This is a genomic window from Prosthecodimorpha hirschii (assembly GCF_001305515.1).
Classification (GTDB): Bacteria; Pseudomonadota; Alphaproteobacteria; order Rhizobiales; family Ancalomicrobiaceae; genus Prosthecodimorpha; species Prosthecodimorpha hirschii.
This window is the reverse complement of sequence record NZ_LJYW01000001.1, coordinates 158226-214928: the sequence shown is the minus strand read 5'-3', so window position 1 is coordinate 214928 and position 56703 is coordinate 158226. Positions and strand designations below refer to the sequence as shown.

At 67.9% G+C, this 56703-nt stretch carries 50 protein-coding genes and 1 pseudogene (1 of these 51 cut by a window edge); 24 read left to right on the top strand and 27 right to left on the bottom strand.

Going from position 1 to position 56703, the window contains the following annotated elements; genetic code table 11:
* Both ABB55_RS30140 and ABB55_RS00845 read right to left on the bottom strand, forming a co-directional pair.
* On the bottom strand, positions 1-371 hold the start of the coding sequence (locus ABB55_RS30140) for a response regulator transcription factor (RefSeq protein WP_083463242.1). The gene continues 412 nt to the left of window position 1, outside the view; 371 of the gene's 783 nt are visible here — the first part of the coding sequence; it begins with the start codon at positions 369-371; the stop codon falls past the left edge of the window.
* Positions 372-380: 9 nt separating this feature from the next.
* A complete protein-coding gene (locus ABB55_RS00845; RefSeq protein WP_054357113.1) occupies positions 381-1787 on the bottom strand; it encodes a trypsin-like peptidase domain-containing protein in 1407 nt (468 codons plus the stop codon).
* Positions 1788-2070: 283 nt separating this feature from the next.
* Here ABB55_RS00845 and ABB55_RS00840 point away from each other — a divergent pair, with 283 nt between their 5' ends.
* The 7 genes from ABB55_RS00840 (at position 2071) to ABB55_RS00805 (ending at position 11114) form a co-directional block, all read left to right on the top strand.
* Complete coding sequence (locus ABB55_RS00840; RefSeq protein ID WP_054357112.1) at positions 2071-2766, top strand: hypothetical protein; 696 nt, start codon at positions 2071-2073, stop codon at positions 2764-2766.
* 193 nt (positions 2767-2959) lie between these two features.
* Complete coding sequence (gene hutI / locus ABB55_RS00835; RefSeq protein WP_338053660.1) at positions 2960-4174, top strand: imidazolonepropionase; 1215 nt, start codon at positions 2960-2962, stop codon at positions 4172-4174.
* Positions 4171-5697: a histidine ammonia-lyase gene (gene hutH / locus ABB55_RS00830; protein ID WP_054357110.1), complete on the top strand. Its 1527-nt coding sequence runs from the start codon at positions 4171-4173 to the stop codon at positions 5695-5697. The genes hutI and hutH overlap by 4 nt, the downstream gene beginning before the upstream one ends.
* Complete coding sequence (hutG, locus tag ABB55_RS00825) at positions 5697-6530, top strand: N-formylglutamate deformylase (protein ID WP_054357109.1); 834 nt, start codon at positions 5697-5699, stop codon at positions 6528-6530. Before hutH ends, hutG begins: the two co-directional genes overlap by 1 nt.
* A complete protein-coding gene (gene hutU, locus ABB55_RS00820) occupies positions 6527-8218 on the top strand; it encodes a urocanate hydratase (RefSeq protein ID WP_054357108.1) in 1692 nt (563 codons plus the stop codon). Before hutG ends, hutU begins: the two co-directional genes overlap by 4 nt.
* Positions 8110-8784 (top strand): HutD/Ves family protein, encoded by a 675-nt coding sequence (locus tag ABB55_RS00815; protein ID WP_338053641.1) that lies wholly within the window; start codon positions 8110-8112, stop codon positions 8782-8784. The genes hutU and ABB55_RS00815 overlap by 109 nt, the downstream gene beginning before the upstream one ends.
* Before the next feature lie 86 nt (positions 8785-8870).
* On the top strand, positions 8871-11114 hold the full coding sequence (locus tag ABB55_RS00805; RefSeq protein WP_083463240.1) for an ATP-binding protein: 2244 nt from the start codon (positions 8871-8873) through the stop codon (positions 11112-11114).
* 147 nt (positions 11115-11261) lie between these two features.
* Here ABB55_RS00805 and ABB55_RS00800 read toward each other — a convergent pair whose 3' ends face one another.
* Together ABB55_RS00800 and ABB55_RS00795 are read right to left on the bottom strand one after the other, a co-directional pair.
* Positions 11262-12116: an amidohydrolase family protein gene (locus ABB55_RS00800; protein WP_083463239.1), complete on the bottom strand. Its 855-nt coding sequence runs from the start codon at positions 12114-12116 to the stop codon at positions 11262-11264.
* Positions 12113-13150: an aldo/keto reductase gene (locus ABB55_RS00795; RefSeq protein ID WP_054357104.1), complete on the bottom strand. Its 1038-nt coding sequence runs from the start codon at positions 13148-13150 to the stop codon at positions 12113-12115. Before ABB55_RS00795 ends, ABB55_RS00800 begins: the two co-directional genes overlap by 4 nt.
* A gap of 232 nt (positions 13151-13382) precedes the next feature.
* Between ABB55_RS00795 and ABB55_RS00790 the strand changes: the two genes are divergently transcribed.
* Both ABB55_RS00790 and ABB55_RS00785 read left to right on the top strand, forming a co-directional pair.
* A complete protein-coding gene (locus ABB55_RS00790; RefSeq protein WP_054357103.1) occupies positions 13383-13847 on the top strand; it encodes an RbsD/FucU family protein in 465 nt (154 codons plus the stop codon).
* 143 nt (positions 13848-13990) lie between these two features.
* Positions 13991-14332, top strand: coding sequence for an ArsR/SmtB family transcription factor (locus ABB55_RS00785; protein WP_054357102.1), 342 nt, complete (start codon positions 13991-13993; stop codon positions 14330-14332).
* A gap of 16 nt (positions 14333-14348) precedes the next feature.
* Here ABB55_RS00785 and ABB55_RS00780 read toward each other — a convergent pair whose 3' ends face one another.
* The 5 genes from ABB55_RS00780 to ABB55_RS00760 all read right to left on the bottom strand — a co-directional run bounded on the left by ABB55_RS00780 (position 14349) and on the right by ABB55_RS00760 (position 21184).
* Positions 14349-15530, bottom strand: a complete 1182-nt coding sequence (locus ABB55_RS00780) for an NnrS family protein (protein ID WP_054357101.1) — start codon at positions 15528-15530, stop codon at positions 14349-14351.
* Between the two features lie 251 nt (positions 15531-15781).
* Complete coding sequence (locus ABB55_RS00775; RefSeq protein WP_054357100.1) at positions 15782-16228, bottom strand: DUF1579 domain-containing protein; 447 nt, start codon at positions 16226-16228, stop codon at positions 15782-15784.
* A 355-nt stretch (positions 16229-16583) separates the two neighbouring features.
* Positions 16584-18251 (bottom strand): hydantoinase B/oxoprolinase family protein, encoded by a 1668-nt coding sequence (locus tag ABB55_RS00770; RefSeq protein ID WP_054357099.1) that lies wholly within the window; start codon positions 18249-18251, stop codon positions 16584-16586.
* Positions 18248-20305 (bottom strand): hydantoinase/oxoprolinase family protein, encoded by a 2058-nt coding sequence (locus ABB55_RS00765; protein WP_054357098.1) that lies wholly within the window; start codon positions 20303-20305, stop codon positions 18248-18250. The genes ABB55_RS00770 and ABB55_RS00765 overlap by 4 nt, the downstream gene beginning before the upstream one ends.
* A 174-nt stretch (positions 20306-20479) precedes the next feature.
* A complete protein-coding gene (locus ABB55_RS00760) occupies positions 20480-21184 on the bottom strand; it encodes an FCD domain-containing protein (protein ID WP_083463238.1) in 705 nt (234 codons plus the stop codon).
* A gap of 195 nt (positions 21185-21379) precedes the next feature.
* Between ABB55_RS00760 and ABB55_RS00755 the strand changes: the two genes are divergently transcribed.
* From ABB55_RS00755 to ABB55_RS00720, 8 genes are read left to right on the top strand one after another with little or no spacing between them, the layout of a single operon-like run.
* Entirely contained in the window at positions 21380-22882 is a 1503-nt protein-coding gene (locus tag ABB55_RS00755) for an ABC transporter substrate-binding protein (RefSeq protein WP_244471935.1), read from the top strand.
* On the top strand, positions 22879-23721 hold the full coding sequence (locus ABB55_RS00750) for an ABC transporter permease (protein ID WP_054357096.1): 843 nt from the start codon (positions 22879-22881) through the stop codon (positions 23719-23721). The genes ABB55_RS00755 and ABB55_RS00750 overlap by 4 nt, the downstream gene beginning before the upstream one ends.
* Positions 23718-24641 carry an ABC transporter permease gene (locus ABB55_RS00745; protein WP_054357095.1) on the top strand — a complete coding sequence of 308 codons (924 nt, stop codon included), beginning with the start codon at positions 23718-23720 and terminating at the stop codon, positions 24639-24641. The genes ABB55_RS00750 and ABB55_RS00745 overlap by 4 nt, the downstream gene beginning before the upstream one ends.
* On the top strand, positions 24638-26020 hold the full coding sequence (locus ABB55_RS00740) for a M20/M25/M40 family metallo-hydrolase (RefSeq protein WP_200911988.1): 1383 nt from the start codon (positions 24638-24640) through the stop codon (positions 26018-26020). Before ABB55_RS00745 ends, ABB55_RS00740 begins: the two co-directional genes overlap by 4 nt.
* Positions 26017-27015: a 1-aminocyclopropane-1-carboxylate deaminase/D-cysteine desulfhydrase gene (locus ABB55_RS00735; RefSeq protein WP_054357094.1), complete on the top strand. Its 999-nt coding sequence runs from the start codon at positions 26017-26019 to the stop codon at positions 27013-27015. Before ABB55_RS00740 ends, ABB55_RS00735 begins: the two co-directional genes overlap by 4 nt.
* An 8-nt stretch (positions 27016-27023) precedes the next feature.
* Positions 27024-28055, top strand: coding sequence for an ornithine cyclodeaminase (locus tag ABB55_RS00730; protein ID WP_152981872.1), 1032 nt, complete (start codon positions 27024-27026; stop codon positions 28053-28055).
* The gene (locus tag ABB55_RS00725) at positions 28052-28897 is read left to right on the top strand and encodes a sulfurtransferase (protein WP_054357093.1); all 846 of its coding nucleotides are present in this window, start codon (positions 28052-28054) and stop codon (positions 28895-28897) included. Before ABB55_RS00730 ends, ABB55_RS00725 begins: the two co-directional genes overlap by 4 nt.
* Positions 28894-30684 carry an ABC transporter ATP-binding protein gene (locus ABB55_RS00720; RefSeq protein ID WP_083463237.1) on the top strand — a complete coding sequence of 597 codons (1791 nt, stop codon included), beginning with the start codon at positions 28894-28896 and terminating at the stop codon, positions 30682-30684. The genes ABB55_RS00725 and ABB55_RS00720 overlap by 4 nt, the downstream gene beginning before the upstream one ends.
* A 238-nt stretch (positions 30685-30922) precedes the next feature.
* Here ABB55_RS00720 and ABB55_RS00715 read toward each other — a convergent pair whose 3' ends face one another.
* Positions 30923-31687, bottom strand: coding sequence for an AraC family transcriptional regulator (locus tag ABB55_RS00715; RefSeq protein WP_054357092.1), 765 nt, complete (start codon positions 31685-31687; stop codon positions 30923-30925).
* Between the two features lie 89 nt (positions 31688-31776).
* Between ABB55_RS00715 and ABB55_RS00710 the strand changes: the two genes are divergently transcribed.
* Positions 31777-32493 carry a class I SAM-dependent methyltransferase gene (locus ABB55_RS00710; protein ID WP_054357091.1) on the top strand — a complete coding sequence of 239 codons (717 nt, stop codon included), beginning with the start codon at positions 31777-31779 and terminating at the stop codon, positions 32491-32493.
* Positions 32494-32872: 379 nt separating this feature from the next.
* Here ABB55_RS00710 and ABB55_RS00705 read toward each other — a convergent pair whose 3' ends face one another.
* The 4 genes from ABB55_RS00705 to ABB55_RS00690 all read right to left on the bottom strand — a co-directional run bounded on the left by ABB55_RS00705 (position 32873) and on the right by ABB55_RS00690 (position 40260).
* Positions 32873-33286 carry a response regulator gene (locus ABB55_RS00705; RefSeq protein WP_054357090.1) on the bottom strand — a complete coding sequence of 138 codons (414 nt, stop codon included), beginning with the start codon at positions 33284-33286 and terminating at the stop codon, positions 32873-32875.
* Positions 33276-37445 carry a PAS domain S-box protein gene (locus tag ABB55_RS00700; protein WP_152981871.1) on the bottom strand — a complete coding sequence of 1390 codons (4170 nt, stop codon included), beginning with the start codon at positions 37443-37445 and terminating at the stop codon, positions 33276-33278. The genes ABB55_RS00705 and ABB55_RS00700 overlap by 11 nt, the downstream gene beginning before the upstream one ends.
* Positions 37446-37553: 108 nt before the next feature.
* Entirely contained in the window at positions 37554-38786 is a 1233-nt protein-coding gene (locus tag ABB55_RS00695; RefSeq protein WP_054357088.1) for a GGDEF domain-containing response regulator, read from the bottom strand.
* Positions 38767-40260, bottom strand: coding sequence for a GGDEF domain-containing protein (locus ABB55_RS00690; protein WP_083463235.1), 1494 nt, complete (start codon positions 40258-40260; stop codon positions 38767-38769). The genes ABB55_RS00695 and ABB55_RS00690 overlap by 20 nt, the downstream gene beginning before the upstream one ends.
* 293 nt (positions 40261-40553) lie before the next feature.
* Here ABB55_RS00690 and ABB55_RS00685 point away from each other — a divergent pair, with 293 nt between their 5' ends.
* Together ABB55_RS00685 and ABB55_RS00680 are read left to right on the top strand one after the other, a co-directional pair.
* Positions 40554-41786, top strand: a complete 1233-nt coding sequence (locus ABB55_RS00685) for an EAL domain-containing response regulator (protein ID WP_054357086.1) — start codon at positions 40554-40556, stop codon at positions 41784-41786.
* Positions 41787-41845: 59 nt separating this feature from the next.
* Entirely contained in the window at positions 41846-42142 is a 297-nt protein-coding gene (locus tag ABB55_RS00680; protein ID WP_200911987.1) for an Hpt domain-containing protein, read from the top strand.
* A 126-nt stretch (positions 42143-42268) separates the two neighbouring features.
* On the opposite strand, the gene ABB55_RS00675 is transcribed toward ABB55_RS00680, so the two are convergent.
* From ABB55_RS00675 to ABB55_RS00665, 3 genes are all read right to left on the bottom strand, one after another.
* On the bottom strand, positions 42269-43120 hold the full coding sequence (locus ABB55_RS00675) for an SGNH/GDSL hydrolase family protein (protein ID WP_054357084.1): 852 nt from the start codon (positions 43118-43120) through the stop codon (positions 42269-42271).
* 83 nt (positions 43121-43203) lie between these two features.
* A complete protein-coding gene (locus ABB55_RS00670) occupies positions 43204-43998 on the bottom strand; it encodes an SGNH/GDSL hydrolase family protein (RefSeq protein WP_054357083.1) in 795 nt (264 codons plus the stop codon).
* Positions 43995-45113 (bottom strand): OpgC family protein, encoded by a 1119-nt coding sequence (locus ABB55_RS00665; RefSeq protein ID WP_152981869.1) that lies wholly within the window; start codon positions 45111-45113, stop codon positions 43995-43997. The genes ABB55_RS00670 and ABB55_RS00665 overlap by 4 nt, the downstream gene beginning before the upstream one ends.
* A gap of 429 nt (positions 45114-45542) precedes the next feature.
* Here ABB55_RS00665 and ABB55_RS29470 point away from each other — a divergent pair, with 429 nt between their 5' ends.
* A complete protein-coding gene (locus ABB55_RS29470; RefSeq protein WP_152981868.1) occupies positions 45543-45779 on the top strand; it encodes a hypothetical protein in 237 nt (78 codons plus the stop codon).
* Positions 45780-45894: 115 nt separating this feature from the next.
* On the opposite strand, the gene ABB55_RS00660 is transcribed toward ABB55_RS29470, so the two are convergent.
* From ABB55_RS00660 to ABB55_RS00650, 3 genes are read right to left on the bottom strand one after another with little or no spacing between them, the layout of a single operon-like run.
* Entirely contained in the window at positions 45895-46803 is a 909-nt protein-coding gene (locus ABB55_RS00660) for an alpha/beta fold hydrolase (protein WP_054357081.1), read from the bottom strand.
* Positions 46800-47261: a DUF1330 domain-containing protein gene (locus tag ABB55_RS00655; protein WP_054357080.1), complete on the bottom strand. Its 462-nt coding sequence runs from the start codon at positions 47259-47261 to the stop codon at positions 46800-46802. The genes ABB55_RS00660 and ABB55_RS00655 overlap by 4 nt, the downstream gene beginning before the upstream one ends.
* A complete protein-coding gene (locus ABB55_RS00650) occupies positions 47258-47920 on the bottom strand; it encodes a DUF2239 family protein (protein WP_420848219.1) in 663 nt (220 codons plus the stop codon). The genes ABB55_RS00655 and ABB55_RS00650 overlap by 4 nt, the downstream gene beginning before the upstream one ends.
* 472 nt (positions 47921-48392) lie before the next feature.
* Between ABB55_RS00650 and ABB55_RS29465 the strand changes: the two genes are divergently transcribed.
* Positions 48393-49100, top strand: coding sequence for a hypothetical protein (locus ABB55_RS29465; RefSeq protein ID WP_152981867.1), 708 nt, complete (start codon positions 48393-48395; stop codon positions 49098-49100).
* Positions 49101-49528: 428 nt separating this feature from the next.
* Here the strand turns inward: ABB55_RS29465 and ABB55_RS00645 are convergent, their stop codons facing one another.
* The 4 genes and pseudogenes from ABB55_RS00645 to ABB55_RS30710 all read right to left on the bottom strand — a co-directional run bounded on the left by ABB55_RS00645 (position 49529) and on the right by ABB55_RS30710 (position 51600).
* Positions 49529-49738, bottom strand: coding sequence for a hypothetical protein (locus tag ABB55_RS00645; RefSeq protein WP_054357078.1), 210 nt, complete (start codon positions 49736-49738; stop codon positions 49529-49531).
* Positions 49738-50949 carry a hypothetical protein gene (locus ABB55_RS00640; RefSeq protein WP_152981866.1) on the bottom strand — a complete coding sequence of 404 codons (1212 nt, stop codon included), beginning with the start codon at positions 50947-50949 and terminating at the stop codon, positions 49738-49740. Before ABB55_RS00640 ends, ABB55_RS00645 begins: the two co-directional genes overlap by 1 nt.
* 69 nt (positions 50950-51018) lie before the next feature.
* Positions 51019-51249: pseudogene (locus ABB55_RS00635) on the bottom strand (phage tail tape measure protein); the annotation flags it as partial.
* Between the two features lie 15 nt (positions 51250-51264).
* The gene (locus tag ABB55_RS30710) at positions 51265-51600 is read right to left on the bottom strand and encodes a hypothetical protein (RefSeq protein ID WP_152981865.1); all 336 of its coding nucleotides are present in this window, start codon (positions 51598-51600) and stop codon (positions 51265-51267) included.
* Between the two features lie 340 nt (positions 51601-51940).
* Between ABB55_RS30710 and ABB55_RS29455 the strand changes: the two genes are divergently transcribed.
* Together ABB55_RS29455 and ABB55_RS00625 are read left to right on the top strand one after the other, a co-directional pair.
* Positions 51941-52714, top strand: a complete 774-nt coding sequence (locus ABB55_RS29455) for a hypothetical protein (protein WP_152981864.1) — start codon at positions 51941-51943, stop codon at positions 52712-52714.
* A 364-nt stretch (positions 52715-53078) separates the two neighbouring features.
* A complete protein-coding gene (locus ABB55_RS00625) occupies positions 53079-53555 on the top strand; it encodes a hypothetical protein (RefSeq protein ID WP_054357074.1) in 477 nt (158 codons plus the stop codon).
* A gap of 479 nt (positions 53556-54034) precedes the next feature.
* On the opposite strand, the gene ABB55_RS29450 is transcribed toward ABB55_RS00625, so the two are convergent.
* The 3 genes from ABB55_RS29450 to ABB55_RS28605 form a co-directional block, all read right to left on the bottom strand.
* Entirely contained in the window at positions 54035-55357 is a 1323-nt protein-coding gene (locus ABB55_RS29450) for a hypothetical protein (protein ID WP_152981862.1), read from the bottom strand.
* A gap of 115 nt (positions 55358-55472) precedes the next feature.
* Positions 55473-55661, bottom strand: coding sequence for a helix-turn-helix transcriptional regulator (locus tag ABB55_RS28610; RefSeq protein ID WP_083463230.1), 189 nt, complete (start codon positions 55659-55661; stop codon positions 55473-55475).
* Positions 55662-55886: 225 nt separating this feature from the next.
* Positions 55887-56636, bottom strand: a complete 750-nt coding sequence (locus ABB55_RS28605) for a tyrosine-type recombinase/integrase (protein WP_083463229.1) — start codon at positions 56634-56636, stop codon at positions 55887-55889.
* Between the last annotated feature and the right edge of the window lie 67 nt (positions 56637-56703).

Here is a 56703-nt window from a genome sequence, read left to right as displayed (position 1 = left end):
GCCGGCATCGCGGCGCGGCGCATCAGGGCGCGGGCGCGGGCGACGAATTCGTCCGGGTCGAACGGCTTGGCGAGATAGTCGTCGGCGCCGCCGTCCAGCCCCTCGACCTTGTTGGCGGCGCGGCCGAGAGCGCTCAGGATCAGCACCGGTACGGCCGGCCCGCGGGCGCGCAGACTGCGCACCCAATCGAGCCCGTCGCCGTCCGGCAGCATCCGATCGACCACCAGAAGATCGAACGTCTCGCGGGCGACCGCCGTCCGGCCCCCGGCCGTGGAGGCCACGCGGGTCAGCGTCCAGCCGGCATGATCGGCGATGCGGGCGAGATCGGCCGCCGCGGCATCGTCGTCTTCGACCAGCAGCACCCGTCTCACGGTCCCTCCTCAGAAGCCGATGCTGTCGCGGGGTCGGACGTTGCCCCGCGCACCCAGGTTGTCGCCGGGACCCTTGGTCGGATCGACCAGGACGTAGCGGGTGCCGCCGTCGGCACCGCGCAGCAGCAACACGGCGGTGGCGGCCGGGCGGGCGGCGACCCGCGTTCGGGCGTCGTCGGCGGAGGCGACCGGATCGGTGCCGACCGCCAGGACGGTATCGCCGGCGCGGATGCCGGCGGCCGCAGCCGGCGTGCCGGCATCCGGTTCGGCGAGTTCGCTGCCGCTCGACGCGAAGGCAAGGCCGAGACCGGCGGCATCGGGACGGCCGGCGGCGAGCGGCGCAGCCCTTCCGTCGGGCGTCAGCGCCGCAAACGGGGTAACGACGGACGACGGTGCGGGCGGCAGGTTGAGCGTCAGTTCGGTTCCGGCCCGGCGCACGGTCAGGGGCACCGGCCTGTCGATGCCGGCCGCATCGACCGCCAGCGTCAGGTCGAAGGCGCGCCCGACCTTGCGGCCGGCAGCTCCGACGATCACGTCGCCCGCCCGCAAGCCGGCCCGGTCGGCGGCTTCGCCCGGCGCGATCTCCTCGACCAGGACGCCGCTGCCGGCCGGGGTGCCGAGCGCCCGCGCCAGTTCGCCTTCGATGCTCCGCGCGACCAGCCCGATGGTGCGCGTGCCGACCGGCCGGCCGGCGGCGACATCGGCCAGGAAGCGGGCGACCACCGAGCCCGGAATGGCGTAGCCGATGCCGACATTGCGCCGGAAGCCGTCCGGCATGGCGGCATTGAGGCCGACGGCGCGGCCGGCGCGGTCGACCAGCGGTCCGCCCGAACTGCCGGGATTGAGCGCGGCGTCGTGCTGGATGGCCGGATAGGGCGAGCGCGCATCGATCTCTCGACCGAGCGCCGAGACGATGCCGCGGGTGACCGAATGGCCGAGTCCGAGCGGGGCGCCGACGGCCAGGACCTCGTCGCCGGGAATCAGGCGATCCTCGGTCGCAACCAGGAGACCCGGCCCGTTCGGCCCGCCGGTCAGAGCGGCGATATCCTTGATCGCATCGCGGGCGGCGACGCGCGCCTCAGCCCGGTGGCCGTTGCGGTCGACCAGCATGACCGCCTCGGCCTCGCCGACGACATGGGCGGTGGTCACGATCAACCCGGTCGCGGCGTCGCGGAAGGCCGTGCCGACGGCCGGCGCCTCCTCTCCGCCGAGGGCATGGACCGAAAAGGTCGCCGCCAGGGCGATCGAAGCTGGGCTGGCGGACGGGGCCGGAGCGGCCGGCGGCGCCGGATCGGCGGCGGAGGTCCGCGGGGCCGGCGCACAACTGCAGCTCGGGCGGATCAGCAGGATCGCGCCGGCGGCGAGAGTGACGGCAAAGACGCCGGCAAGGACGAGGGGGAATGCGCGTCGGCCCATGGTCACCGTGCCGCCCGGAGAGCGGGGTTCGAGTCGAAGGACATGCCGTTTTACCCTCTCGCGACGACGTCCTCCCGTGAAAAATTCCGTCATCCTGCGAGGGATGCACCGTCGCACGCCCCGGCGGCGCAACCGACCATGCGGATGACGGAATTTGTCACGCAGGCCGTCGTTGCGTCGTGGCGGTGCAAGGGCTTAAGGTCCCGCCGTCGCGTTTCAACCGGGTGGGCGGGCCGGTTCTCGCGATCCGGCTCGCTGCCGGTTCGATGCCACGGGGGAAATCATGATCACGCGTCCGGTTCGCATTGCCGTCCTTCTCGCCGGCTCCCTCCTCGCCGGCCTTGCCGTCCCGGCGTCATCCCAGGAGGGCGTCAACCGCGCCGATGGGTCCGCCAAGAAAGACGGCGAGGCGATCGCCAAATACCTGCAGATGTCCCGCGAACTGGTCGATTTCGGCCGCGCCAACCGCAGCCCCGCCGCCCTGGTGGTCGCCGCGCAGCTGCGCGCCCAGGCCCCGCTGCACCCGATCGAGCGCCAGCCGAAGACCGAAGGCGGCGCCACGGGGGCGACCGACGACAGCGCCATCCTGACGGTCGCCTCGATCCTGGCCGAGGCCAAGGCCATGTCGCGCAACGACCCGACCATCGCGGCCCTGGCCGACGACGTGGTCGCGACGCAGCCGAAGGGGCGCCTGGCCGGCCCGGGCTACAACGTCAATGTCGTGCCGGCGCGCGGCACCGATACCTATTCCAATGTCGGCTTCGCCGGCGGCCGCTATGCCGAGGTCTATGCCGAAGGCTCCGGCCGCACCGATCTCGATCTCTTCGTCTACGACCAGAACGGCAACCTGATCTGCTCGGATACCGACGCCAGCGACGTGGTCTATTGCGGCTGGACGCCGCGCTGGAACGGCAGTTTCACCGTCAAGGTGATCAACCGCGGCCAGCACGCCAACAAGTATGCGCTGATCACGAACTGATCCGCCGCCTTTTTCCTGCCGTTCGCCTGATCCCGGGGTGCCGCCATGCGGCGCCCCGTTTGCGTTTCCGTGCGTCGCTTGTGCTCTGTCGCCTTGTCATCGCGCCTTCGGAAGGGGGAAATACCGACCACCCTCTTGCGTGTGGTCCGGTCATATGTCTATACATAATGACCGCAGGGAGAGCGCGATGACCATGCCCCGACCCGACCGCCTCTGGCGCAATGCCCGGCTCGCCACCATGGCCCCCGGCCTGCCGGGGCTCGGGATCGTCGAGGCCGGCGCCGTCGCCTCAAGCGGCGGCCGGATCGTCTATGCCGGCGCGGAAGCCGACATGCCGGCGGGCCTGCGCGATGCCGCCGAGACGGTCGATTGCGCCGGCCGCTGGATCACGCCCGGCCTGATCGACTGCCACACCCATCTGGTCCATGCCGGCGATCGCGCCCACGAATTCGAACTGCGCCTGCAGGGGGCGAGCTACGAAGAGATCGCACGCGCCGGCGGCGGCATCGTCTCCTCCGTCAAGGCGACGCGCGCGGCGAGCGAGGCCGATCTCGTCGCCGCGACGCTGCCGCGGCTCGATGCCCTGATCGCCGAGGGTGTGACCACCGTCGAGGTCAAGTCCGGCTACGGCCTGGATCTGGACAACGAGGCCAAGCAGCTGCGCGCCGCACGCCGTCTCGCTGCGGTCCGCGACATCGGCGTCGCCACCACGTTCCTCGGCGCCCATGCGCTGCCGGTCGAGGCCGGCGGCGACAAGGACGCCTATATCGCCAAGGTCGCGGCCGAGATGCTGCCGGCCATCGCTGCGGACGGTCTCGCCGATGCGGTCGACGGCTTCTGCGAGGGCATCGCCTTCTCGCCGGAGCAGATGGCCCGCGTGTTCGAAGCCGCGACGGCGCTCGGCCTGCCGGTCAAGCTTCATGCCGACCAGCTCTCCAACCTGCACGGGGCCGCGCTCGCCGCGCGCTTCGGCGCGCTGTCGGCCGACCATCTCGAATATACCGACGCCGAGGGTGCCGCGGCGATGGCGGCGGCCGGCACGGTGGCGGTGATCCTGCCCGGCGCCTTCTATTTCATCCGCGAGACCAAGGCGCCGCCGATCGACCTGTTCCGGGCGGCCGGCGTCCCGATGGCGGTAGCGACCGACTGCAATCCCGGTACCTCGCCGATGACCTCGCTGCTGCTGACCATGAACATGGCGGCGACGTTGTTCCGCATGACCGTCGAGGAATGCCTCCTCGGCATCACGCGCCACGCCGCCCAGGCGCTCGGGCCGGCGGCCGAGACCGGCACGATCGAGGCCGGCAAGTGGTGCGATCTCGCCATCTGGGACATCGAGCGTCCCGCCGAGCTGGTCTACCGGCTCGGTTTCAATCCCCTGCACGCCCGCATCCGGAGAGGCCGATGAGCATTCCGATCCATCCCGGCGAGGTCTCGCTCGCGTCCTGGCGTGCCGTCTGGCAGGGCGCCGACCTGGCGCTCGATCCGGCCTGCCGTCCGAAGATCGCCGCCAGTGCCGAGGCCGTCCGCCGCATCCTCGCGGCCGGTGCGCCCGTCTACGGCATCAATACCGGCTTCGGGAAACTCGCCAGCGTGCGGATCGCCGATGCCGACCTGGAAACGCTCCAGCGCAACATCGTGCTAAGCCATGCCGCCGGAACCGGCGCGCCGATGCCGAAGCCGGTCGCGCGGCTGATGATGGCGCTGAAGCTCGCGAGCCTTGCGCAGGGCGCCTCGGGCGTCCGGCCGGAGGTGATCGATCTCCTGGTCGCCATGCTGGCGCGCGACCTGATCCCGGTCGTGCCCTGCCAGGGCTCGGTCGGTGCCTCCGGCGACCTCGCGCCGCTCGCCCATATGACCGCCGCCATGATCGGCGTCGGCCATATCCTGGTCGGCGACGCCCATGTCCCGGCCGCCGATGCGCTGGCGCGGGCCGGGCTTGCGCCGCTGACGCTCGGCGCCAAGGAGGGGCTGGCGCTCCTCAACGGCACCCAGTTCTCGACCGCCTATGCGCTGGCCGGTCTGTTCGAGGCCGAACGGCTGTTCCGGACCGCCCTGGTGACCGGCGCGCTCTCGACCGACGCGGCGCGCGGCTCCGACGCCCCGTTCGATCCGCGCATCCATCGCCTGCGCCGCCATCGGGGCCAGATCGAAACGGCCGATGCGCTGCGCCGCCTGATGGCCGGCAGCGCCATCCGCCAGTCGCATCTGGTCGACGATCCGCGCGTGCAGGATCCCTACTGCCTGCGTTGCCAGCCCCAGGTCATGGGCGCGGTCCTCGACGTGCTCAGAAGCGCCGCCGGGCTTCTCGGCACGGAAGCGAACGGCGTCTCCGACAATCCGCTGATCTTCGCGGAGGAGGGCGAGGCCCTGTCGGGCGGCAATTTCCACGCCGAGCCGGTCGCCTTCGCGGCTGACATGATCGCCATGGCGGTGTGCGAGATCGGCTCGATCGCCGAACGTCGCATCGCCATGCTGGTCGATCCGGCGCTGTCCGGTCTGCCGGCCTTCCTGACGCCGAAGCCGGGGCTCAATTCCGGCTTCATGATCCCACAGGTGACCGCCGCCGCGCTGGTCTCCGAAAACAAGCAGATGGCCCATCCGGCCAGTGTCGATTCGATCCCGACCTCGGCCAACCAGGAGGACCACGTCTCCATGGCCGGCCATGGTGCGCGCCGTCTCCTCGGCATGATCGCCAATGCCGATGCGGTGATCGGGATCGAGCTTCTGGCCGCCGCGCAGGGCGTCGATTTCCATGCGCCGCTGACCTCCTCGGCGCCGCTCGAAGCCGTCCGCCGGTCGGTGCGCGCCGCGGTGCCGCATCTCGACGACGACCGCCACTTCCATCCGGACATGGAGGCCGCCAACCGTCTGGTCCGGACCGGCGCCGTCATCGCCGCCGCCGGCCTCGACCTGCCGGAGCTCGTCTGATGACCGCGTCCGGCTGGCTGACCGTCACGTGCGGCGACGCGCCGCTGCTGGTCTCGATCCCCCATACCGGGACCGACATCCCGGCCGCGATCGAGGACCGGCTCGTCTCGCCCTGGCTGGCGCGCAAGGACGCCGACTGGTGGATCGACCGGCTGTACGACTTCGCCGCCGGGCTCGGCGCGACCGTGGTCCACACGGCGGTCTCGCGCACCGTGATCGACGTGAACCGCGACCCTTCCGGTGTCTCGCTCTATCCGGGCCAGGCGACGACCGGCCTGTGCCCGGTCGAGACCTTCGACGGCGAGCCGCTCTACCGGTCCGGGCAGGAGCCCGACGCGGCCGAGATCGCGGCACGGCGGGAGACCTATTTCGAGCCCTACCACGCGGCGCTCGCCGCCGAGATCGTGCGGCTGCGGGCGCTCCATCCGCGGGTCGTGGTCTATGACTGCCACTCGATCCGTTCGGTCATTCCGCGCCTGTTCGAGGGCGCCTTGCCGAACTTCAACATCGGCACCAATTCGGGTCAGAGCTGCGATCCGGCGCTGACCGCCGGAATCGAGGCGGCGGTGTCGGGCGGCGGCTTCGACCGCGTCACCAACGGCCGCTTCAAGGGCGGCTTCATCACCCGCAGCCTCGGCCGGCCGGACGACGGCGTCCATGCGGTACAGATGGAACTCGCCTGTCGCGGCTACATGTCCGATCCGGCCGGGCGGCTCGGCCCCGACACCTGGCCGGCGCCGTGGGACCCCGCCTTCGCCGCGCCGATGCGCGACCGCCTCGTCTCCGTCCTCAAGACCTGCCTTGCCTTTGCGCTCGAAGGAGCCCGTCCATGACCCGACCCGTCTCCCGCCCAGTCTCCAGGATCGACAATGCCCGCGTCATTCGCGCCCCGCGCGGTCCTGAGCTCAACGCCAAGAGCTGGATGACCGAAGCGCCGCTGCGCATGCTGATGAACAATCTCGATCCGGAAGTCGCCGAGAAGCCGGGCGAGCTGGTCGTCTATGGCGGCATCGGCCGCGCTGCGCGCGACTGGGACCAGTATGACCGGATCGTCGAGACGCTGAAGCGGCTGGAGGAAGACCAGACCCTTCTGGTCCAGTCCGGCAAGGCGGTCGGCGTCTTCCGCACCCATGCCGACGCGCCGCGCGTGCTGATCGCCAATTCCAACCTGGTGCCGCGCTGGGCGACCTGGGACCATTTCCACGAGCTCGACCGCAAGGGCCTGATGATGTACGGCCAGATGACGGCCGGTTCCTGGATCTATATCGGCAGCCAGGGCATCGTGCAGGGTACCTACGAGACCTTCGTCGAGGTCGGCCGGCGCCACTATGGCGGCGACCTGTCGGGCCGCTGGATTCTGACCGCTGGCCTCGGCGGCATGGGCGGGGCTCAGCCGCTCGCCGCCGTCATGGCCGGGGCCTCCTGTCTGGCGATCGAGTGCCAGCCGTCGCGCATCGAGATGCGGCTGAAGACGCGCTACCTCGACGTCCAGGCGAAGGACCTCGACGAAGCGCTTGCCATCATTGAGCAAAGCTGCCGCGACAAGAAGCCTCTCTCGGTCGGCCTCGTCGGCAATGCCGCCGAGATCCTGCCGGAACTGGTGCGCCGCGGCGTGCGCCCGGATGCGGTCACCGACCAGACTTCCGCGCATGATCCGATCAACGGCTACCTGCCGGTCGGCTGGACGCTGGACGAATGGGCGAGCCGGCGCGAGAGCGATCCGAAGGCGGTCGAGACCGCGGCGCGCGCCTCGATGGCGGCCCATGTCCGCGCCATGCTCGACTTCCACCATGCCGGCGTGCCGACGCTCGACTACGGCAACAACATCCGCCAGATGGCCAAGGAGGAGGGCGTCGCCGACGCCTTCGATTTCCCCGGCTTCGTGCCGGCCTATATCCGGCCGCTGTTCTGTCGCGGCATCGGACCGTTCCGCTGGGCGGCGCTGTCGGGCGATCCGGAGGACATCTGGAAGACCGACGCCAAGGTCAAGGAACTGCTGCCCGACAACAAGCACCTGCACAACTGGCTCGACATGGCGCGCGAGCGGATCGCCTTCCAAGGCCTGCCGGCGCGCATCTGCTGGGTCGGCCTCGGCGACCGCCACCGGCTCGGCCTCGCCTTCAACGAGATGGTCGCGCGCGGCGAACTGAAGGCGCCGGTCGTGATCGGCCGCGACCACCTGGATTCGGGTTCGGTCGCCTCGCCGAACCGCGAGACCGAGGCGATGAAGGACGGTTCCGACGCGGTCTCCGATTGGCCGCTGCTCAACGCGCTGCTCAACTGCGCCTCCGGGGCGACCTGGGTCTCGCTGCATCACGGCGGCGGCGTCGGCATGGGCTTCTCGCAGCATTCCGGCGTGGTCATCTGCTGCGACGGCAGTGAGGCGGCGGCGAAGCGCATCGGCCGGGTGCTGTGGAACGATCCTGCGACCGGCGTCATGCGCCATGCCGATGCCGGCTACGACATCGCGCTCGATTGCGCCCGCGAACAGGGGCTCGACCTGCCGGGCATCCTCGGGTGAGCCGGCCCGTCCTTCTCCCCGCCGCTGCCCGCGTGCCTAAGCCCTGGAAGAATGGCGGCGGGGTGACGACCGAGATCGCCGTCTCGCCGGACGGGGCGGGGCTCGACGACTTCGACTGGCGGCTCTCGGCCGCCGAGGTGGCCAGCGACGGGCCGTTCTCGACCTTCCCGGGCATCGACCGCATCATCGGCATCCTGTCCGGCGACGGTCTGATCCTGACGGTCGAGGGGATCGGCACGGTCCGGCTCGATCGCGGCTCGGATCCGTTCGCCTTTCCGGGCGACGCGCCGACCGTCGGCCGCCTGGCGGGTGGGCCGGTCACCGACCTGAACCTGATGGTCCGCCGAGGCCATGCCGCACGCCTGGAGCGAATCGACCTGGCGTCCGGCACGCAGCTGACATCTGGTCCCGGGCTGTTGCTCTGGCAGACCGGGGGCGGAACCGTGACGGTTGAAGACCGCGTCGAACGCCTCGGCCCCATGGACGCGTTGCTTCTCCCTGACCGCGTGACGTTTCGGGCGGATCCCGACACACCGGGAATCTTGTGGCTTGCAACCGTCGCCTGAAGAGGCGATTGACCTTCAAGACATTCGAGGCGATGGAATGTCGGGGCCGTGGGACGGACGGTGCCAGTTCGCGGGTCAAGTGACTGATGAAGCCTTCCGAACCGGTCGATTCGAGAAGCCGCGCTTCCGGGCGCTCAATGGCCCTGGGCCGTTGGGCCTTCGGCATCGCGACGGTCGGCAGCCTGCTCGTGCCCGTTGCGTTTCTGGCCGGCTTTGCTGTCCTGTCCTATTTCGAGCGCGTCCGCAGCGCCCGCGAGACCGTGCTGAGCCAGCTCATGCTGATCGAGGAGCATGTTGCTCGGATCTTCGGCACCTTCGAACTGATCCGCGCCTATGTCGATGAGGCGACCGACGGCCTTACCAACGACCAGATTCGGCTCCAGGAAAGGCGGATGCATCTGAAGCTGCAGCGCTTCAGCCGGGACTATCCCCAGGTCCAAGACATATGGGTTCTCGATGAGTCTGGTCGTCCTCTGATCAGCGCAAACGTCTTTCCTCTGCCCGCCAATCTTGATTTGTCGGACCGGGAATATTTCCAGGTTCAAGTCAAGCATGACAAGCCATTTCTCAGCGACCTTTTGAGTGGTCGCGTCCAGGATGTGAAGTTCTTTCAACTAAGCCATCGCAGAGTACGCGATGACGGGAGCTTTGCGGGCGTGACCGCGATCTCGGTGCAGCCTGATTATTTCTATTCGTACTTTCGGAAATTCAGTAATAGTGGAATTAATCATGTCACATTGTGGCGCGATGACGGAACGGTCTTGGTCCGTTTCCCGGAGCTGCCCAACGTCAAGAGCCCTGAGGCGCGGCTTGAGCGGTTCCTCAATACGATCGCGAAGAAGCCGGATTGGGATGTCATTGCGGGCCGCGGTGTCTTTGAAAACGTGCCCAGGACGATCGGCTATCACAAGGTGGCCGGATACCCCCTCTATGTCACCGTTTCGATCGACGATGCCCGCGTCTGGCAGGCCTGGCGGGAGGCCATGCTGTGGCCTCTGCTGATCGGGATCGCGGGTGCGCTCGGACTGTTCGCGATGACCTGCATCGCCTCGCGGTTCGCAGAGAGCGAAAGCAAGGCGCGCCGCGCGCTGGAAGATGAACAATTGATCCGCGAGCAGATGGAGGAAGAGCGGCACGCCATCGAGGAGGCCCTCTATCAGGCACAGAAGATGGAGGCCGTGGCCCGTCTCACCGCCGGCGTCGCGCATGACTTCAACAATATCCTGATGATCGTCCGCGGCAGCGCCGAGGCCCTGCGCCGGCGCGCCACCGAACCCGCCCGGTCCGGCCGTCTGATCGATGCCATCGTGGCCGGGGCGGAGCGGGGTCAGACGCTGACCCGTCAATTGCTGGCCTTTTCGCGGCCATCCGCTGCCCACGCCGCGACGATCCATCTGCAGGACCAGGCGGCGGACATGAAACGTCTGATGGTTCAGTCCACCCGCACCGATATCGATGTGGAGGTGGAAATGGCGCGCGACCTCGGGCCCGTTCGGATCGACCGCAATGTGTTCGAGGTGGCGCTCATCAATCTCGCCGTCAATGCGCGCGACGCCATGCCGGCGGGCGGGCGCCTGATCCTGTCGGCCCGTAACGTCGCCGCCGACGACGCCTCCCTGCCGCTGATTGGCGAGGCCGTCGCGATCACGATCCGCGATACCGGCTCCGGGATTGCGCCCGATCATCTCGGCAAGGTCTTCGAGCCGTTCTTCACCACCAAGGGACACGGGAAGGGCCGGGGACTCGGTCTCAGCCAAGTCTACGGTTTCGCCCGCAATGCCGGCGGAGCCGTGACGATCGAAAGCACCCTGGGACGGGGCACGTCGATCACGCTCTGGCTGCCGCGGGTCGAGACGGCCGTTCAGGCCTCCGTGGAACCGGGCGATCCGGCGGCGAAAGCGGACCGGCCATGCCATGCCGTGCTGCTGGTCGAGGACAATCCCGGCGTGGCGGCCTCCGTGATGGGGATGTTCAAGGGTCTCGGCTATGCCGCCGATTGGGTTGCCGACGCCGAACGGGCTGCGGCCGCGCTGGCGAGCAACTCCTATGAGTTGGTTCTTTGTGATGTCGTGATGCCGGGTCAATCCGGGTTCGACCTCGCCGAGGGCCTGGCCCGCAGCCGACCCGACCTGCCCGTGATCCTGATGACCGGCTACAGCGAGATGCTGGAGCAGGCGGCGCCGGCAGGTATCGAAGTCCTATGGAAGCCCTTCTCGGAGGCAGCGCTCGGCGATGCGATCGCCCGTGCCTTCGACCGCATCCGGACCGGACAGCGCGTCGCGCCCGAACCGGTCGCCACCGACAATGTGATCCGGTTTCCGGGTATCTGAATCCAGCTCCGAGCCGATCCGAAAGGTTTTTGAAAACAGAAACTTGCCGGGCCTTATTCAAGTTCTTCCGAGCGGATGCCGCGTTGGCATCGGCACTGCCGCGGAACCGTCGCGCGGCTGGCCGCTTCGATCTCCGCCACGCCGCCGTCAGCGCCGGCCGATCCGATAGAACCGGGCGGCGGTGCCGCCGAAGATCTCGGCCCGATCGGTCGCGCCGAGATCGGCCGTCAGCGCCTCCGCCGCAGAGACCCAGCCGGCATATTCGGTCCTGAGCCGGCAGACCGGCCAGTCCGAGCCGAACATCAGCCGCCGCGGGCCGAATGTATCGAGCAGATGGTCGACGGTGGGCTTGAGCGCCTCGATCGTCCATCCCGGCTCGGCTTCGGTGACCAGTCCGGACAGCTTGCAGAAGGCCTGCGTCTCCCGCGCGATCGCGGCCATGCCGGCCGCCCAGGCCGAAAAGTCGTCGGCGGCCGTGCCGCGGTCGCGGATGCGCGGCTTCATCGCATGATCGACGACCACCCGCAGGCCCGGATTCCGGCGGAAGACGGTCAGGAAGTTGTCGAGGTGACGGGAGAAGCCGAGGGCATCGAAGGTCAGGTCGAGGTCGCCCGCGGCCGCGAAGGCCCATTGCACGTCGGCCCGCAGCATCCAGTCGACATCCGCGATGTCCTGGATCATCGGGCGGATACCGGCGAATTTCGGATGTGCGGCGAAGCGCTCCAGGCGGGCGCGCTGGTCCGGCCGTTCGAAGTCGATCCAGCCGACCACCTTGGCGACCGTCGGGCAGGCGTCGGCGATGCCGAGCAGATACTCGGTCTCGTCCGGGGTCGGTGCCGCCTGGACCAGAACGGTCGCCTCGAAACCGGCCCCGTCCAGTTGGGGGGCGAGGTCGGCCGGCCGATAGGAGCGCGACAGCACCGGATCGTCGGCCGGCATCCAGCCGTAGTCGCCGCGGCGGGGTTCCCAGTAATGCTGGTGGGCGTCGATGCGCCGGGTCACGACCGGGCCTCGCCGGGGACGGGAGCGTTCGGGGCGAGGAGGCCTTCGCGCTTCAGGTCAGCCCACAGCGCGTCCGGAATGGTCGCTCCGAGGATGTCGAGATTGCCGCGCACCTCCGCGGCGCTCTGGCCGCCCGGTATCACCGAGACCACGGCCGGGTGGGCGAGGGGGAAGCGCAAGGCCGCCTCGATCAGGCGGACGCCGTGCCGCTGGCAGACCGCCTGCAGCCGTCCGGTCCGGTCCAGGATCTCCGCCGGCGCCGGATTGTAGTTGTAGAAGGCGCCGGGGCGGGGACCGGTGGCGAGGAGGCCGGAATTGTAGGGCCCGCCGAGCACGATTCCGATGCCGCGCGCCTCGCACAGCGGCAGGAAGCTGTCGAGAGCCTGCTGTTCCAGGAGCGTGTAGCGGCCGGCGAGCAGGAACAGGTCGAAGTCGCCCCGCCGCGCCATGGTTTCGCAGGATTGCCATTCGTTGACGCCCGCGCCGAAGGCTCGGATGGCGCCCTGGTCGCGCAGCGAGAGCAGCGCGTAGTAGCCCGAGCGCATGAACGCCTCGAGCCGTTCGTCGAGGGCCGCCTGGCTGCCATGGGTGAAGACATCGAGATCGTGGGCGAACAGGATGTCGACCCGGTCGAGCCCCAGCCGTTCCAGCGAGGCCTCGAACGAGCGCATCACGCCGTCATAGCTGTAGTCGAACACCTCGCGGCGGCTCGGCGTGTCGAAGAACTTGCCCTGGCCGGAGCGCTCGGCCGGCGGACAGGCCTTGAGCAGGCGGCCCACCTTGGTCGAGATGACATAGTCGTCGCGCTTCACGCCGCGCAGGAACCGGTTCAGCCGGGTCTCGGACAGGCCGTAGCCATATTGCGGGGCGGTATCGATGTAGCGCACGCCGCTCGTCCAGGCCGCCTCCAGCACGGCGTCCGCCTCCGCCTCCGTGATCGCCTTGTAGAGATTGCCGAACGGCGCCGTGCCGAGGCCGAGTTCGGTGAAGGTCAGACCGCCATTCCCGATCCGATCGAATCGCCGCGTGCGCATTGCCGATGTCCTCCCGCCGGACCGCGCCGGACGCCCCCGGACCGCAGCGCCGGGCGTCCGGTCGCCACGGCGGCGGGGGAATGGCCCGTCGGGCACCCATCCGCCCCTGTCAGCCGGGCGGTTCGGGCGGGAGACTAGCAAGGGGCATCTCCGCCGAATAGGTCCGGTGGCGCATTGCGGTCCCGGTCGCCGACGCTATCCTGCCGGCCCGCACGAAATCGGAGGACGCGCCGTGCTGAAGGGACTCGATCCGCGGCTCAATGCCGATCTGCTGCACGCGCTGATGGCCATGGGCCATGGCGACGATCTCGTTCTGGTCGATGCCAATTTCCCGGCCGACTCCGTCGCCCGCCAGACCCGCCTCGGCCGGTCGCTGAGCATGGAGAACCTGTCCCTGCCGCAGGCGCTGGCGGCGATCCTGACGCTCTATCCGCTCGACGATTTCGTGGACGATGCCCTGGCCCGGATGGAGGTGGTCGGCGATCCCGCGGCGGTCCCGGACGTGCAGGCCGAGGCCCAGCTGGTCGTCGACGCGGCGGAAGGGCGCCATCGTCCGCTCGTCGGTCTCGAACGCCACGCCTTCTATGCCCGCGCGGCAAACGCCTATGCGATCGTGCGGACCGGCGAGCGCCGCTTCTATGGCAACGTCGCCTTGCGCAAGGGCGTGGTTGCACCGGAACCGACCAGGCCCACCTAGTCCGGATATCTGCCGCCGGCGTTGAAATCACGCAAGAAAGAGGCATGCTGCCGTACCGGTCCGACCTGTGCGGCCCGCCGTCGACGCAGGGGGCGCGATCGGGCGGGTGGCCGGCGCCGTCTTGGGCCCAGGAGGAAGTCGAAATGGCAATAACCGATATCGAGGCGCCCGAGACCCGTCGGTCGCAGCCCTCGGATCTCGATATCCTCGAAGGCAAGGCCGATCAGGCGGCGCGCCTGCTGGCGGCGCTCGGACACACCAAGCGCCTCCTGGCCCTGTGCCGGCTGATGGAAGCCGAAATGTCGGTCGGCGCCTTGGCCGAAGCCGTCGGGCTCGGGCAGTCGGCGCTGTCCCAGCATCTGGCGCGGTTGCGCGATCTCGGCATCGTCGCCACCCGGCGCGAAAGCCAAACCATCTACTACCGCCTGGCTTCCGATGAGGTCCGCCGGCTGATCGCCGTTCTCTACGACATCTATTGCCGCTGATCGGCCGGCTCTTGGCTCAGCCGTCCAGCCGCGGCCGGACGAGGGCCCGCCCATAGGCCCAGACGAAGGTGCCGAAGGCTGCCAGCCACGCGAAGGCTGCGAGGAGAAGCGCCGTGCGGTCGCCGTCGAGGCAGGCCATGGCGACCCGGCCGATCGTCGCCACGGCAATCCCGGCATAGAGGAACTGGGTCGCCGCGGAGGCGACGAGAGGACGCCCGGTATGGCCGAGCGTGGCGCGGGTCATGACGGCAAGCGTCATGGTTCCGATCGCGCCGACGCCGAGCGCATGGATCCCGGCCGCCTGCGGAACGACGGCCGGCGCCAGTCCGTGCAGACCGGCCAGGATGAGGCCGGCGACAAGAAAGCCGTAGCCGGCATGCAGCACCAGGACCAGCCGATCGGACAGGACGCGGTGTCCCTGCCAGCGGGCCAGTCGGATCAGGTGACCGGCACCGGCCGCCGTCAGGGCGACGCCGGCGACCGGCCTGTCGGGACCGACCGTCCAGAAGGCCAGCGCGACCGCCGCCAACGCCATGACGGCCTTGTCGAAGCGGCCGAACGGCGCGGGCCGGACGGCCGCCCCCTGCCGGGTCAGCCAGTTGCCGGTGAAGCTCGGGATGATCCGGCCGCCGATCAGGGCGATCAGCAGGACGACGAGGGCGAGACCGGCCCGCGCGGAGACGCTCGCCGACCCGGTCCGGGCCTCCAGGTGGAAGGCCAGGTTGGCACCGGCCATCAGGAGGACGATCCCGACGACCGGCAGGTTGCGCCCACTGCCGGCCTGCCGGATCTCGCGCAAGGCGACGCCGGCCAGGGCCAGCAGGAAGGCCACGTCGACCGTCGCGGCGACGGCCCAGCCGAGCCAGCCCGAGAAGAGGACCGCCAGGCGGCCGGCAGCCCAGAGCGCCACCATGGCCCCGAGCGGCCGGCCGACCACCGGCAGCCGGCCGGTCCAATTCGGGATCGCGGTCAGAAGAAAGCCGGCCATGACGGCGGGCACGAAGCCGAACAGCATTTCGTGGACATGCCAGTCGACCGGTGCGAAGGCCGTCGGCAGGCTGATGCTGCCGTCGAACAGCGGCAGCCAGATCGCCATGGCCAGCACGGCCCAGAAGCCGGCGCTGAAGAAGAAGGGACGGAAGCCCCAGCTCAGGATGGCCGGGCCGGCATAGGCCCGGGAACGGGCGGCGGTGGACACGGACGGATCCTCCTCGGTTCACGATCCGCGCACCATGGCCCCTGGATGCCGCCGCAGCCTGAACATTGGTCAAGCGGCGGCGACGGCAGGGTGCCCGCTCCGTTCGGAAGGGACGAGCCGGCTCCGGGCGTGTTCTACCGGCGCCGGGCGCCGGCATCCGAAACCCCCGCGCGGCAAACCGGGAGGGTCACGAGCGACCGCGGGACGTCGCACGGCAGGGGCCGGCCGGCCGCCATCGGTCGGGGCCGACATCAAGCCCGGCTGTAGGCGGCTTCCATGAAGGTCTTCCAGGTCCCGTCGTCCGTCTCGATCAGCGATGTCAGCCGGCGCGAGCCGTCCGGCATCAGTTCGATGATGTCCTGGAAGCGCTTCAGGCCGCCCGAACTGCTCATGTCGGGCCCGACGGTGTCGAGGACCAGACGATCGCCGTCCAGAACCCCCTCGTAGATCCAGAGATGGGTCATCATCGAGCCGAGGAAGGTTCCGAGGAACCGTCCCTTGGCCGGATCGAAGCCGATCGTCATCACGGTGGTGTGCCGACCGCAGCCGCCCATCTCGCCTTCGCCTTCGGCGATCACCCACAATCCGCCGATCGAACGGATCGTTTCGACCCAACTGCCGACGCCGTCATGGCCGGTCATCGTCCATGTGCCGACGAAGCGCTCGAGCCATCGATGCTCGGCCGTCGGTTCCGGCATCGCAAATCCGGGCGCGCCATCATTCTCCGCACTATTCTCGGCACTGGACATGTCCGCCTTGCTCCTCTGCTGCGTCCCGCTCTTTCGGCGCGACTGCAGCACAGGACGCCCGCCCTGTCATCATGCCGACAGGTCAGGTGAAAATTCGCCGACGGGTTGCGTTCTTTCTCGGGTCGCGGATCGACAGGCCGTCCGGGCCGTCCGGGCCGTCCGGCACCGGCGCCCGGTCGTTGCCGCGGCGTCCCGCTCCGGTTCGGCGATCCCGGTCGTGCCGACGGTCCGGAGACGGCCCCGGCCGTCACCGCCATGGGCGCGGCGGTCGGCGGGGCGGGCCTCCCGGACGGTCGCGCGGCGTTCAGCGATCGCCCGCGACGGTCAGTCCGTCGGCGCGGTCGCGTGCCGTTGCGGCGGGCGTACGCTCGCGCGGGTCGCCGTAACCGCCGCCGCCCGGCGTCACCAGGGTCAGGATGCCGCCGGAGGCCAGCGTGCCGCGGCCGGCGGCCAGCGGCGCGGTGCCGGCCCCGAGATCTAGGGACGAACCGGCGGCCGGGCCGCCGCCGGCGATGCCCCACGGCGCCGAGCGCAGGCGCGAGGTGTCGATCTCGATCCGGCAGTCGGTCTCGGCGCGATAGACGCGGCGCAGCCCCATCCCGCCGCGCTGCCGGCCCGGCCCGGCGGACCCTTCCGCCAGTTCGTAGCGCAGCACCGTCAGCGGATACTCGATCTCCAGGGCCTCCACCGGCAGGTTGGAGGTGTTGGTCATGTGCACCTGGATGCCGTCGAGCCCGTCCTTGGCCGAGCGCGCCCCGCCGCCGCCGCCGATCGTCTCGAGATAGATCCAGGTCTCGCCGGTCAGGGGATCGACGCCGTCGAAACTCGCCACCATCACGGTGCCGCAGGCGGCCGCGGTGACCCGCTCCGGCACCACCTGGGCGAAGGCGCCGAAGACCAGGTCGACCACCCGCTGGCACGGGCCGATGCGGTTGAAGACCGCCGCCGGCGCCCGGCAGTTGAGCACGCTGCCCGATGGGGCGCTGACCGTGATCGGACGGGCGAGCCCGGCATTGGGCAGGATGGACGGATCCACGACCGCCTTGACCGCGTAGTAGACGGTCGAGAGCAGGGCCGTGAAAGTCATGTTGAAGCCGGCGCGCTGCTGCGGCGGGGCGTCGAAGGCGAGATGCACGGTCTCGCCGCGCTTGGTCAGCGTCAGCGAGAAGGTCAACTCGCCGTCGATCTCGGGATTGTCGAAGACATCGGCAAAGGACCACGTGCCGTCCGGGATGGCGGCGAGACCGGCGCGCATCTTGCGCTCGGCATAGGCCATCAGGGCCGCGCCGGCGGCCAGCAGACGGGCGGTGCCGTAGCGGGCGGCGAGTTCCTGCAGCCGCGCGACCCCGAGCCGGTTGGCGGCCATCTGGGCGCGGAGGTCGGAAAGGCGTTCGCGCGGGACCTGGCAATTGAGCAGGATCAGCGCCTCGACATCGGCGACGATCTCGCCCGCGCGCTTCAGCCGGATCGGCGGAATGCGCAGGCCTTCCTGGAAGATATGCGCGTGGCCGCGGTCGGCGAAGTCGGAGTGATGGGCGGTGTTGACCGCCCAGGCGATGATCGCGCCGTCGACGAAGATCGGCTCGGCGAGCACGAAGTCGGGCAGGTGGGTGCCGCCACCCTCATAGGCATCGTTGCCGATGAAGACATCGCCGGGGCGCATCGTCTCGATCGGGTGGCGCGCCAGGATCGCCGGGACGATGCCGATGAACGAGCCGAGATGCATCGGGATGTGCTCGGCCTGGCACAGCGTCTCGCCGGCGTGGGTGAAGAGCGCGGTCGAGCAGTCGCGCCGCTCCTTGATGTTGGTCGAATAGGACGAGCGCACCAGCGTCTCGCCCATCTCCTCGACGATCGAGACGAGCGCCGATCCGATCACCTCGACGGTGATCGGGTCCACGGCGATCGGGTCGATCGCGGTGATCGGGTCGATCGCGGCGACCGGATCGACGGAAGGGAACGTATCGCTCATGACCGGCCGTCCTCCAGGATCAGGGTCTCGTAGGCATCGACGCGCGCGATCATGCCCGGCAGCACCACCGTGGTGGTGTCCATCTGCTCGACGATCGCCGGCCCCTCGATCCGGTTGCCGGGCGCCAGCCGTTCGCGGGCATAGACCGGCGTGGCGACGAAGCCGCCCGCCTCGGGCATCCAGACGTCGCGCCGGCCGGTAAGGGCCGCCGAAGCGTCCGGGCCGGCGTCGGGCCGCGGCTCGAACCGCGCCTTGGGGACCAGGCCGGCCGCCTCGATCCGTGCAGTGACGATCTGGATCGTCTCGCCCTCGGCCAGGAAGCCGTAGCGCTCGCGATGCAGCGCCTCGAAGCCGCGCGCGAGTGCGACGAGCGTCGCCGGGCCGAGCGGGCCGTCGGGCAGGGCCACGGGCAGCTCGTAGTTCTGCCCGCGATAGCGCATGTCGACGGTGCGGGTCAGACGCCGCGCCGCGACCGACAGACCTTCGGCGGCCAGCCAGGCATCGGCGTCGCGGGCGAGACCGGCGAACAGCGCTTCGAGCGGATCAAGCGAGGCCTCCTCCAGGGTCAGCAGGCGGGTGGCGGCGAAGTCGGCACGCAGATCGGTCAGCAGCAGCCCCATGGCGCAGAGGATGCCGGGAAAGCGCGGCACGATCACCCGCGTCATGCCGAGTTCGCGGGCGAGACGGGCGGCATGCAGCGGCCCGGCTCCGCCGAAGGCGGCGAGCGCGTAGTCGCGCGGATCGTGGCCCCGCTGCACGGACACCACCCGGATGGCGCGCGCCATGTTGGCGGTGACCACCGAGATGATCCCCTGCGCCGTCTCCATCGTGCCGAGCCCGAGGCGCCGGGCGAGACCCTCGATCGCGGCGAGCGACAGGTCGCGGCGGATCGCCATGCGCCCGGCCAGGAGATGGGTCGGGTTCAGGGTCTGCAGCACCACATTGGCGTCGGTGACGGCCGGTTCGGTGCTGCCCTGGTCGTAGCAGACCGGACCCGGAAAGGCGCCGCAGCTCTGCGGCCCGACCTTCAGCAGGCCGCCCGAGTCGATATGGGCGATGGAGCCGCCGCCCGCGCCGACCGTGTGGATGTCGAGCATCGGCGCCTTGATCGGATAGCCGTGCACGACGGCCTCGCTGGCGAGCTGGCAGCGCCCGTCGCGGAGCAGGGCCACGTCGCTCGACGTGCCGCCCATGTCGAAGGTGATGATCCGGTCGAAGCCGGTGGTGGCACCGATCGCCTGCATGGCGACGACGCCGGTCGACGGTCCCGACAGCACGGTACGGACGGGCAGGCGGGCGGCCTGGTCGAAGCCGGTGACGCCGCCGTTCGACTGGGTCAGGAGCGGGCGGACGGCAAGGCCGAGTTCGGCGAGCCGGGCGTCGAGGCGGCGGATATAGCCCTCCATCACCGGACCGAGATAGGCGTTGACCACCGTGGTCGAGAGCCGTTCGTATTCGCGGAACTCCGGTGCCACCTCATGGCCGGCGGACACGAAGACGCCGGGACATTCCGCCTCGATGATCGCCTTGGCGCGGGCTTCGTGTTCGGGGCGCACGAAACCGTAGAGGAAGCTGACCGCAACGGCCGCGACGCCGGCCGCGGCCAGCGCCCGCGCCGCGTCACGCACCGCCGCCTCGTCGAGGGCCGTCTCGACCGTCCCGTCGTGGCGGATGCGCTCGGGAACCTCCAGGCGCAGGGCGCGCCCGACCAGCACCTCGGGCTTGTCGGCCTGCAGATCGTAGAGATCGGGCCGCTTCTGCCGGCCGATCTCGAGCAGGTCGCGGAAGCCGTCATTGGTGACGAGCCCGGTCTTCGCGCCGCGCCGCTGGATCAGTGCGTTGGTGCCGACTGTCGTGCCATGGCCGAGAAAGCCGAGGGCGGCGGCCGGAATGCCGAGCCGGTCGAGCCCGTCCTCGATCCCGCGGACGATGCCGCGGGAGGGGTCGTCGGGCGTGGAGGAGACCTTCCATACCCGGATGTCGCCGGTCGCCTCGTCGAACATGCAGACGTCGGTGAAGGTTCCACCGGAATCGATGCCCATGCGCCAGGTCATGCCTCGTCGCGTCCTGTTCTGCTTGTGGCCCGGCAGGTCCCTTCGCGGACAGGCCGCCTCGGGGCCGGGCACATGGGGTCCCGCGCGGGGTCCTGTCGGCCGACAGACACCCCGTGTGTTCGGTCTTTGGAGTCGAATTCCCGGCTGGTGTCCGTCGGAACGGACGCCGCGCTGTCAGAAGAAGTGCACCGCCCGCGGCCCGCGCTGCGGCACCTTTGAGGACGCCGCCTCGAGATTGGCGAGCAGGATGCGGGTCCCGACGTCGACCGCCCGCTCGATCGCGCCACGCACCGCGACCGCGTCGCGGCCGGCGAGGGCGTCGAGCAGGTCGTCGTAGTTGTGGCGGCCGAGATCGATCTCGTCGGGCCGGGGGTAGAGGTGATTGAGGCTCGGCCCGATGCGCAGCCAGAGGCGCTCGATGATGTCGATCAGGTTCGGCATGTCGGCCGTCTCGTAGAGCGTGAAGCGGAACGACTGGTTCAGCCGCAGGGCCTCGGTCACATCATGGCCGCGGCGGGCGGCCCGATGGGCCTCATTGATCTCGGCGAGGCGGGCCAGCCGCTCCGGCGTCATGACGGCCGTGGCGCGTTCGGCGGCGAGCCCTTCGACGGTGCGGCGGATGTCGGCCATCTCGGCATATTCGCGCGCCGTCAGCACCGGCACCGTGAAGGCCTGGGCCGGCGCCATCTCCAGCGCGCCGCCGGCGACGAGCTTCAACAAGGCTTCGCGCACCGGCGTCGGGCTGGTGCCGAGGCGGGCGGCGAGGTCGCGGGTCACGAGGCGCTCGCCGGGCATCAGACGCCCTTCCATCAGGCGCTGCTTCAGCGTCGCCTCGACGAAGCCGCTCAATCCGCCTTTCGGCGCGGCCGGTAGATCCACGCGAACCTCCTTTTCCCGGCCGGATGTCACGAACCCGGCGCCGGGACGAAAAATCATTCTGTTGGTGCCGAACATACGAGCATGGCGCCCCATTGAGCAAGCCCGATACACGATATATCATGCAACGCAGTCAACCGACGTCAGGGTCCACGGATCGGTCCGCGGGGCAGAGCGACGGTCGCGACGGAGGGCAAGATGATGCGTTTCTCCCGTAGTCTCCTGGCCGCCACGGCACTCGCCGCGGCCTTGGTGTCGATCGCGCCGGCAACCGGCGCGGAACTCGTGATCGGGCGGCCGGCCTCGCCGGCAACCTTCGATCCGGGCTTCCTCAAGGAGGCTGCGACGCTGGTCGACAACGTCTTCGACACGCTCGTCCTGCGCGATGCCGAGATGAAGCTGGTGCCGGGCCTGGCGCTCTCCTGGAAGGCGCTCGACGATACGACCTGGGAGATCAAGCTCCGCCCCGGAATCAAGTTCCACAATGGCGAGGCTTTCGACGCCGAGGCGGTCAAGTTCACCTTCGAGCGCGTGCTCGATCCGGCCGCCAAGTCGCCGACCATTTCCTATATCCGCACCGTCGCGGGCGTCGATGTCGTCGATCCGCTCACCGTGCGCATCCGCACCAATGGACCGGATCCGCTCCTGCCGACCCGTCTCAGCCGCTATCCGGCCTATATCGTGCCGCCGGCCTATGTGAAGCAGGTCGGTGCCGCCGAATTCGCCCGCCGGCCGGTCGGGACCGGCCCCTACAAGGTGACCGAATTCGTCCCCGACGACCACGTCACCATGGTCGCCAACGAGGCCTACTGGCGCGGCAAGGCGACCATCGACAAGGTCGTCTGGCGGCCGATCCCGGAAGCCACCGCCCGGATCGCGGCGCTGCTGTCCGGCGAGGTGCAATTCATCGAAAGCGTGCCGGCGGAACTCGTCGACACCCTCAAGACCTCCGGCGCGGCCGACGTGGTCGACGTGAAGAATGGCGGCCTGACCATCTATCTCGGCCTCAAGTCGGCCGAGAAGCCGCTCGACGACGCCCGCGTCCGGCGCGCCCTGTCGCTCGCCATCGATCGCAAGGGCCTTACGACGGACATCCTGAAGGGCAAGGCGACGCCGACCGGGACCCAAGTCAGCCCGTTCGATGCCGGCTACAAGGACATCCCGACGCCGGCCTACGATCCCGCGGCGGCCAAGAAGCTCCTCGCCGAGGCCGGCTATCCGAACGGCTTCACCATCCGCTTCCAGGCCCCGCGCCGCTACATCTCCTCCGCCGAAGTGGCCCAGGCCGTGGTCCAGCAATGGGCGGCGATCGGCGTCAAGGCGGAACTGGAAGTGCCGGAATGGTCGGTCTATGCCCAGCAGGTGCCGGCCGGCAAGCAGGCGCCGATCTACATGCTCGCCTGGGGATCGACCCAGACGCTCGACGCCGACGCGGCGCTCTATGCCATCCTGAAATCGGGCGAGCCCTATTCGACCGTCGCCGACAAGGCGCTCGACGCGCTGCTCGACGAGAGCCGCAAGACCATCGCGCCGGACGCCCGGGCCGCCATCTTCGCCAAGATTCAGGACCACGCCGCCGAGACGGTGCCGCTGATCACGCTCTACCGGGAGGATTCGCTCTACGGCAAGGCGAAGTCCGTGACCTTCGGCGGTCGGCCGGATGCCCGCATCCCGGTCTATGACATCCGCGTGGTGAAATGAACCGCCTCGCCATCCTGCGTGGCATGCCCGTCGACCTGTGGGTCGGCGGGGGGCTGGTCGTCGCGGTGATCCTCGCCGCGGCGGTCGGCCCCTGGCTGTGGCCGGTCGATCCGCTGCACGGCGCGCTCGCCGCCTCGATGAAGGCGCCGGGTTCGGTGATCGCCGGGCAATGGTACCCGCTCGGCACCGACCAGCTCGGACGCGACCTGCTCGCCCGGCTGCTGTCGGGCTTGCGCCTGTCGCTCGTGATCGTGCTGATCGCCGGCTTCGTCTCGGTGACGCTCGGCACGCTGCTCGGCCTGATCGCGGGCTATTTCCGCGGCTTCGTCGACACCGTGATCATGCGCGCGGTCGACATCCAGCTCTCGATCCCGTTCATCCTCCTGATCCTGCTGGTCGTCGCGGTGATCGGACCGAGCGTGTTCAACCAGATCGCCGTGCTCGGCGTGACCGGCTGGGCGATCTTCGCCCGCGTCGCCCGGGCCCGCACGCTGGAAGTGCGCGAACTCGAATATGTCGCCGCCGCGCGCACGCTCGGCCTGCCGACGCGCAGCATCCTGCTGCGCCATGTGCTGCCCAATATCCTGACGCCGCAGATCGTCCTTCTGACGCTCGACCTGCCGCGCCTGGTCGTGCTCGAAGCCTCGATCGGCTTCCTCGGCCTCGGCGTCCAGCCGCCGACCCCGAGCCTCGGCAACCTGATCGGGGAGGGGCGCTCGCTGATGTTGGTCGCCGACTGGCTGGTGCTCTGGCCGGGCGTCGCCATCGCGATCCTGGTGGTCGGCTTCAATTTCCTCGGCGACGGGCTGATCCGGCGGACGGAGGTGCGTGTCGCATGAGACTGGCCGCGTTCCTCGCCCATCGCCTCGCGCTCGCCCTCGTCGTTCTCGTCGGCGTGTCGCTGGTGGTCTTTCTCTGCCTGTTCCTGACCGGCGATCCGGCCGCGCTGATGCTGCCGCCGGACGCGACCCGCGACGAGATTCAGCGCTTCCGGGCCGCCATGGGCTTCGACGATCCCTGGGTGGTGCAGTATCTGCGCTGGATCGGCCGGATCGTCCTCGATGGCGATTTCGGCACCTCGCTGCGCTTCGGACGGCCGGTCGGCGAACTCATCCGCGAACGGCTGCCGGCGACCGCGCTGCTCGCCGTCGTTGCACTCGCCTGGAGTACCGCGGTCGGCTTCGTCCTCGGGACGATCGCGGCGGTCCGGCGCGGCGGCTTCGTGGATTTCCTGGTCCGGGCGATCGCCTTGTCGGGACAGGCCATCCCGGTCTTCTGGCTCGGCCTGCTGCTGATCCTGTTCGTGTCGCTCCGGCTGCGCTGGCTGCCGACCGGCGGCTACGGCGAGGCGCGGCACCTCGTGCTGCCGGCGATCGCGCTCGGCGCCTATTACATGAGCGCCGTCACACGGCTGGTCCGGGCCAGCCTGATCGAGGCGCTCGACCAGGACTATGTCCGCACCGCGCGCGCCAAGGGGTTGTCGGAGTGGCGGGTCGTGGTGCGTCACGCGCTGCGCAACGCGCTGATCCCGGTGGTCACCGTCCAGGCCATGTATTTCGCCTCCCTGCTCGGCGGCGCGCTGGTCACCGAGATCGTCTTCGCCTGGCCCGGCATCGGCCGGCTCGCCGTGCAGGCGATCCAGAACCGCGACTTCCCGCTTGCCCAGTCGATCGTCCTGCTGGCGGCGGCGGTCTTCGTGGTCACCAACCTGCTCGTCGACATTCTCTACGTGGTGCTCAATCCGAGGATTCGGCTGTGAGCGTGTCGTTCGATCTGCCGCGCCTGCGTTGGGAGACGCTCGATCTCCTCGCCTGCTGGACGCCGGTCGAGAGCGTCGCCGGCCATACGGCGGGCCTGCGGCGGATGGCGGACCTGCTGGTCGAGCACCTGGCCCATCGGCTCGGCGCGACGATCGTCGCCGACGGCCTCGCCCTCGATCCGCCGGTGGTCCACGCCCGCATCGATCGCGGCAAGGGCCGGCGCATCCTGCTCTACAACATGTATGACGTGATGCCGGCGACGGCGGAGGGATGGTCGGTCGCGCCCTTTGCGGGCGGCATTGTCGATCGGCCCGGCCTCGGTCCCTGCTTCGTCGGGCGCGGTGCGGAGAACAACAAGGGTCCGCTGGCCGGAATGCTGGTCGCGCTGGAGGCGCTGATCGCCGCCGACGCCCTCGATGTCGACGTCGAGATTCTGATCGAAGGCGAGGAGGAGAGCGGGAGCCACGCGCTCCGGCACTATCTCGGCCGGCCCGGGACCCCGGTCCGGCCGGCGGTCGCCGCGCTCTTCCCCTCCTTCTGCGAGTATGGCGGGGGCCGGCCGCGCGTCTATTGCGGCTTCAAGGGCATCGTCCATGGCACGATCCGGTCGGTCGGCGGCGCCTGGGGCGGCCCGGCGGCGGCAATTCACGGCTCCAACGCGCCCTGGATCGCCAATCCGGCCTGGCGCCTGGTCGAAGCCCTGGCGGTGCTCGCCGAGCCGCCGACCGGCTTCCTGTTCCGCACGCCGCTGCCGCCGGTCTGGCGTCCGATGCTGGAAGCGCTCGCCGCCGGCTTCGATCCCGATGCGGAACTGGCCTTCCGCAGGACCGAACGCTTCGCCGTTCCGGGCGACGCGGCCGAACGGCTCGAACATGTGCTGACGAGTGCCGTCCTCAGTCTGTCCCGACTGGCGACCGATCCGGCCGATGCGCGGGGCGTGATCCCCCACGCCGCCGAAGCGCGCTTCGAACTCCGGCTGCCGCCGGGCGCGACACCGGAGACGGTCCTCGCCGATCTCCGCGCCCGACTGGCCGACGCGGGCTGCGCGGATGTCGAGCTGCGCGCCGCGGACGGCTTTCCGGGCATCGCCTTCGCGCCCGATGCGCCCGGCCTCGCCGCGCTCGTCGACGCCTATCGTGACCAGGGCGCCGATCCGCAGATCTGGCCCTGGGCGATCGGCGCGGCACCGGCCTATGCCTTCGCGGCCGTCGCCCCCGCCTTCCTGATCGGCGGTCTCGGCCACGGCGGCAACGCCCACGGCATCGATGAATTCGTCACCCTCGAAGGCATCGACCGCTTTCTCTCCTCCCTCCTTGCGTGGCTCCCCGCCATTGCCCCGAAGGGTCGCTCCCGCGACGACGAAAGGCCTGCCCCATGAAGACCCCGGCCGATTTTCCGCGTCTCTCGCTCGGCTTCCTGCCGACGCCGATCGAACCGCTGAAGCGCCTGTCCGCCGAACTCGGCATCGATCTCGCCCTCAAGCGCGACGACTTCACCGGCTTCGGCGGCGGCGGCAACAAGGTCCGCAAGCTGGAATTCCTGATGGCCGAAGCGGTCGCGGCGGGGGCGAATGTCCTGATCACCACCGGCGGCCACCAGTCGAACCATGCCCGCATGGTGGCGGCGGCCGCGCGCCGCTTCGGCATGGAGGCCGTGCTGGTGTTGCGCGGCAATCCGCCGACCGCCTATCAGGGCAACCTGCTGCTCGATCGCCTGTTCGGCGCGACGCTCGAATTCCTCGAGCCGACCGAATATTTCACCCTGGTCGAGCCGCGCATGGCGGCCCATGCCGAGGCGGCGCGCGCCGCCGGCAAGGTGCCCTTCATCATCCCGCTCGGCGGCGCCACGCCGACCGGGGCGCTCGGCTATGTCCGCGCGGTGGAGGAGATGGACGCGCAGTTGAAGGCCGACGGCCTGCCGCCGCCGGATGCGATCGTCGCGCCGACCGGTTCCGGCGGCACGCTCGCCGGGCTGGCGCTCGGCGCCGCGCGCCATTGGCCGAAGACCCGCATCATCGGCATCAGCGTCAGCCGCGATCGTGCCTGGTTCCAGGCGCGCATCGCCGCAATGGCCAACGACACCGCGGCGCTTCTCGAATGGCCGGAGCGGATCGAGCCGGAGGCGCTCGAGATCGAGGACGGCTATGTCGGGTCCGCCTATGGCGTGCCGAGCCCCGGCGGCAATGCCGCGGTCGCCCGTCTGGCGGCGACCGAGGGCGTGCTGCTCGATCCGGTCTATACCGGCAAGGCGATGGACGGTCTCTTCGGCCAGGTCGCTTCCGGCTCGCTGCCGCAGGGTGCTCGGGTGATCTTCGTCCATTGCGGCGGCAGTCCGGCGCTCTATCCCTTCGCCGACAGCCTGCTGGCCTCGTGAGGCACACCATGGAGCCCGTGACCATCCGCTGGCTCGGACGCGCCGACGTGCTGGCGGCGGGCGGCGGCGACTTCGCCGCGGCGCTCGACGACGTGCGCGCCGGCTTCGCGTTGATCGCCGGCGGCCGCGCCACCATGCCGGCCGAAATCAGCGTCGGTCTCGGGCCCCGGGAGCCTGCGATGCCGGGCGCGCGCGCCTATGCGCTGCCGGCCCGCCTTGATGGCGAACGGCCGGTCGCCGGGCTCAAATGGACCGCCCACCGCCCGCCGCTCGACGACGGCGCCCCGTCGATCCTGTCGACCACGACGGTCAACGACGCGCTCACCGGTCGGCCGATCGGCATCGTCGAAAGCGCCGGTCTGACCGTGATGCGCACCGCCGCCGTCACGGCCCTGGCGCTCGAAACCGTCGCGCCGCAGCCGCTGCGCCGCATCGCCGTGCTCGGCGCCGGCCAGCAGGCCACCGGCCACCTCGCCATGCTGGCCGCGCTCGCCCCGCATCTTGCGCCGGACCTCGCCGAGATACGGCTCTGGAACCGCACCGCGGCACGCGGCGAGGCCCTGGTCGCGCGCTTCGCCGCCCGGCTGCCGATCCGATTCGTCGGCGACATCGACCAGGCGCTCGACGGTGCCGACGCGGTGCTCGCCTGCACGGCGGCGCTGGAGCCGGTCCTGCCGGTCGAGGCCGTCCGCCCCGGCCGCCTGGTCGCCCAGATCGGCCATCACGAGGCCCCGTTCGCGGCGATCGACCGGGCGACGCAGGTCTTCGTCGATCTCTGGGGCCCCTTCGCCGAAGCGAGCGGCAAGAGCCTGTTCCGCATGTATCGTGCCGGCCGCTTCGCGCCCGAGCGGGTGACCGCCGATCTGGCCGCGATGCTCGCCGGCGCGCCGCGCCCGGGCCCCGACGAGGCGGTCTACGTCTCGTCCTTCGGCCTCAACGTCTTCGACGTGGCGCTCGCCGCCCGCATCCTCGCGCGTGCCGAGGCGCTCGGCATCGGCACGCCGCTGACGCTCCTCGATCGCCCCTGGGAGGCCCCATGACCGGTTCGATCACCATTTCCGCCGAAGACCTGCGCGCCCGGCTGGGCGAGCCGGGCCTCATCCTGGTCGACACCCGCGACGCTGCGGATTGGCAGGCCGCCACCATCCCGGGGGCCGTGCGGCTCGACGTCTACGGCTATTTCGTGCCGGCGAGCGATGCGGCCGGTCACGCCGATCTCGAACGGGCGACCTGGGCCGGCCTGTCGGCGATCGGCGCGACCGAAGCCACGACCGTCGTCTTCTTCGAGGCGAAGACCGGCATGGTCTCGCCGCGTGGCCTGTGGTTCCACCGCTTCGCCGGGCTCGACGGCGGGCTGATACTCGACGGCGGCTTCGACGCCTGGGTCGCGGCCGGCGGCCCGGTGGCGCCGGGCACGGGCGCGGAAGGCGCCATCGCGCGCGGCGCGGGCGAACCGGCCCCGCCGGCGCCGCGTCGCGACCTGCTCGCCGGCATCGACGAGGTCGTCAATCTCCCGGCCGGCGGCGTCGTGCTCGACGTGCGCCGACCGACCGAACACACCGGCAGCTTCGTCCATCCCTGCTGCGCCCGCGCCGGCCGCATTCCCGGCTCGGTGCTGCTCTTCTACGAAGACCTCCTGGTCGACGGGCACTACCGCCCGGCCGAGGAGATCGCGGCGCGCGCCCGCGCGGTCGGGCTCACCCCCGAAACGCCGGTCGTCGTCTACTGCCATCGCGGCGCCCGCGCGGCGACCGCCCTGTTCGGCCTGCGCCTCGCCGGCTTCGCCGAAGAGGGCCGCGTCTTCGTCGGCTCCTGGCACGAATGGGCCGAGCGCTGCGATCTGCCCGCCGATAGCGGCTCCGGCCAGGACACCGCCGGATGAGTGACGCGGCGCCACTCCTTTCCGTCCGCAATCTCACGATCGGCTTCCCCGGCCGCGCGGAGCCGACCGTTGCCGACATCTCCTTCGACGTCGCGGCCGGCCGCGTCATGGCGCTGGTCGGCGAAAGCGGCTCCGGCAAGTCGCTGACCGCCGCCGCACTGGTCGGCCTCCTGCCGGGCGGCGCCTGCTGCCGGTCCGGACAGATGCGGTTCGACGGCCGCGATTATGACCTTGCCGACCCGCGCGCGGTCGCCGCCTTGCGGGGCGGGGAGATCGGCATGATCTTCCAGGAGCCGATGACGGCGCTGAACCCGGTCCTGACCATCGGCGAGCAGATCGCCGAGGGCGTCGTGCGCCATCGCGGCCTCGGCTGGCGAGCGGCGGCCGAGGAGGCGATCGGCCTGCTCGACCGCGTCGGCATCCCAGAGCCGCGGCGCCGGGCGCGTCAGTATCTGCACCAGCTCTCCGGCGGCATGCGCCAGCGCGTGATGATCGCCTCCGCGATCGCCTGCCGGCCGAAGCTGATCGTCGCCGACGAGGCGACCACCGCGCTCGATGTCACCATCCAGGCCCAGATCCTCGACCTTCTCGCCGATCTTCAGGCGAAGGAGGGCCTCGGCGTCCTGTTCATCACCCACGATCTCGGCATCGTCGCCGAGATCGCCGACCATGTCGCGGTGATGCGCTCCGGCCGCATCGTCGAGACCGGCGCCACCGCCGCGGTGATCGGCCGGCCGCAGAGCGCCTATACGCGCGCGCTGATCGACGCGCTGCCGGGCGGTGCCGGCTTCGGCGCGGTGCGCGGCGGCGATGCCGCCATGTCGGACCCGCTGCTCGAAGTGCGCGGCCTCATCAAGACCTTCCCGCTCGGCGGCGGATCGCTGCTCGGCGGCCGGCGCACCGTGACCGCGGTGGCCGGCGTCGACATCGAGGTCCGGCGCGGCGAGGTGATGGCGCTGGTCGGCGAGAGCGGGTCGGGCAAGACGACCATCGGCCGCTGCATCGTCGGACTGGAGACGCCGAGCGCCGGCACGATCCGCATTGCCGGCGGCGAGGGTCTCGCCACGTCCGAGGCGCGCCGCCGCATCCAGATCGTCTTCCAGGATCCCTATTCCAGTCTCAACCCGAAGCTGGACGTGTCCATGCTGGTCGGCGAGGCGATCGCCCATCATGGCCTCGCCCGCGGTCCCGATGTTCAGCGCCGGGTCGGCGACCTCCTCGAACTGGTCGGTCTCGATCGGGCGATGACCGACCGCCGCCCCGCGGCCTTCTCGGGCGGGCAGCGCCAGCGCATCGCCATCGCCCGCGCCCTGGCGGTGGAGCCGGACCTGCTCGTCGCCGACGAGGCGGTCTCGGCGCTCGACGTCTCCGTCCGCGCCCAGATCGTCCGCCTGCTCGCCGATCTGCGCGACCGGCTCGGCCTCGCGATCCTGTTCATCACCCACGATCTCGCGCTGGTGCGCCACTTCGCCGATCGCGTCGCGGTGCTCTATCTCGGCGAGGTGATGGAGGAGGGGCCAGTCGAGGCGGTCTTCGCCGCGCCGCGCCATCCCTATACCCGCGCCCTGCTCGACGCCGAGCCCGACATCGCCCATGCCGCCGAGGCCGCCCGCGGCCGCCGCGCCTCGCCCCTGTCGGGCGACCTCCCAAGCCCCGTCGACCGCCCGCGCGGCTGCGCCTTCTCGACCCGCTGCCCAGCTGCCTCGCCCCTCTGCACGACCACCCCGCCGCCGATGACCCCCACCGCCGCCGGCCACCGCTACGCCTGCCATCACCCGCTGGGGTGATGGGGGCGGGCGATCGCGGGGGCACCATTCGCGACGACAACGGCGATCGCGGCCGGCGACAGGACCCCCTGTCGACCAGTGCGGGATCCGTTGCAGAAGAAGCCGGGGAGGTCCCGTCGACATGTGCGGCGGGTCCCCCCCGATGACGATGAGCACGATGTCTAAGGTGTAGCCCTCCGAAGCGCCTTAAAACCGGTTGCTTGCGACATCGCGCCGGATGGATGCAATCACCGGCGCCTCAACGAGGCCCCTTACTCCGGATCGGCGGGCAACCGAATTTTCTTGAATACGCACGAGAAAAGGCTGCGGCGCTGCCGAAGCCGACCATGGCGGCAACCGATTTGACGCTCCGGCCCGCATGCAGTTCGGCACGGCCCAGCGCCAGGCGCCATCCGGTCAGATAGGCGCCGGGCGGTTGCCCGATGGTCTGCTTGAAGGCTGCGATAAACGGCCCGCGCGACATTCCGGCGATGGCAGCCAGATCCACGATCTGCCAGTTCCGCATGGGATCGTCATGCATGGCGACAAGGCTCGCATGGAGTTTGGGATGGGCAAGCCCCGCCAGCAACCCGGCATTGACGGTGCCGATCGCGATGGCCTTGCGGATCGCCAGCACGACGACGATTTCGCATAGTCGCGCCTGAAGGGTGCCTCCACCGCAACGCGCAACCTGGACCTCTGCCACAATCAGTTCGGACAGCCCGAGCCATTGCGGCTCCTCCGTCAACGAGAAGCACAGTTCCTCGGGCAGCGCGCCGACCAACGGATTGGCGCTGCCGCCAAAATCCACCTTGGCGGCAGCGCATAGAGCCATCCCGTCCGGCAGTGCCGCGGCGGCTCGAGCCCGGTAAAGGAGATGGGTCGGTCTCCCGGACCGGCCGGAGTCAACGATCAGCAGATTGGCCATCTCGGCGGCGTCGCACTGCGTCGCGCTGAGCGTGAAGGCCTTCAGAAAAGCCGTCAGCCGATCATGCTTTCGCTGAATGCTCGAACTTTCGATCATGTATGTCTTCTATCTCCTGATCGTGAATTCTCTATTCTGTCGCGGGCGGGCGCACCAGCTCGCTGCCGAAACAACGGACAAGAGAGCGCATGGCCCAGGATTCCGCCGCCAAATTCGACGCCTCCCGCGCCGGGGAATATGCACGCCAAAGCCGGATCGCATTGGCCGGATATGACGCCTGCCATGAGCTTTCTGCTTGTCTGTTGTCGGCGACCTTGGGTGCGGGAAAACCGGCGCGGGTGCTGGTGGTCGGAGCCGGAGGGACAGCGGGCGAAATCATCGCCGCCGCGCGGCTGGAACCGGAATGGTCCTTCGTCGCCGTCGACCCGTCGCCCCCGATGCTGGATCTTGCACGCATGCATTTGATCGAGGCCGGCCTGTCCGATCGGGTGGAAACCGTTCTGGGCGCTGTTTGCGATCTGGAGCCATCCCCGTCTTTCGACGCTGCGATCATGATCGGTGTGCTGCACCATCTGCAGGGTGATGCGGCGAAGCGGGATATTCTGGAACAGATCGCCATGCGGCTGCAGCCGGCCGCCCCCTTGGTCGTCGCCGGAAACTACCGGGCCTACGCGTCGCAACCGTTGTTCATGGCGGCCTGGGCGGCCCGCTGGCGGATGAACGGCTCGGGTCCGGACGAGGTCCGGGCCAAGATGAGCCGGATTCTGCAAGGCGCAGAGCCGCCCCCGTCAGAAGAGGCGGTGATCTCCCTGCTGGCCGAAGCCGGCTTCGAGGACCCTGTTCGGTTCTTCGCCAGCCTGTTCTGGGGCGCCTGGCTGGCTCGACGCATTGCGGCGACCCCGTGAGTGAGCCGTTGACCGATCGTAGGCATCCGGTGAAGACCGCGGCGGCTCCGTCCGACCAGTTGGCCATCAGGAGCCTGCTGCCCGCCGGTAATTGTACCTAAGTACGGTTGGCAGCATCTTGGCGACGGAACCGGGCCTGGAGGCAGCGTGCGCGCACCCGATTTTCATCATGACGGATGGTCGCTTGACGAAACGGAACAGCGCCATGCCGGAGCGCCCGACACGTTCGAGATCCCGACGCTTCGGGTGCGCGGGGTCTTTGAGCGCCAGAGACCGACCCGGTCAGAGCGAAACGATCCGACCGAGAAGGATCGGCCCAAGCCATGGAATCGGGGCCATTTCCTTATCGATTGAAGGATCCGTCCAATCGGGAAATGATCTAGGGGGCGTCGGCAGGCGGTCCGCCGGCCTTGGCCCGGGCCCAGATCCCGCGCACCTCGTCGGAGAGCCTCATCGGGTCGAAGGGCTTGGCGATGACGCCGTCGGCACCGAGGGTCAGATATTCGCCGACCTCGGCGCCGCGCACCCGCGCCGTCAGCAGGATCACCGGAATGCCGGCGAGATCCGGGTCGGCCTTGATCTTGCCCATTGCCGTCGGCCCGTCCATGCCCGGCATCATCACGTCGAGCATGATCAGATCCGGCCGCAGCCGGCGGGCCTCTTCGATCGCTTCGCGGCCGCTGCGGCAGGTATTCACGGTGAAACCGCCGACCATTTCGAGGCTGAGGGTGGCGACGCTGAGGATGTCTTCGTCGTCGTCGGCATAGAGGATGGTGACGAGTTCATCCGGCATGGCGGGTCTCCACGCGCTTCGGGCGACGGTCTCGCAGCAGATCGAGGATGGTCGCGACGATCTGCGGTTCTGAGATGCGGGACTTGACCAGCCGGGCGACCGCGGCCTCGGGCCGCTCGCCGGTCTCGTCCGCCGACAGCACCAGGACGCAGGTGCGCTCTCGGTCGATGTGGGGCGAAAGAAGCGCCAGACCGTCGCCGTCGGGCAGGTCGGGATCGATGACGATCATGTCGAAGCTTTCGCTGCGCAATGTCCTGAGGGCACTGGCAACACGGGTCGCACGGACAACGTGGGCCTGGCCGCGCAGCGCGGTGGCGATGATCTCGGTCAGATCGACGTCGTCTTCGACGTGGAGAATGCGCGGCAGGCCGTCGACCTGATGCTCCACCAGCGCCCGCAGCCGGTGGACCAGACGCATCGGCTCGGCGGCGTCGAACCGCCAGACCGCGGCGACCCGGCGCAGGTCCTCGATGGCATCGATCGGTTCGGCGGCGGCGGCGACGAGCGCCACCGGCGGCCCGTCGGTGGTGAAGAGACCGGCAAATGCTTCGCCGTCAGCTCCGGCGGCAAGTGCCTGGTCGATCAGGATCGCACGGACGCAGGCGCTCATGAGGCAGGACCGCATCTCCGCCGCGGTCGTGGCGAGCCGGCTGCCGAAGCCGGCTTCGCTCGCCACCGTCGCCAGATACTCGGCCATCGCGCTGTCGCAGGCGACGATCAGGACGTCCCCGCGGCTGGTTTGGGCCGGCTCGTCGGCCGCCGCTGCCGCACCGAGAGACGGCGTGCGGCGGATCGGAAACTCCACCCAGAAGGTCGAGCCCTCGCCGGGCACGGTGTCGAACCCGATCTGCCCCCCCATCAGGTCGACGAGCTGGCGGCTGATGTGCAATCCGAGGCCGGAGCCGCCCTTGCTTCGCGTCGTCGCGGAATCCGCCTGGGCGAAGCGGCCGAAAATGCGCGAGCGGAACTCCTCGGCGATGCCCGGCCCGCGATCGACGACCGAGATGCGTACCGTCTCGCCGACCGGCGTCGCCACAACATCGACGGTGCTCTCGCGTGGCGAGAATTTCGCGGCGTTGGAGACGAGATTGGTGATCACCTGGATGAAGCGGCCCTCATCGACATGGATCGGCACGGGGCCCGCCGGCAGCCGCATCGCCAGCGCCACGCCGAAGCGATCCGCGTAGGCCCGGGTGGTCTCGACGACCTGGCGGATCAGCGAAACAGCGTCAACTTCGACGAGATTGACCTGTATCATGCCGCCGTCGATCTTATCGAGATCGAGGATGTCGTTGACCAACGGGATCAGCCGCTCGCTGTTCTTGTGGGCGATGTCGATCAGTTGATGGGCCCGCGGCGGCAGGGTCTTCGTCATGGTTCCGAGCACCAGCCCGAGCGCACCGCGGATCGAGGTCAGCGGCGTGCGCAGTTCGTGGCTCACCATCGAGACGAACTCGCTCTTCATCTGCTCGATCTGCTTGCGCTCGGTGATGTCCTGGATCTGCAGGATGAAGTGTCGCGGCGACCCGTCCGAGCCTCGGGCGAGCGAGACGCTCTGTTGCGTCCATACCGGCCGGCCGCTGCGATGCTGCCAGCGCTTCTCCACCTGATAGGACGAGATCTCTCCGGCGAGCAGCCGACGGCGGTGAACGCGGTCGATCGGCCGGTCCTCGGGCAGCACCAGCTCGCTGGCGTCGTCGCGATCGAGCAGTTCCTCCTCGTCGTAGCCGAGGATGGCGCCGAGCGCGCGGTTGACCGAGATCCAGTGACCAGCGAGCGCTTCGAGCGCCATGCCGATCGATGCGCTCTCCATCGCGCCGCGGAACGTCGCCTCGCTCGCCTTCAGGGCCTCTTCCGCGGCCCGCGCCCGCGTGACGTCGCGAGCGACCTTGAGAATGCCGGTCGGCTGTCCGTCGACGCTGCGACGGATCAGGCGCAACGACACCGACATCCAGACCCAGCGTCCGGCGCCGTGGCGATAGCGGGCGGTGTAGTTGCCGCGGTCGAGACCGTTTGCCACCGCGCGCTGAACCCGCATCACCTCGGCGATGTCGTCGGGATGGACGAGCTTGGCCGAGGTCGCGCCGATCAGCGATTCCGGCGTCACGCCGAGCAGGTCGAAACTCGCGGGCGACACCCAGGTTCGGTTGAAGTCGAGGTCCAGGTGGCAGACGAGGTCGGTGAAATGGTCCGCCATGGTGCGATAGCGCGCTTCGGTGAAGGCCAGTTCGGCTTCGGCCCGCTTGCGGTCGGTGATGTCCGTGACGACGCACAGGACATGGGCGCCCTCGGTGGTGCTGATCGGGTGCAATCCGATCTCGACCGGAACCGGAGCCCCATCGCGACGGCAGCCGCTGATGTTGCGGCGCACCCCCATGCTGCGGGCGATCGGCAGACCGCCGAAGGCGGCTCGCCTGGCGATGTGCTCGCCGCGATGCGCCTCCGGCACCAGGTCCTCGATCCCGACCCCGAGCAGGGCGCCCGGCTCGTAGCCGAACATACGTTCGGCTTCGCGGTTGGCGAGGCCGATCCGACCGTCGCCGGCGACGATCAGCAGCCCATTGGGTGAGGCTTCGACGGCGAGACGGAACTTTTCCTCCGCGAGCTTGCGGGCGGTGATGTCGGCATGCACGCCGATGATCCGGGTCGCGCGGCCCGTGTCGTCGGTCTCGACGATCTGCCGACGCTCTGCGACCCAAATCCAGCGACCGTCGGCGTGGCGCAGACGGAATTCGCGTTCGCGGAAGTCGGCCGGATCCGCGGGGTCGACGGCGATCGCGCCGGCATCTTCCGGGTGAATATACCGCTTCCAGGCCGCCGGGTCGTTGCCCAGGGTTTCGGCGGTGACGCCCAGCATCGAAAGATAGACGTCCGAATATTGCATCTCGCCGGTGATCAGATCGTGTTCCCACACCCCTTGGCCCGTGCTGCCGAGGGCGAAGCCCCAGAGCCGTTCCGCCGAGATCAGGGCATTCTGCGATCGCTTCAGGTCGCTGAGATCCTGGACGATTTCGACGAAGCCCACGATGGCTCCGGTCGCATCTTTCGTCGTCTCGAGCGTCGTCTTGGCCCAGAATCGGGCACCGTCACCACGCATCCGCCAACCGGTGTGCCACGCGGTGCCGCGCTCGATCGCCCGTTCCAACAGTTTCTGCGGTATTTCGGCCTCGCAGTCGGCCGCGACGAAGAACGTCTCGAACGGACGCCCGATGGCGTCCTCCACGGCGAAGCTCGTGAGCCTGGCCATCTTGTCGTTCCAGCCGACGACGCGGCCGCGACCATCCAGGTCGGCGTAGCCCTGACCGGAAATGCCGTCGAGAATCTGGCGAATGCGGCCGGCGCTCTCCGACACCCTGCGCCGCTCCTCGCGCAGCTCGCCCAACAGCAGACACAGCGCGACCGGCAGGAAGCCGGTCAGCGCGGCGGCCGCGGCGACAATCCCGTCGGACGCACCGGGCTGCGATCCCACCACGACGAGGTTCGTCAGCTCGACCATGCAGAGTGCGGAGAGGAGCGCCAGGGGCACGGCAGGCAATCGGGTCGCGGCGACGAGGAGCGGCACCGAGGTGACGATGAAGGGGAACCGCAGCCACAGCCCCGAGACCCAACCGATGCCGATCGCCGCGGCGGCGGCCAGAGCGAAGAAGGGCAGGTCGGCGGCGGCGAAGCGGCGCTGATGGACCGCGTGCCCCATGAGCAGGACCAGCGGGGTGAGGGATGCCGCACCGAGCAGGGCTGCCGGCCAATCCGCCGTCCGGCCGAAGGCGAGCCCGGCGGCATCGGGAATTTCGGACATCGCTGCGACAATTCCGGCCCCGAACAGCGGCTGTGCGACCGCGACGACGATCATCGTCTCGACGAGATCGCGCGTCGATCTGAGGCGACGCCCGTCAATCCCGCGCAGATGGACGAGCCACAGCGCAGCGGCGTCGAGGATGACGTGCAAGCCCGCCTCGAACAGCGCGGCCAGGTCGCCGCCGAACCCGACCCCCACGATCGCGTCGGCCAGGAAGGCGCCGACGAGACCGGGCCGGACCAAGGTCGGCCGGCGCAACAGCAACGCCACCACCAGGGCATCGGTGATCCTCAGTTCGAGGAGCCGTCCTGCGGTGTGGTCGAAGAGGCAGGCCGCGGCCACCACCACGAAGGCGACAGCCACAGCGGCAGCCGGCGACAACGGGTAGGCCCACCAGGCAACCTGGTGCGACTCGGAGCTGCTTTCGGTCTCGTGGCGCATCGAAGACGCCCTTCCTTCGTTCGGCGGTGCTCAGTCGGGAAGGAACTCGACGCCGACGTCGTTGTTGAAATGCCAGCACTTGCGGACGCGGCGGACGGCGCCGCCGTCGGAGATCTTCAGTCGGAAGAGTTCGGGTAGCGCCGTGGGGCCGTGCAGGCGCAGGCTGGCGCCGCCGCTCGACAGATTGCGCACCGTGCAGTCGATCGTCGACTGCAGCCCGTTGAGGAAGATCCGACCCTGTTTCAGCGTCCGCAGCCGGGGCTCGCGCCGACGCTCGAGCCCCGCCTTGACCTCGGTGGCGCTGGGCGTCCGCACCCAGTCGGTGGCAGAGGTCGCGTTCTGAAGATGCTCGTCGGTCGCCTGATCGACGCGGCGCTCGAGCAGCGCGATGAGATCCGCCAGCGCGTCACCGTCATCGGGATGCAGGACCCGGGCGGAGACCGCCTCCAGATGCACGTGGGCGGCACTGATGTCGAGGTCGACGGTGAGCCTGGGCGTGACGCGCTGCGCCAAAACGTCAAGCGCTTCGGGCGTCGGGTCGGTGTCGACGACGTAGAGGCAGGTTCCGCGGTCGTAGACGCCGCACAGGTCGCTCGCGCGCAGGTGTTCGCGCAGCTTCTGGCCGAAGGCGCGCAACACCCGATCGGCGGCGACCACGCCGAACCGCTCCTGGACCTCGCCGACGCGGGTCAGGCGGAACGCGACGATGCCGTAGTGCCGGCGGGTGCGGCGTGCCGTCTCGGCGATGGTCGCCAGCCGTTCCTCAAGCCCGGCACGCAGGTGAATGCCGGTCAACTCGTCGAATTTGGCGTGTTCGCGCAGGCGCGTGACCTCCTTCTCCCGCACCTCGTCGCGGACCCGGAGGGCGATCGCCCGGCGCACCGCGCCAACGATTTCCTCGAGCTTGAGGTTTCGTTTGCAGACGAAGTCGGCGATGCCGGAGCGGAAGGCACGCACCGCCGTGCGCTGCGTCTCGTCGGCCGATACCATGATGATCGGCGCCAGGGAGGGATAGCGCAGCTTCAACCGCTCAAGGATGAAGAGGCCGTTCTCCGAAGCGAGATTGTAGTCCATCAGCAGGCAGTCCGGCATCCGCCGGTCGAGCACCTGCTGCAACCCGTTCGCATCCGGCGCCTCCAGGACCACCAGGTTGCGCTGTGCCAACAGAGCGGCGAGATAGCCGCGAAAGAGTTCATCGTCGTCGACGATGCAGACCTGGCGCCCGTCGAGGACGATGTCTTCGTTAGACTTGATGTCTCTCATGTCCGTCTGCATCCGAAACCTCCTTCGGACCGGTTCGCCGGATACGGCCGCTCGGCGGCCGAGCCGCATGACCATCCGTCCTGCGGTGACCGTCCTTCCATTCGGTTGGCGAAGACCGCGTGTGCTGCGGGACCGGACCCGCGGACGCGGGGGCGACGACCAGTCGGTCGCGCCCCTCGGCCTTGGCGCGATAGAGGGCGGCGTCGGCCGCCGCGACCAGAGAGGCCGTTTCGCTCGCACGGGTCGAACCCGCGATGCCGGCGCTGAAGGTGACGCGGAACGCACCGTCGCGCGCCACCATGTCGAGCCGTGAGAAATGCTGGCGGAAGCTGTCGAGCACCGGAACCGCCTGGTCGGGGGTGGTGTCGAGCATCAACACCCCGAACTCTTCGCCCCCGTAGCGGCCGACAACGTCGGTCCGTCGGAGCCACGCCGTCAGCGCCGACGAGAGGCGCCGCAAGACATGGTCGCCGGCCTGGTGGCCCCAGGTGTCGTTGACCGTCTTGAAATTGTCGATGTCGACCATCGCCAGGGTGCAGTTCGATCCGGTCCGCCGGCCCCGTTCCAGCTCCTGACCGACCCTCTCGAGGAAGCGGGAATGGTCGATGAGACCGGTAAGGCCGTCGCGTTCGATCAGGCTGCGCAGGACCCGGGCCCGTTCGACGCGGAGCTCGACCAGCCGGACCAGCAGGTTCCGATCGGTGCGCTTGGAAATGAAGTCGTCGCCGCCGAAGCGGCGGGCGGCCATCTGCGTCTCGGCATCGTCCTCGCCCGACAGGAAGACGATCGGCACCGAGAGATGGCGCCGGCTCTGGCGGATCATCCGTGCCAGTTCGATGCCGCCGATCTGCGGCATGGACAGGTCCATCAGGACGAGATCGAAGGCGATGCGATCGAGGGCTTCGAAGACCGTGGTCGGATCGGTGACGATCTCCGTTTCGATGCCACAAACCCACAACAGCGCTGCGACCATTTCGGCCGCCAACCGGTCGTCATCGACGACCAGCACCCGCGCCGGCTCCGGTGCCTCGCGATCGCGAAAATATTCCAACCACTCCGCCAATTCGCGCAGATCGAGCGGGGTGGCGACGACGGCATCGACCCCGGCTTCGGCGCACCGCCGGCGCTGGTCGAAACCGGTCGGGCCGGCGACGAAGACCTTGGCGGCACCGGCCGGCGCGGCGCGGCAGAGATCGATGGCGTCGTCCAAGCCACCGTCGATCAACAGGACGTCGCGCACCTCCTCGGCCGTCGCAGCGGCCCCGCAGAAGCCGGGGTCGATACGCTCGGCGTCCCTGTCGGCGAACTCGGAGTCCGGCACGTAGTTCAATTGGCGCAAGGCGTTACGGACGGTCGTCTGGAACGTCTCACCCCCATACACGGACAGCCGCAATCCATTCGCGCCGAAATAATTCCGTGTTTCGAACCCGGTCGACGGCTTGACCCGTTCGTCGAGTGGACTCGAAATCGGCATGATGTATCCCAAGGTTGATCGCCGACCGATCAGCCGGATGGCGTCGCAAATCTTCAGATATGAATCGTTTGAATTTTCTTAATGTTCACTACAGAACCGGGAACGGACTTGGGCTATCTCTATTAATAATTACATGGAAAATTGCTGGTATTGGATTCTGCGGGTGATTGCGCGGCATATCGCGTTCCCATAAGAGCGAATACGATATGTATAAGAGAATAAATACTGAACTTCTAGGCAATATATTCAATATAATGCAACTATAAAGGGCCAAACGAGAGGTGAAGCCCGAGATGAATCGGCCGGTGATCCTGAAAGAAGTCACGTATATCGTCGAGGATCACAGCCTCGTTCGGTCGCTGATGGCGGCGTGGTTCGCGTCCAGAGGGCATCGAGTCCGCGGATGTGACGCGATTGATCTCGGCGAACTCGACAACGCCGGAAGTGGTGATCTGGTCGTTGTCGACCTCTATCTCGGCGAGCGGGACGGCGTCGAGGTGCTGCGCTACCTCGCCGATCGCGGATATGCCGGACGCGTTCTGCTGGTGAGCGGCGGCCCCGATCCGGTCATCGAGGCCGCCCGTGACGTCGGCGCCGAATTCGGCCTCAACGTCATCGGCACGCTGCGCAAGCCGGTGAATTTCGACAGCCTGGGCGAGATCGTCGACAGGGCGCCGCGAGCCGCCGCGATCGTCTCGCTGGCGCCGGCACCCGACGACGTCTCCCTCGCCGAGGCGTTGGCGAACGGAGCGGTCGACTTCCACTACCAACCGATCCTCAACGCCCGCACATTTGAGGTTCATGGGATCGAATTGCTGGCACGCCTGGGCCGGTCCGGCAGCGGCGCGATGTCGGTCGTCGCGGCACTCTGCGGCGCCTCCGAACGCGACCTCCATGCTCTCGCCTATCTGGCCGCGGCGCGGGCCGAAGCGCTCGCTCGGGCGCTGACCGACCGCGGTCTTTTGCTCGCCGTGTCGATCAACGTTCCCTCGAACCTTGTGCAGCGGCACCATTTTTCGGATTTCCTCAAGGTGCTGAGACGGGTGACCGACGCCGGGCCGCCGGTCACCCTCGAGATCTCGGAACTCGACCCGTTCACCGACGTCGTCGATGCGCGCGGCACCGCCACCAGCGCGGTGCTTCACGGCATCCGCCTGTCGCTCGACGATTTCGGCACGCTCAACAGCAACATCGATCGCCTGATGCAAATTCCCTTCGCCGAGTTGAAGGTCGACCGCCGCTTCGTCGACGGCTGTTCACAGGGTGGCTTCCGCGACCTGGTGTGTCGCAGCGCCATTGAGATCGGCCGCGCCCGCGGCGCCACCATCGTGGCCGAGGGGATCGAGCGGGCCGAGGACTTCGCCCATCTGCGCCGGCTTGGCGTCGACTACCTGCAGGGCTACTTCATCGCGCAACCCCTGGCTTTCGAGGCGCTGTTCGACTGGCTCTCGGCGCATCGGCCGGAGAACTACTCTCGGTTCGCAACCAGCGACGCGGGCACTTTCGCAGAGGACGAACGGTCATGAACGATCTGCCGAACGCTCTCGGGGGCACTATGGCCGGCGGCTCGGCTTTCGAGGATCGGATGCGCCAGCTGCGCGGACGATTCGTCGAGCGCTCGCGTACCGATGCCGAGGAGGTCCGCGCGATCCGCTGTCACCTGAAGGCCGGCGAGCCGGTCTCTCCCGAGGTGCTGACCCATCTCTTCAAGACGGTTCACGCGCTCGCCGGCGCCGCCGGCCTGTTCGGATTTGAGACCGTCAGCGAAGCGGCGTTGCAAGTCGAGCGCATCCTGCGTGCCGGCGAGACGTCTGCCGCGGAGATCGCGCCGAGCCTGGCCGAACTCGGGGCACGGCTCGACGAGGTCGTAGAAGCCCGATGATGCGGCGGCACGGAGGCCGCACCTCTCGCTTCGATCCGCTTCGGCGAATCCGAACCGCCCCATGGTCCGGGCTTCGCCTACCGGAACGGCGGCGCGGTCTCGGAGGACGGATCAGTGGAGGACGGATCAGCGGCCGGCGGTCGCGCCTTGTGCGGCAGCGTTCAGCGTCAATGCCAGAAGCTTGGCGAGGCAGCCATAGGACCAATCGTTCATGTGCAGGCCGTCGGCCGTGATGAACACGTCGAAGCCGTAGCGCTGTCGTTCGGACCAGCTTTTCATGATGCCGAACCGATCGAACACGTCGATGCGCGTCTCCCGGCCGGCAACGGCAAGAAGATCGAGCATGTCGGGATAGTTCGCGCGCTTCAGAACCTCCGGCGAGTATTGCAGGTTCATCAGCAGGACGTCGGCGCCGAGCGCGTTCAGCCGCTGCACCCCGGCGCGCACATCCAGAAACACCGACCACATGTCCTGTCCGCGCAGGAGCGTGTTGGTTCCGACCTGCCAGATGACCAGATCGGGCCGCTCGGCGATCACGTCCCGGTCGAAGCGCAGCATTTCGTCGCGCGAGACGTTGCCGTTGATGCCCCGGTTCACGACGGAAATCTCCTGTCCGGGGCGGAGGGCGCGCAATTCCGCTTCGAGGCGCGCCGGATAGCTGGCCGCCGGAGACGTGGCGCCATGCCCGAATGTGGATGAGGAGCCGAGGGCGACGATCTTGACCGGCTGGTTCTCGGTCAGCTTGCGCATGAAGTGCGGCAGGGGGCGGGTGGTGCGCAGCAACTCGGTCGGCGCCGTGCAGGCCGGGCCGCGCCCGGCTTCGACCGCCGCCGCCGGGGGCACGACACCGGGAACAGCGACCCCGAGCATGACCAGGACCGCCGCGGCAAGGCCGCCGGCACGCCAAGGACCGATACCCGCGCTTCGTCCTGAACAGCCGGCCGTGGCCCGGTCGGCGGCGAAGGAGGCATCCGCCATGTCGATTCCGATCCTCGTCGATCGCCGATCCGCGCACGGACGGGCAGGTCCTGGGGCATCCGCGCGGGCGGACGGGCGCCGCATCATTGTACGCCGCCCGGCGCCTTGTCGAGAGTGCCCGGCTGCCGCCGCGCGAACAGGCCGGTCGCCAGCGATCGCGCCAGCAGCTCGGCCACGCAGGTATTGCCGAGGCTGGCGATATCGGTCGACAGCGTCTCCTCGTCGGGCTGGCGGCGCAGCCGCTCGAGCGTCTCGCCGACCTCGTAGCGACGGATCCGGAGCACGCCTTCGCTGCGGGCGATATCGGCGACCGCCTTGCGCATGGCCTGGTATTGCGGGTCGCTGCTGAGGCTCGGCGTATAGTGCAAGCCGATCAGAACGACATCGATCTGATGGGCCTTGAGCCACCGGATCGTGGTTCGGACGGTCTCTTTCGTCTCGTCCGGATCGATCCCCGCCAGGGCGTCGGCGGTGCCGACCTGCCAGAAGACCACATCCGGCGAGGACCGCGCCGCTTCGAGCCGGATCCGGTCGGCGCTGTCGCGGGACAGTTCGCCGGAGACGCCGCGCTGAACCAGAACGACATCGAGCCCCTTGAAGGTCGACTCCAGGAAGCGCTCGACCAGCCGGTAATAGTCGCCGCCCTTGCGCGCACCGCTGACCACCGCGCTTCCCATGGTCAAGACCACGATCCGTTTCCGGTCGTTCAGCGCCCGCGTCAGGTTCGGCAGGGCCGTCGCCGGACTGCCGTCGCCGGATGTCTGCGCGCATTCGGCCGGCAGTGGTGCGAGCGCCGGTTCCGCCGCGCGCGCTGCGCCGATGGCGGCAAGGCAGGCAGCCAACAACCCGAAAAGCACGCTCTGTCGGATCAGGCTCATCGTTGACGTTCCCACCAGTCGGCGGCCGCTGCCACGCAGAAGAGGACCGCCAGACCCCATACGACGATCAGTGTATCGGAGATCAGGCTGCCGCGAAGGGCCCATCGCAGGATCTGGGCGGCGAGGCTGAGCAGCGAGCCGACGCAGAAGACCAGCAGCGAATGACGCCCGAGCAGCGCCAATGCGTCCGCGAGGGCCGGCAGGCTCCGGGAGACCGGCCCCCAAAGCGCGGAGGCGACCGCCGCCAGAAGCAGGAACTGGCCGATGCGGACCGGCGTCAGGAAGCTCTTGTCGTTGACGAACAGGAGGTGGGGTTCCGGCGCGGCGGTCGGGTCCATCTCCCAGCCGTGCCACCGCGCCCAGGCGGCCACCACGACCACCGGGAGTGCGAGCCAGCGGATGGTGGTGAGATGCGTCCGGATCCAGGCGCCCGGGCCCCGGTTGAGACCGCACAGAAAGCCCAGCGAAAGGGCGAATTGCCAGCAAAGCGGATTGAAGAACCATTCGCCCTCCGTCGGCCATGCGTCGAAGGTGAACTGCCCCACCAGGCAGACCAGCCAGAGGCCGCCCGAGACCGGCAGCAGCAGCGCCGGCCACCGGCGGTGCAGGAGGATCAGGAACGGCGCCATGATCAACAGAGTGATGTAGAGCGGCAGAATATCGAAATAACCCAATTGGTAGGTCAGGAAGACCAGGCCGATATGGGCCTCCACCGGCGCCGTGAACACCGCCGATGCGTTGAACCAGTCGAGCAAAAGCGGATTGTCGAAGACCTTCGAAGCGCCGGCCAGCATGGCGATCGCCGCCATGACAATGACCATATGGGCGGCATAGAGCTTCCCGGCACGGAGAAAGAGCCGCAGGGTCAACTGGTGCGCCGGACGCGGTTTCTCAGCTGATCCGGCCACATAGGTCAGCGACCAGCCGGCCAGGAACACGAAAAGTTCGGCCGCGTCCGACTGGGAAACCGCCTTGTGGGTGAACTGCTCCCAGAAATTGCCCGGTATGTGGTTGATGAAAATCTCGATCAGCGCGAAGCCGCGCCAGAAGTCCACGGCATTCGCCGAGCGTTGCATGGGCGCCTTCCCGCTCCCTGTCCTGCCTGTCCAGTCCAACCATGCTCCGGCGCCAGCGCCCGCTTCGGGCCGGCCATCCGCCGGCAGGCACCCCGATCGACATCGACGGACACCGTCGGCAGGCGGCGCGACGATCAACCGTCGGGGCGGCCCGTCCGAAAGGTTCGCGGTCGACGTGGAAGGTCACCGGCCGAAGGACCGGCGGTTCGTCCGATCGCATGGCCGAACCACGTCCTGCACAGTGCCGGGCCGCCGCACGGCTTGTCCAGCCCGCTCCGGAGCAATCCAGGTCTCCGTCCGAAAGGGCCGGCTTCGGCCGGAGGCGCGCGTCCGGGGCATGACACGACGCGGCGACACTCAATGTCTCCAACTCATGAACCGCATCCAGATCCTGACGGCGACAGAGTCACGAGGGCGAGGACGTTGACACCGTGTTTCTCGAAGCGCGTGGCGACGGCCCGGAAGTGCGTGAGCGCGCTGAAGACCATTCGCAGCGTCTTCATGGCGGCAATTCGATTTTGGTATTTCGAATCTTATTGTTCGGAAACGGCCCTGACGCAAAACAACCGCTGGCAACAGCAACAAATCAATGGTTCGCCGCGTTGTACGATTGCATGCGGAGATCGACGGGATTTTCGGGCTATTCCAGGCAAATTGCTCGTCCGAAAGGCGATATTTGCCCAAGTGGCGGGCAGTGCCCGATGAAGATGAGAACTATGAATTTGCTATAAGCCTCTGATACTCATGGAGATACTATCCGTTGTGCGGGATTCGGCGGCCATAGCGGGTAGTGGGCGGTTCCGGCGGGCCGCGGGTGGCATCACGCGCTTGGATGGCGCGATCCCTTATGCGCCACCGCGCAGATTGCGTTGATCACCGCCTCGTCGGATTCGGGCGGCAGGTCGTGTCCCATGCCTTCGATCGGCCTGTAGATAGCGCCGGCAATTGAAAGCGCCGTATCTTGGCCGCAGGCCGGTGGTATCAGCGGGTCGTCCGTTCCATGAATGACGAGCGCAGGCGCAGTAATCGTCGCCAGACGGGCCCGTCGGTCTCCCGCTACAGCCATCGCCGCGATCTGCCGCGCGGTCCCGGCCGGATCGTAGGAATATCCCGCTTCTTCCAGCAGAAGGGCGCGATGGGCGTCTTCGTCAAACGGATAGGCCATGCCGGCGATCCTGCGCGCGAAGGCGAGGCGCACTGTCAAAAAGCCATCGGGATCGACATCCGGATCCGGAGTCGGACGCATCATCATCGCCATAACGTCGGGAGCGGCCTGTGGAAGGGCCGGATTTCCCGTACTCGACATGATCGAGGTGAGCGAAAGGACCCGGTCGGCGTATTCGCTCGCCAGAATCTGCGCGATCATTCCGCCCATCGACCGTCCGACGACGTGAACCCGTGCGATGCCGATCGCATCGAGCAAACCGATTGCGTCGGCCGCCATGTCGTGAGGCGTATAGGGTACGTCAGGCCGGCGTCCGGCCATCAATGCGGAAGCCAACGCTCCGAAATCCGGCGCGGCGGACATGCGGAAATGCATGGAGCGGCCGGCATCCCGGTTGTCGAAGCGGATGACGCGATACCCCCTGGCGGCGAGCTCCGTGCAAAAGGGACTGCTCCAACGGATCATCTGCGTGCCGAGCCCGGAAATCAGCAGGATCGCCTCAGCATCAGCATTGCCGAAACTATCCCACGCGAGTTCGATGCCATTCGCCTTTGCGATATTCATGACCGCGTCCGTTCCGTGCCAGTGGGATAGGGCATTTCCGAAAGAGGCATTTGGCGGGAGTCCACCACTGCCGCCACGCGATGGCCGAGCCCCGCGAGATACTCCGCGTGGCCGGCGAAGGAGAGAAAGGAAGCGGCACTGGCCTGGCGGATCAGCATCGACATGTCCCACCGTTCGTCGGCGGGGCCGATCAGAATGGGGCCACCCTCGCCGTGGAACAGGACATCGCCCCCGCTTTCCCGCAAAATCGGCAGTGTGTGCCGGACGTAGCGATCGAAGGCTTCGGCACCGCTGATCGGCATGGCCGGCGCCACCTCGGGATGGCCCGAATGGTCGGCAACATTCCTGAACTTCAGCAGATTGAGCATGACGACGGGACCGGAAAAGTCGCGCTGCACGAACAGCCGGCCGGCGTCCTGCGTCGGCTCGATAGATGAAGCGGGTTCCGACCTGCTCATTGACCGTCTCGCCCCGTTGTAGAGGCTTGAGTGAAAGGACCGAAGGCAAGCCGCACGGCATAGGTCCGGATGTCCTGCGGCCAAGGTCCGATCCGCTCTTCGAACGCGTGCCGGTCGTCCGCGAAAAGGGCGCGGGTCACCTCCTCGTAGCCGGGCAGGGTGCCGGCGATCGCCTGCATCAAGCGATACGCGGCCTCCTGCGCCGCTCGTCTGCGCTGGCGTGGATGAACTGCCTTGCGAGCATCGTCGACAAGGCGCCTCAGCGTTGCGGACGCGCCACCCGGTTGGGTCGCCAGCCATTCCCACTGCCTTGGCAGCAAGGTCATTTCGCGGGTGACAACACCGAATTTGCGGCGACCGCGCGTGGTCTGTCCGCCGCCCGCCGCTCCAGCTGTCGCGCCAGCGTCAGGGCGATCGCGACCCACCGAAGGTCTCGGAGGCTCCGCCAGCCGCTGGAGAATCTCCGCATCACAGCCGCGCAGATCAGGATCGATGACAGCACCTGTCGCATCGTCGAACGCCAGAGCCGCCTCTGTCACCTTCGCAGAGCGCGCAACCGCAATGGCAACATCCGCCCGCGACCCGGAAATCAGCAATCGTCGGCCAGCAAATGCAGTGCAGGGCTGGGTGCAGGGGGCGGACATGTCGCGCTCGTCCAAATGGGATGCCCCTTATTACCCGGATAAAAATCGCCGTCAATTACACCCGGATAAAAATATGCTCCCCGCGGTCACGATCCCGTTCACTGCGCGCAGCTCAGCCCTTTCGCGCAAGCGAGAAGAATACCGGGAAATCGGCGGCATTCGGCGCTAGGCCGTTCGCAAAATTGATCATTTTGGCCAAAATGGCGGACGGGGTGTCTGTCGAACAAATGACCTAACTAATTGAAATCATTCGGTCTCATTTCTCAAGATCGCGCCCGGTCCCATTTCGCGTCCCACTTTCGGGCGCCCCTCGATCCTCCGATTTCCTCGCATGGCAGCGCTGATGCGTCATTCTGTCATGCGTAGTCACCCGCATGGCAATCTCAACCATAAGGCTGCGAGACTTCGCCCCCGATCGGCAGATTGTCAGCACACTTGCATGGTGCTGTTCATGCCGGGCAGATGAACCGGATACCCGGAGCTTAAGATGGGCGAAGCGAAGAAAAAAATGGCGGCACTCGGCCCCAGACCATGCGTCTACTGCGGTGCCACCGAAAATTTAACGGATGAACACTGCCCGCCCAAAGTATGGTTTGCGGGAAGAAAGCCTCGGATGATCATAGTCAGGGCGTGCCGCCCCTGCAATTCTGCTTTCAGTACTGATGATGCCGAATTCGTGCCCTATCTGAGCATTCTGGCGGGTGCGGGGGAGCCGTACCGATATGACTATTGGCGGCAAAAATCTGTGCCGATACTTCGCTCAAATCGTAAGTTGCTCGCGCGCCTTGGTGATATGAAGCGCCGGGATATTGTGGACGAAAAAGGTCAGATAAGAAATGTGGGTGTCGTGGACTTTCCAGACGCGTTATTCTTGCGCGTAATGTCGCGCTTGGTTCGTGCTCTGTATTTCTTCAATTACCGAAGCATATTGCCGGCTGAAACCCAAATCGCCTATCAGTTTGTTCCCGATATTAGAGCCTTATTCGCCACTAGAGGGCTCGCTCCAGGTCGGCAGATGGGTGAGACCTTCTCTTACTTTCATCAAAGGGATCCAGAGGACGCTACGTCCTCTTGGTGGGCCTTCGTATTTCTAAAAGCACACTTCTGGCAGGTCGGAACCGGCCGCGAAGCCGAAAAGCTTCTCCAATCGGAAACGCCGCATCGGATAATCGGCTTTGTGGACCCGTCTTCCTGACCTGATCGGAATGATTTTGCGCCCGAAGCCCCGAACGGGCGCCTGATACTCGCAGCCAGGCTGGAATGCCATTCCATCCGCCCCGGAGGCCGATCGGCCTCGGGCTCCCCTTCGAGCGTGGCGAAGACGCCATCCCCGCAGTCCCGAGACCATGCGCGCCAGGGCCGCAGGTAGATCCACCGGCCGGCATTCAGCGCTCGGGCAGGTCACCATGCCGGGCCGGCCGGTCGCGAGCACCCCGACATGGTCCCGATGCGCCAGCCTGAGGCCCGAGAGCGCATTCTCTGACGGGCTTCCGGCCTGTCCCGGTGTGGTCGAGCCCGCACGGCCGTCTAGGGGCTACTGGGGGGCAAGAGATGGGCCGCCCCTGGAGAGTGAACCGAGCGCTCGGCCGGGCTTGTCACTCGGCCTGGAGCCGATGCCGCCGATCAGCTCGTTTCGTCGGGCTCCCCTTCCGGAGCGTCGAGCATGTCCGCGCCCAGGAGCGCCCGAAGCCGCGCCAACCGGTCCCGAAGCGCGAGCACGTTTTCGGTCTCGCGACCCTCTCGGACGTGCCCCATATCGTGTTCGCAGACCAGCGCCGTCAAATATTCAATCTCGACGCAGGTTTTTGCGATTTCGGCTTCAATATCGAGCATCAGCGCGGTCCCATCCTGGAGCCAGTGTCAGACTGAGCGCCCTGCACGCGGCCGCTCACCGTAGAGCCCATCTGGCCCGAGATCGAAGGCGTCAGAACCTCCGCCTTGAAGCGAATGGGCGGCATGGAGTTCACGAGGCCCTGCGCTGCAGCGTGAGCCTGCGCGGCTGCGGCCGTCAGACTTACGTCGTCGAGCAAAACCGGAACCGTGATGGCCCCGTTGTTGTCCTGGGACTTCTCGACGCCCTCGCGCTGGCTGCGGGTCGAAAATCCTTGCGTGGGTCGAATGCCGGCCTTGTTCGGAGCGCCGCCCCTGAGGCCTCGGTTCCAGGGGATCAGCTCGGTCGGAAGACCCGTTGGACCTTCGGGGAGCGGGGGCAGCAAACTCACGGCTTCCTGCGCTGCGCGGCGTCGCCATTCATTCGCGCGCTCGTTTCGCGGCCCGGCCATCCCCTCGGCGATCCTGATGCGTTCACGAAGCGCCCGCACTCGCTCGCCCCGGTTTGGCACCCGATCATCTGCCTCTAGGGCTGCAAGCTGCGCCCGGAGCCGCACGACCTCCGGGCTGTCGGGCGCTTCCGCCCGCGCGGTTCGCTCGTTGTCGAGCGCATTTTGGAGGCGCCGCCGGGTCCGATCGTCATCGGTCTCGCCGCTGAGGTATTGCGCGGTCTTCCTTCCGGCTCCCGCGAGATCGCCCGAATTGATCTTCTCGATAATCCCCGCGATCTTCTCCAGCTCGGTCGCGAGATTTTGGAGACCAACCGGAACCCCGACCTTGTCGGCACTCATGGCGAGCGTATTGGTCATCGTGTTCCATGAATTCGACAGCCGATCGATTGCGGATTTGCTGTCATTCACGATCCGAGAAAGATCATTCGCGACCGTTCCGGCCGAACTACCAATCTCGCGCAACAGTTTCTCGCGCATCCCGCGAGCATTTCGATAAGCAATGTATCCGAGTTGCGCTTGTTGATCCTGGAAGAGATCACTAACCTGCGCGCCCTTCTGGGCAGCCTTATCAATCGCGTCCATCATTGCCAAGAATTCATTGCCGCCTTGCTTGCGCGTATCGGCCATGATCTTCTTGATATCAACGCCAAACTTCTTGAATTTCTTTGCGGTCTCGTCAAGCGAGATCTTCTGAAGCATATTTATTGAAAAAGTTGCGGCTTCTCCAGAACTACCCGCACCGGTTCGGATCATCTGAAGCATGGCCAAAAGTTCATTCAAGCCCTTCTGCCCACGAAAACCTTTCTCACCCGCAAGAGCCGCAATCGAAGGCTAGTATTCGGCCATGTCCTTCAGCTCGAATTCGCCCGCTTTACCGGCTTTCGCCATGGCGTCGAACGCCTGTTGCATGTCCTCGGCGCGAATTTTCATTTGCGCCCCGACCGCATCGGCAGTCTTCGCGATATCGGTTACGTCAGAGCCCGAAGCCTGCGCGGTCCGGACGACGCTCGGAAGAAATGCCAAAGCTTCCGGCAAGGAACGACCGGCCGCCACAAGGCTATCAAGACCTTCAGTAACTTACCCGATCGGGACGGCAGTTTCTTGTGCGAGCGTCGCGATTTGATGCCGAACCCGCGTCATCTCGGCATCGCTGGCTTCGGCCGTGATCAAAATTCGTTTCAACTGTCGATCGTAATCGGCTGCACTTCCGTAGGTTCGCGCGGCCCCGGCCGCTCCGATCGTTGCTCCGGCCGCGAGCATGCCCGCCCCAGAACCCACTTGCCGGCCGTTCAGCCTCCTAGCCGCTCCAGCGGCGGCGGCATCGAGCCCCCGGAGCGACCGCGAAATGGTTGCAGCCGGCCCAGAAACGCCATCCAAAAGTAGCATCTTGAGCGTTGATTGCAGGGTCGACATAGCGCTTACCTATTGATCTATCGAAGATTTGCGGCGGAGCGCCCGCACGCTCCGCCGCTTCGGCCAGCCCGCCCCGGAGATCGATTGCCGGGCCGACCGAGCCCGTTCTAGCTCACCCCCATGGCCCCCGCCCGCCCGGATGCGGGCGGGGCTCGGGGGCGGCGCTAGGAGGAGGCGGCGGCATCGTGATGCCGCCATCGGTCGGCCAGCACGGCACATCCAAGGTTTCGCCACTGGCGCCGAGGAGCATTGGCAGCTTCAGCCCCGCAACGATTTGCTCGGGGACGAAGAGCCCGGCCGGCCCTGGAAAGGATCGCTCTTGCGGCCCCGCAATGTGCCGATGCTTTCCAATCGCGATGAGCAACGTTTCGGCTTCGCGACAACGATTTTCGGAGTTCTGAACCTTCGCCAGAAGGTCAACGAGCTTCCCGACCAACTCGGGATACAGGCGCTTAAGCTCGCTCGCGACCTGTTCGGCTTCGCGATCGGCCGCGTCCGCTTCGTCGAGCGCTGCCTTTTCGCGCTCGGCCACCTGTGCGCGGTCGGCAGCGTCGGCCAGCTCTTCCGCAGCAATCCTGTGCCGACGGCACGCCTTCAAAGCCGCATCAAGTTGCCGCTCCGCTCGCTCTACCTCCGCCTCGTCACCGGACACGATCACGGCCCGGAGCGCCGCTTCGGCCCGCCGGGCATCAGCATCAGCCGCCGCCCCGGCAACTTCAGCCGCCTGCGCCCGTTCGCGCAAACGCTCACTCTCGGCCTTCGGCGCGGGCTCCGGCCCGGTCGCAAGTCGCTTCAAGATATTTTTCACGCGGGACCTCATCTAGACAACAAGTCTGACATCAAGCGCGGAAATATCAGCTCCGATCAGCGCATTAATTTCGTCACCCGCAAGTGTACCGCGTTCGAGAAGCGCTGTCGCGAGCCTTTCGATGATCCTGAAGACCCTTCGATGCGTCACGAATTCAATTGTCGCGAGTTCGATTTCACGATAACGCGCCAGAAAGGGCGCGTTATACTTCGGGTGGCGAAGCTCAACTATGATTGTCCGGATCGCGCTGCATCCGTCACATTGACCAGCCGTGCATTCCGTTACGGCACTAATGAACCACCCTAGTTCAGCATCATTCGGCCGATAGATCAGGCGCCGGCCCCATCGCTCGGCGATGTGCCCGGCAATATCGAGTGCAACCGATTGCGCCGGGGAGAGCCACTGGCTCGGTTCGGCCTCCATGTGCGGGTGCCCGACCAACGTCACGGTGGCCACTTGAAGACCCAGTGCGCCGGCCAGGATGACATGACCGGCCTCGTGAAGCGCGCTCGACCGATCGCCCCGCCAACGATCGGCGGGGACCTCCGCGACCGCCGACAGGGCGACGGCTGGGCCTCGATCGCACGCGCCGCCGACGACCACGACGGGCGGTGCCGATTGGCCGATGACGGCCGGGCAGCACGGCCGAACCTGGATCGCCGGATTATCTATGAGCGCCCCCTCCCGATCCGCAGCGATCCGCTTCGAGCTGCGCCCGATCCGCGAAGCGCCCGAGCATCTGGTCAATCTCGGCCTCGATCTTCGCGCGATCATCGAGGTTGCGCGTCAGTCGAGCGGGCAGCATCGAAAGCTCGTCTCGGATCAACCCCATCAGACCATCGACGACTTCCATCGCGTCATCCATCGGGATCAGCTCGCGATTACGTTCGGCAATCCGGAGTTCTACCTCACGGGCGCGCGCTTCTTTCAGGCGCGCTTCGGCCTTTCGGTTTTCGTTTGGCTCGCCCGTCCTTCGAGCTTCAGAGATCAAATTGCGGATACTCTGACGCAAATCATATTGTCCGCGGTCGGTCCGGACCGCTACGTCACGCGCCGCGTAAAACCGGATCATTCGAGGATCAACGCCGACAAGATCGGCGAGTTCTCCAGCCGAGACGTGTTCAGGGAGGCGGTATTTCGTCATTAGACTTCCTTTCGGAAATGGAAACGTGGATTTCGAGGGGGGGAATACGCTGGAAACCGGCACTGCGCCTGCAGCCCGGGAGGGGGCGGGGGGGTCGAAAGGACCCGAGCTGTCGTTGAGGAATGGGGGCATGGGGCATCCCTGCCGGCCGGCCGGAGCGGTTGCGAGCGGACGGCACGGCGCCAAGCGCCGCGCGTGACGGCCCTGCGGGCGGCTCTGACGGTGGAACGGGATGGCGGCACGGCCTCGGCGGGCCGTGCGAGGCGGGTGCGCCGCGACCCGATCGCGGGACACGGTTCGGCCAAACCGACCGGGCATCGCCGCATGCCGATGGCTTGTGCTCGTATCCAAGACGAAGAGGCGGCGCCTCACGCGCCGCCCCGGTCCCACGTTCCGAAACCTGAGACTGATTTTGTCGCTGATAATGTAATTATAGACAGTCGGCGACAGAAACAGTCTCACGGTTCGGAACGTGGGACCCGTCACCACAGACCCCGCGCCCGCCGGACAACGGCTTTCGGTTTCGATGCCGGACCCGTAACCTCGACGAACACGGCGCCTCCCGCGATCAAGCGCGAGATCGCTCGTGAGATCACGGCCGGCGGCATTCCGCGTGCTGCCGGCAGATCGGCCAGCCGACTGGCCGCGCGACCTGTCGTAAGCGCCAATCCGCAAACCTCGGCATTTTCGATCAACCGCAGCACCGCCGCGTCTTCGGCCGCCTCGTGCCCGTCCGAACACCGCGACCGAAACCATGTTGCGCGGCTGACGCCAGCCGCGACCCACGGGCGCATCGCTTCAAGCGATGCGGGCCGCGACGCGCCCTCACGTTTGGCGCGGACCCGCTCGCGGTCCATCCGACGCTTGCGTTCCGTCTGAAACCGGCTCCGCTCTTCGCGGGTTTCATCTGACGCTGCGAGCGTCCTGAGAACAAGTTCCTGCCGCTCGCCCCGTTCGAGCCCGACCCGCTCGCCAGCATCAGAAGCCGAGATCAGCCCAAAATCCGGCCCCCTGTCCGCATACCGCCGCAAAGCCCGCGCGGTCGCTCTGCGAGCGACGGCCTCCGAGACAAGATCGTCGAGCAGTTCCAAGATATGAACGTGCCGCAGATCCTGCCGATGTTTGAAGATCAGCGCATTCGCGGCAACATCCGCGAGCCCGGCAGGATCTGGAGGCAACACACCGTCTTGTCGCCAATGTTCAACGAGCCTGATCAAGTCACCACGACGCGCTGCCGCGATCCGTTCGCCTTTCGCCCAACGCGTTCCGATGTCCGTAATCTTGCTTGTGATCGGAAGATCGATCGGGTATGTTTTGTTGCTCGACTGCACATCGATGGAAGACTTGAGCCCCGGCGCGGTCGCACGCGTCGGGGTTCCGCTTTTTTGATCCGGGGGCCGGGCGGGAGCCGGAACGAGTTTCCGAAAGGGGATGTTCATGCAGCACCGCCCCCCCTGCCCAGGCCGGCCGGTGCCGCCGGCCCCGATCGGCTCGCCGGCAAGCACGCCCTCAAATCCTCGCCGCGCATCGATTGCAATCTGGCGCAGCTCGTCAATCAAAGCTCCCCGAAGGGGCTCCGGGACATCGAGTGTCCAAAGATCAATTTTCTCGCCGACCTTGCGCCACGAAGTCTTTCCGAGAACACAGAGCGCGGCTTCGCGCCGAACCCACGGCGCGAGACTATGGCATCGCCCGACCCGGAAGCGCTCGACGGCGCCGGGGAGCAGCTTAACAACAGCGCCAGCCCCGACCGGCCCGTGAGGGCCGGTCGGGGGAGCTTCGGGGAGGCGGAGAATGTCGCCCATCAGCCCCCCCGCTCGTCAAGGATGCGGCGGGCGGCGCTCCGGGCAAGCCAGCCCGAGCAGGGGGCGGCCCGGGCCGCGAGCCGTTCAGCATGGAGCCGTGCAAGGGCGGAGGCGCTCATCGGCCGGCCTCCGGCCCCACTCCTGCGATAAGCGCCTCAACGTCACGGCTGCGGAACCGAACGGCCCGGCCGATCCGCACCGGCTGGAGCCGACCCGTGCGGATGATGTTTTTGTACAGATTGGTTTTGCTGATACCGAGCGTTGCGAGAACTTCCGCAACGGAAAGCAAGCGTGCTTCGGGCATAGTAGTGCGGCCTCCGGACGAGTTTGCGAAAAATTGCAAAGTTCATCTGTTCGGCCGCACGCGGATCAGGCGGCTTCGGGATACTAGGAAACCGTCCGCGCGCGTTCAAGAGCAATCGCGCCCTAGAAGGTCGGGGCAAGGCTTCGCGAATAGCTGAAAAGTCAGCGCGCATTTTCGGGGATAACTTTGCGAGAGAGCCCGGCCGGGTCTTTGTCCTGGAGCCGGTTAGCCGGCCCGCTTGAGGGGCGTTACAACGCCCGGCGCCTTTGGTTCACAGTGTTGTGCCCATTCGTCCATGAGCTTTCGACGCTTTTCCAAAGCATCCGATCGCCGATAGGCAAGCTCTGTTGCAGAGCCGACCAGATGTGCGAGAGCTTGCTCGATAACCTCTCGGGGATATTGGGTCCGGTCACCGGCCCAATCGCGAAATGTGCTTCGAAAGCCATGCACGGTGACGTGCTCAAATCCCTGCCGCCTCAACGCCATCGCGAGAGCCATCTGACTGAGGGGGCGATTTTTCTTGGCGCCAGGGAACACAAAGCCATCGTCGGCGCTCTTGAGCGCGAGCATTGCGGTCAAAATCTGAACCGCGCGTTTCCCCAACGGAATACGGTGAGGGACACCGGCTTTCATCCTGCCGGCCGGGATGCTCCAGACCTTCGCGGCAAGGTCGATTTCGCTCCACCTCGCCCCGATTGTCTCGCCCGTTCGGCACGCCACCAGGATCGTGAATTCAAGCGCAAGAGCCGAGACGCCACCGGTCGCACGGAGGCCGGCAACAACAACCGGCACCTGATCGACCGGCAGGGCGGCATGATGCCCGCGTGAGCCTTTCGCTCGCTTCGGGAGCAACAGCTCAAGGTGCCCGCGCCAACGGGCCGGATTTTCGGCGGAGCGGAGCCCCCTGACCTTCGCCACGTCTAGGACACGCTCGATGCGCTGGCGGAGGCGGGAAGCGGCTGCGCAGGATCGGATTCTTGCGCTTCGGACGCGTGATCTTGGCCATGGTCATCCGCCTCGCCGTTGAGAATTTGGGATCAGG

Excerpts from the sequence above, each read along its gene's own strand:
- ABB55_RS00720 (WP_083463237.1), top strand. The coding sequence starts at position 28,894 with ATGAGTGACGCGGCGCCACTCCTTTCCGTCCGCAATCTCACGATCGGC.
- ABB55_RS00775 (WP_054357100.1), bottom strand. The coding sequence starts at position 16,228 with ATGCCGGAACCGACGGCCGAGCATCGATGGCTCGAGCGCTTCGTCGGC.
- ABB55_RS00840 (WP_054357112.1), top strand. The coding sequence starts at position 2,071 with ATGATCACGCGTCCGGTTCGCATTGCCGTCCTTCTCGCCGGCTCCCTC.
- hutI (WP_338053660.1), top strand. The coding sequence starts at position 2,960 with ATGCCCCGACCCGACCGCCTCTGGCGCAATGCCCGGCTCGCCACCATG.
- ABB55_RS00655 (WP_054357080.1), bottom strand. The coding sequence starts at position 47,261 with ATGAGCAGGTCGGAACCCGCTTCATCTATCGAGCCGACGCAGGACGCC.
- ABB55_RS29465 (WP_152981867.1), top strand. The coding sequence starts at position 48,393 with ATGGGCGAAGCGAAGAAAAAAATGGCGGCACTCGGCCCCAGACCATGC.
- ABB55_RS00750 (WP_054357096.1), top strand. The coding sequence starts at position 22,879 with ATGAACCGCCTCGCCATCCTGCGTGGCATGCCCGTCGACCTGTGGGTC.
- ABB55_RS00670 (WP_054357083.1), bottom strand. The coding sequence starts at position 43,998 with ATGAGCCTGATCCGACAGAGCGTGCTTTTCGGGTTGTTGGCTGCCTGC.
- ABB55_RS00805 (WP_083463240.1), top strand. The coding sequence starts at position 8,871 with ATGAAGCCTTCCGAACCGGTCGATTCGAGAAGCCGCGCTTCCGGGCGC.
- ABB55_RS00845 (WP_054357113.1), bottom strand. The coding sequence starts at position 1,787 with ATGGGCCGACGCGCATTCCCCCTCGTCCTTGCCGGCGTCTTTGCCGTC.
- ABB55_RS00730 (WP_152981872.1), top strand. The coding sequence starts at position 27,024 with ATGGAGCCCGTGACCATCCGCTGGCTCGGACGCGCCGACGTGCTGGCG.
- ABB55_RS00705 (WP_054357090.1), bottom strand. The coding sequence starts at position 33,286 with ATGCCGGATGAACTCGTCACCATCCTCTATGCCGACGACGACGAAGAC.
- ABB55_RS30710 (WP_152981865.1), bottom strand. The coding sequence starts at position 51,600 with ATGTCGACCCTGCAATCAACGCTCAAGATGCTACTTTTGGATGGCGTT.
- ABB55_RS00735 (WP_054357094.1), top strand. The coding sequence starts at position 26,017 with ATGAAGACCCCGGCCGATTTTCCGCGTCTCTCGCTCGGCTTCCTGCCG.
- ABB55_RS00680 (WP_200911987.1), top strand. The coding sequence starts at position 41,846 with ATGCGCCAGCTGCGCGGACGATTCGTCGAGCGCTCGCGTACCGATGCC.
- ABB55_RS00625 (WP_054357074.1), top strand. The coding sequence starts at position 53,079 with ATGAGCGCCCCCTCCCGATCCGCAGCGATCCGCTTCGAGCTGCGCCCG.
- ABB55_RS00660 (WP_054357081.1), bottom strand. The coding sequence starts at position 46,803 with ATGAATATCGCAAAGGCGAATGGCATCGAACTCGCGTGGGATAGTTTC.
- ABB55_RS00675 (WP_054357084.1), bottom strand. The coding sequence starts at position 43,120 with ATGGCGGATGCCTCCTTCGCCGCCGACCGGGCCACGGCCGGCTGTTCA.
- ABB55_RS00690 (WP_083463235.1), bottom strand. The coding sequence starts at position 40,260 with ATGCCGATTTCGAGTCCACTCGACGAACGGGTCAAGCCGTCGACCGGG.
- ABB55_RS00755 (WP_244471935.1), top strand. The coding sequence starts at position 21,380 with ATGATGCGTTTCTCCCGTAGTCTCCTGGCCGCCACGGCACTCGCCGCG.
- ABB55_RS28610 (WP_083463230.1), bottom strand. The coding sequence starts at position 55,661 with ATGCCCGAAGCACGCTTGCTTTCCGTTGCGGAAGTTCTCGCAACGCTC.
- ABB55_RS00725 (WP_054357093.1), top strand. The coding sequence starts at position 28,052 with ATGACCGGTTCGATCACCATTTCCGCCGAAGACCTGCGCGCCCGGCTG.
- ABB55_RS00710 (WP_054357091.1), top strand. The coding sequence starts at position 31,777 with ATGGCCCAGGATTCCGCCGCCAAATTCGACGCCTCCCGCGCCGGGGAA.
- ABB55_RS00770 (WP_054357099.1), bottom strand. The coding sequence starts at position 18,251 with ATGAGCGATACGTTCCCTTCCGTCGATCCGGTCGCCGCGATCGACCCG.
- ABB55_RS00685 (WP_054357086.1), top strand. The coding sequence starts at position 40,554 with ATGAATCGGCCGGTGATCCTGAAAGAAGTCACGTATATCGTCGAGGAT.
- ABB55_RS00695 (WP_054357088.1), bottom strand. The coding sequence starts at position 38,786 with ATGAGAGACATCAAGTCTAACGAAGACATCGTCCTCGACGGGCGCCAG.
- ABB55_RS29455 (WP_152981864.1), top strand. The coding sequence starts at position 51,941 with ATGCTTTCCAATCGCGATGAGCAACGTTTCGGCTTCGCGACAACGATT.
- hutU (WP_054357108.1), top strand. The coding sequence starts at position 6,527 with ATGACCCGACCCGTCTCCCGCCCAGTCTCCAGGATCGACAATGCCCGC.
- ABB55_RS00795 (WP_054357104.1), bottom strand. The coding sequence starts at position 13,150 with ATGCGCACGCGGCGATTCGATCGGATCGGGAATGGCGGTCTGACCTTC.
- hutG (WP_054357109.1), top strand. The coding sequence starts at position 5,697 with ATGACCGCGTCCGGCTGGCTGACCGTCACGTGCGGCGACGCGCCGCTG.
- ABB55_RS29450 (WP_152981862.1), bottom strand. The coding sequence starts at position 55,357 with ATGGGCGACATTCTCCGCCTCCCCGAAGCTCCCCCGACCGGCCCTCAC.
- ABB55_RS00715 (WP_054357092.1), bottom strand. The coding sequence starts at position 31,687 with ATGATCGAAAGTTCGAGCATTCAGCGAAAGCATGATCGGCTGACGGCT.
- hutH (WP_054357110.1), top strand. The coding sequence starts at position 4,171 with ATGAGCATTCCGATCCATCCCGGCGAGGTCTCGCTCGCGTCCTGGCGT.
- ABB55_RS00785 (WP_054357102.1), top strand. The coding sequence starts at position 13,991 with ATGGCAATAACCGATATCGAGGCGCCCGAGACCCGTCGGTCGCAGCCC.
- ABB55_RS00645 (WP_054357078.1), bottom strand. The coding sequence starts at position 49,738 with ATGCTCGATATTGAAGCCGAAATCGCAAAAACCTGCGTCGAGATTGAA.
- ABB55_RS00640 (WP_152981866.1), bottom strand. The coding sequence starts at position 50,949 with ATGCTTCAGATGATCCGAACCGGTGCGGGTAGTTCTGGAGAAGCCGCA.
- ABB55_RS00765 (WP_054357098.1), bottom strand. The coding sequence starts at position 20,305 with ATGACCTGGCGCATGGGCATCGATTCCGGTGGAACCTTCACCGACGTC.
- ABB55_RS00745 (WP_054357095.1), top strand. The coding sequence starts at position 23,718 with ATGAGACTGGCCGCGTTCCTCGCCCATCGCCTCGCGCTCGCCCTCGTC.